The organism is Streptomyces sp. NPDC048600, from assembly GCF_055587025.1.
This window is the reverse complement of record NZ_JBVJGZ010000012.1, coordinates 56144-113288: the sequence shown is the minus strand read 5'-3', so window position 1 is coordinate 113288 and position 57145 is coordinate 56144. Positions and strand designations below refer to the sequence as shown.

General features: G+C 72.4%; 48 protein-coding genes and 1 tRNA gene (2 of these 49 cut by a window edge). 24 read left to right on the top strand and 25 right to left on the bottom strand.

Annotated features, from left to right (window positions below; genetic code table 11):
• Nucleotides 1–867, bottom strand: partial view of a polysaccharide deacetylase family protein gene (locus ACZ6SQ_RS18325; RefSeq protein ID WP_469562914.1) — the 5' portion only. Its footprint begins 408 nt before the window's first position; 867 of the gene's 1275 nt are visible here — the first part of the coding sequence; it begins with the start codon at nt 865–867; its stop codon lies off the left edge, out of view.
• A gap of 335 nt (nt 868–1202) precedes the next feature.
• Between ACZ6SQ_RS18325 and ACZ6SQ_RS18320 the strand changes: the two genes are divergently transcribed.
• The 6 genes from ACZ6SQ_RS18320 to ACZ6SQ_RS18295 all read left to right on the top strand — a co-directional run bounded on the left by ACZ6SQ_RS18320 (nt 1203) and on the right by ACZ6SQ_RS18295 (nt 10061).
• Nucleotides 1203–4226: a SulP family inorganic anion transporter gene (locus ACZ6SQ_RS18320; RefSeq protein ID WP_469562911.1), complete on the top strand. Its 3024-nt coding sequence runs from the start codon at nt 1203–1205 to the stop codon at nt 4224–4226.
• A gap of 425 nt (nt 4227–4651) precedes the next feature.
• A complete protein-coding gene (acs, locus tag ACZ6SQ_RS18315) occupies nt 4652–6610 on the top strand; it encodes an acetate--CoA ligase (RefSeq protein WP_469562908.1) in 1959 nt (652 codons plus the stop codon).
• Between the two features lie 173 nt (nt 6611–6783).
• Entirely contained in the window at nt 6784–8214 is a 1431-nt protein-coding gene (gene nhaA / locus ACZ6SQ_RS18310) for a Na+/H+ antiporter NhaA (protein ID WP_469562905.1), read from the top strand.
• Nucleotides 8215–8271: 57 nt separating this feature from the next.
• On the top strand, nt 8272–8760 hold the full coding sequence (locus ACZ6SQ_RS18305) for a phage holin family protein (RefSeq protein ID WP_469562902.1): 489 nt from the start codon (nt 8272–8274) through the stop codon (nt 8758–8760).
• Nucleotides 8757–9695, top strand: a complete 939-nt coding sequence (locus tag ACZ6SQ_RS18300; RefSeq protein ID WP_469562899.1) for an alpha/beta fold hydrolase — start codon at nt 8757–8759, stop codon at nt 9693–9695. Before ACZ6SQ_RS18305 ends, ACZ6SQ_RS18300 begins: the two co-directional genes overlap by 4 nt.
• 186 nt (nt 9696–9881) lie before the next feature.
• Entirely contained in the window at nt 9882–10061 is a 180-nt protein-coding gene (locus ACZ6SQ_RS18295) for a hypothetical protein (protein ID WP_389330052.1), read from the top strand.
• Between the two features lie 147 nt (nt 10062–10208).
• On the opposite strand, the gene ACZ6SQ_RS18290 is transcribed toward ACZ6SQ_RS18295, so the two are convergent.
• The 3 genes from ACZ6SQ_RS18290 to nth all read right to left on the bottom strand — a co-directional run bounded on the left by ACZ6SQ_RS18290 (nt 10209) and on the right by nth (nt 13233).
• On the bottom strand, nt 10209–11408 hold the full coding sequence (locus ACZ6SQ_RS18290; RefSeq protein WP_469562896.1) for a MarP family serine protease: 1200 nt from the start codon (nt 11406–11408) through the stop codon (nt 10209–10211).
• A gap of 117 nt (nt 11409–11525) precedes the next feature.
• Nucleotides 11526–12221 carry an NUDIX hydrolase gene (locus ACZ6SQ_RS18285; RefSeq protein ID WP_469562893.1) on the bottom strand — a complete coding sequence of 232 codons (696 nt, stop codon included), beginning with the start codon at nt 12219–12221 and terminating at the stop codon, nt 11526–11528.
• 64 nt (nt 12222–12285) lie between these two features.
• Nucleotides 12286–13233, bottom strand: coding sequence for an endonuclease III (nth, locus tag ACZ6SQ_RS18280; RefSeq protein WP_469562890.1), 948 nt, complete (start codon nt 13231–13233; stop codon nt 12286–12288).
• A gap of 443 nt (nt 13234–13676) precedes the next feature.
• Between nth and ACZ6SQ_RS18275 the strand changes: the two genes are divergently transcribed.
• Together ACZ6SQ_RS18275 and ACZ6SQ_RS18270 are read left to right on the top strand one after the other, a co-directional pair.
• Nucleotides 13677–14351, top strand: a complete 675-nt coding sequence (locus tag ACZ6SQ_RS18275; protein WP_029382547.1) for a Crp/Fnr family transcriptional regulator — start codon at nt 13677–13679, stop codon at nt 14349–14351.
• A gap of 88 nt (nt 14352–14439) precedes the next feature.
• Entirely contained in the window at nt 14440–15285 is an 846-nt protein-coding gene (locus ACZ6SQ_RS18270) for a nucleotidyltransferase domain-containing protein (protein ID WP_469562885.1), read from the top strand.
• A 48-nt stretch (nt 15286–15333) separates the two neighbouring features.
• Here the strand turns inward: ACZ6SQ_RS18270 and ACZ6SQ_RS18265 are convergent, their stop codons facing one another.
• The 4 genes from ACZ6SQ_RS18265 to ACZ6SQ_RS18250 all read right to left on the bottom strand — a co-directional run bounded on the left by ACZ6SQ_RS18265 (nt 15334) and on the right by ACZ6SQ_RS18250 (nt 17959).
• The gene (locus tag ACZ6SQ_RS18265) at nt 15334–16179 is read right to left on the bottom strand and encodes an MBL fold metallo-hydrolase (RefSeq protein WP_389330067.1); all 846 of its coding nucleotides are present in this window, start codon (nt 16177–16179) and stop codon (nt 15334–15336) included.
• Nucleotides 16176–17087, bottom strand: a complete 912-nt coding sequence (locus ACZ6SQ_RS18260) for an NUDIX hydrolase (protein WP_469562882.1) — start codon at nt 17085–17087, stop codon at nt 16176–16178. Before ACZ6SQ_RS18260 ends, ACZ6SQ_RS18265 begins: the two co-directional genes overlap by 4 nt.
• Before the next feature lie 237 nt (nt 17088–17324).
• Nucleotides 17325–17792 (bottom strand): RidA family protein, encoded by a 468-nt coding sequence (locus ACZ6SQ_RS18255; protein WP_386386421.1) that lies wholly within the window; start codon nt 17790–17792, stop codon nt 17325–17327.
• Complete coding sequence (locus tag ACZ6SQ_RS18250) at nt 17789–17959, bottom strand: DUF4177 domain-containing protein (protein ID WP_386386419.1); 171 nt, start codon at nt 17957–17959, stop codon at nt 17789–17791. Before ACZ6SQ_RS18250 ends, ACZ6SQ_RS18255 begins: the two co-directional genes overlap by 4 nt.
• 161 nt (nt 17960–18120) lie before the next feature.
• Between ACZ6SQ_RS18250 and bagA the strand changes: the two genes are divergently transcribed.
• Nucleotides 18121–19098, top strand: a complete 978-nt coding sequence (gene bagA / locus ACZ6SQ_RS18245; protein ID WP_469562878.1) for an ATPase BagA — start codon at nt 18121–18123, stop codon at nt 19096–19098.
• On the top strand, nt 19095–20423 hold the full coding sequence (bagB, locus tag ACZ6SQ_RS18240) for an ATPase BagB (protein ID WP_469562874.1): 1329 nt from the start codon (nt 19095–19097) through the stop codon (nt 20421–20423). Before bagA ends, bagB begins: the two co-directional genes overlap by 4 nt.
• A gap of 258 nt (nt 20424–20681) precedes the next feature.
• Here the strand turns inward: bagB and wblA are convergent, their stop codons facing one another.
• A complete protein-coding gene (gene wblA / locus ACZ6SQ_RS18235; protein ID WP_386386414.1) occupies nt 20682–21020 on the bottom strand; it encodes a transcriptional regulator WblA in 339 nt (112 codons plus the stop codon).
• A gap of 406 nt (nt 21021–21426) precedes the next feature.
• Between wblA and ACZ6SQ_RS18230 the strand changes: the two genes are divergently transcribed.
• Nucleotides 21427–23691 (top strand): transglycosylase domain-containing protein, encoded by a 2265-nt coding sequence (locus ACZ6SQ_RS18230; RefSeq protein WP_469562871.1) that lies wholly within the window; start codon nt 21427–21429, stop codon nt 23689–23691.
• Nucleotides 23692–23950: 259 nt separating this feature from the next.
• On the opposite strand, the gene ACZ6SQ_RS18225 is transcribed toward ACZ6SQ_RS18230, so the two are convergent.
• On the bottom strand, nt 23951–24415 hold the full coding sequence (locus ACZ6SQ_RS18225; RefSeq protein ID WP_469562868.1) for a GatB/YqeY domain-containing protein: 465 nt from the start codon (nt 24413–24415) through the stop codon (nt 23951–23953).
• Nucleotides 24416–24574: 159 nt separating this feature from the next.
• On the opposite strand from ACZ6SQ_RS18225, the gene ACZ6SQ_RS18220 reads away from it, so the two are divergent.
• The 3 genes from ACZ6SQ_RS18220 to ACZ6SQ_RS18210 all read left to right on the top strand — a co-directional run bounded on the left by ACZ6SQ_RS18220 (nt 24575) and on the right by ACZ6SQ_RS18210 (nt 26586).
• Nucleotides 24575–25504, top strand: a complete 930-nt coding sequence (locus ACZ6SQ_RS18220; protein WP_469562864.1) for a metallophosphoesterase — start codon at nt 24575–24577, stop codon at nt 25502–25504.
• 186 nt (nt 25505–25690) lie between these two features.
• On the top strand, nt 25691–26479 hold the full coding sequence (locus tag ACZ6SQ_RS18215) for a Pr6Pr family membrane protein (protein ID WP_469562861.1): 789 nt from the start codon (nt 25691–25693) through the stop codon (nt 26477–26479).
• A gap of 33 nt (nt 26480–26512) precedes the next feature.
• Nucleotides 26513–26586 (top strand) — tRNA-Pro (locus ACZ6SQ_RS18210).
• A gap of 298 nt (nt 26587–26884) precedes the next feature.
• Here ACZ6SQ_RS18210 and ACZ6SQ_RS18205 read toward each other — a convergent pair.
• Nucleotides 26885–27859 carry a helix-turn-helix transcriptional regulator gene (locus tag ACZ6SQ_RS18205; RefSeq protein WP_469562858.1) on the bottom strand — a complete coding sequence of 325 codons (975 nt, stop codon included), beginning with the start codon at nt 27857–27859 and terminating at the stop codon, nt 26885–26887.
• 278 nt (nt 27860–28137) lie between these two features.
• On the opposite strand from ACZ6SQ_RS18205, the gene ACZ6SQ_RS18200 reads away from it, so the two are divergent.
• The 5 genes from ACZ6SQ_RS18200 to ACZ6SQ_RS18180 all read left to right on the top strand — a co-directional run bounded on the left by ACZ6SQ_RS18200 (nt 28138) and on the right by ACZ6SQ_RS18180 (nt 34202).
• Nucleotides 28138–28428 (top strand): hypothetical protein, encoded by a 291-nt coding sequence (locus ACZ6SQ_RS18200; RefSeq protein WP_469562855.1) that lies wholly within the window; start codon nt 28138–28140, stop codon nt 28426–28428.
• Nucleotides 28429–28568: 140 nt separating this feature from the next.
• The gene (locus ACZ6SQ_RS18195) at nt 28569–28739 is read left to right on the top strand and encodes a hypothetical protein (RefSeq protein ID WP_469562852.1); all 171 of its coding nucleotides are present in this window, start codon (nt 28569–28571) and stop codon (nt 28737–28739) included.
• Nucleotides 28740–28783: 44 nt separating this feature from the next.
• Nucleotides 28784–29272, top strand: coding sequence for a transposase (locus tag ACZ6SQ_RS18190; RefSeq protein ID WP_469562849.1), 489 nt, complete (start codon nt 28784–28786; stop codon nt 29270–29272).
• Between the two features lie 258 nt (nt 29273–29530).
• Nucleotides 29531–31108, top strand: a complete 1578-nt coding sequence (locus ACZ6SQ_RS18185; protein WP_469562847.1) for a phospholipase A2 — start codon at nt 29531–29533, stop codon at nt 31106–31108.
• 319 nt (nt 31109–31427) lie between these two features.
• Complete coding sequence (locus ACZ6SQ_RS18180; RefSeq protein WP_469562844.1) at nt 31428–34202, top strand: S8 family serine peptidase; 2775 nt, start codon at nt 31428–31430, stop codon at nt 34200–34202.
• A gap of 280 nt (nt 34203–34482) precedes the next feature.
• Here the strand turns inward: ACZ6SQ_RS18180 and ACZ6SQ_RS18175 are convergent, their stop codons facing one another.
• Nucleotides 34483–34677: a DUF4177 domain-containing protein gene (locus ACZ6SQ_RS18175; RefSeq protein WP_469562842.1), complete on the bottom strand. Its 195-nt coding sequence runs from the start codon at nt 34675–34677 to the stop codon at nt 34483–34485.
• Nucleotides 34678–34894: 217 nt separating this feature from the next.
• Here ACZ6SQ_RS18175 and ACZ6SQ_RS18170 point away from each other — a divergent pair, with 217 nt between their 5' ends.
• Nucleotides 34895–35425 (top strand): hypothetical protein, encoded by a 531-nt coding sequence (locus ACZ6SQ_RS18170; protein WP_469562839.1) that lies wholly within the window; start codon nt 34895–34897, stop codon nt 35423–35425.
• Nucleotides 35426–35494: 69 nt separating this feature from the next.
• On the opposite strand, the gene ACZ6SQ_RS18165 is transcribed toward ACZ6SQ_RS18170, so the two are convergent.
• The 5 genes from ACZ6SQ_RS18165 to ACZ6SQ_RS18145 all read right to left on the bottom strand — a co-directional run bounded on the left by ACZ6SQ_RS18165 (nt 35495) and on the right by ACZ6SQ_RS18145 (nt 41472).
• Nucleotides 35495–35965 carry a hypothetical protein gene (locus ACZ6SQ_RS18165; RefSeq protein WP_469562837.1) on the bottom strand — a complete coding sequence of 157 codons (471 nt, stop codon included), beginning with the start codon at nt 35963–35965 and terminating at the stop codon, nt 35495–35497.
• Between the two features lie 117 nt (nt 35966–36082).
• Complete coding sequence (locus ACZ6SQ_RS18160; RefSeq protein ID WP_469562833.1) at nt 36083–36757, bottom strand: hypothetical protein; 675 nt, start codon at nt 36755–36757, stop codon at nt 36083–36085.
• Nucleotides 36754–38409, bottom strand: a complete 1656-nt coding sequence (locus ACZ6SQ_RS18155) for a polyprenyl synthetase family protein (protein WP_469562830.1) — start codon at nt 38407–38409, stop codon at nt 36754–36756. Before ACZ6SQ_RS18155 ends, ACZ6SQ_RS18160 begins: the two co-directional genes overlap by 4 nt.
• A complete protein-coding gene (locus ACZ6SQ_RS18150) occupies nt 38402–39487 on the bottom strand; it encodes a hypothetical protein (protein WP_469562828.1) in 1086 nt (361 codons plus the stop codon). The genes ACZ6SQ_RS18155 and ACZ6SQ_RS18150 overlap by 8 nt, the downstream gene beginning before the upstream one ends.
• A 185-nt stretch (nt 39488–39672) precedes the next feature.
• Complete coding sequence (locus ACZ6SQ_RS18145) at nt 39673–41472, bottom strand: NHL repeat-containing protein (protein WP_469562825.1); 1800 nt, start codon at nt 41470–41472, stop codon at nt 39673–39675.
• A gap of 510 nt (nt 41473–41982) precedes the next feature.
• On the opposite strand from ACZ6SQ_RS18145, the gene ACZ6SQ_RS18140 reads away from it, so the two are divergent.
• Nucleotides 41983–42594 (top strand): hypothetical protein, encoded by a 612-nt coding sequence (locus ACZ6SQ_RS18140; protein WP_469562822.1) that lies wholly within the window; start codon nt 41983–41985, stop codon nt 42592–42594.
• A gap of 20 nt (nt 42595–42614) precedes the next feature.
• A complete protein-coding gene (locus tag ACZ6SQ_RS18135) occupies nt 42615–43481 on the top strand; it encodes a choice-of-anchor K domain-containing protein (RefSeq protein ID WP_469562819.1) in 867 nt (288 codons plus the stop codon).
• A gap of 84 nt (nt 43482–43565) precedes the next feature.
• Here the strand turns inward: ACZ6SQ_RS18135 and ACZ6SQ_RS18130 are convergent, their stop codons facing one another.
• The 7 genes from ACZ6SQ_RS18130 to ACZ6SQ_RS18100 form a co-directional block, all read right to left on the bottom strand.
• The gene (locus ACZ6SQ_RS18130) at nt 43566–45782 is read right to left on the bottom strand and encodes a peptidoglycan recognition protein family protein (protein WP_469563113.1); all 2217 of its coding nucleotides are present in this window, start codon (nt 45780–45782) and stop codon (nt 43566–43568) included.
• 366 nt (nt 45783–46148) lie between these two features.
• Nucleotides 46149–48281, bottom strand: a complete 2133-nt coding sequence (locus ACZ6SQ_RS18125) for an ATP-binding SpoIIE family protein phosphatase (RefSeq protein WP_469562817.1) — start codon at nt 48279–48281, stop codon at nt 46149–46151.
• Between the two features lie 326 nt (nt 48282–48607).
• Nucleotides 48608–48763 (bottom strand): hypothetical protein, encoded by a 156-nt coding sequence (locus ACZ6SQ_RS18120; protein WP_469562814.1) that lies wholly within the window; start codon nt 48761–48763, stop codon nt 48608–48610.
• A 286-nt stretch (nt 48764–49049) separates the two neighbouring features.
• Entirely contained in the window at nt 49050–49475 is a 426-nt protein-coding gene (locus ACZ6SQ_RS18115) for an ester cyclase (protein WP_469562811.1), read from the bottom strand.
• 37 nt (nt 49476–49512) lie between these two features.
• Nucleotides 49513–49863, bottom strand: coding sequence for an ArsR/SmtB family transcription factor (locus tag ACZ6SQ_RS18110; RefSeq protein ID WP_389330211.1), 351 nt, complete (start codon nt 49861–49863; stop codon nt 49513–49515).
• Nucleotides 49864–49921: 58 nt separating this feature from the next.
• Nucleotides 49922–50326: an STAS domain-containing protein gene (locus tag ACZ6SQ_RS18105; protein WP_386386395.1), complete on the bottom strand. Its 405-nt coding sequence runs from the start codon at nt 50324–50326 to the stop codon at nt 49922–49924.
• A gap of 131 nt (nt 50327–50457) precedes the next feature.
• The gene (locus ACZ6SQ_RS18100) at nt 50458–52452 is read right to left on the bottom strand and encodes an ATP-binding protein (RefSeq protein WP_469562806.1); all 1995 of its coding nucleotides are present in this window, start codon (nt 52450–52452) and stop codon (nt 50458–50460) included.
• A gap of 358 nt (nt 52453–52810) precedes the next feature.
• On the opposite strand from ACZ6SQ_RS18100, the gene ACZ6SQ_RS18095 reads away from it, so the two are divergent.
• Nucleotides 52811–54676 carry an NAD-binding protein gene (locus ACZ6SQ_RS18095; RefSeq protein WP_469563109.1) on the top strand — a complete coding sequence of 622 codons (1866 nt, stop codon included), beginning with the start codon at nt 52811–52813 and terminating at the stop codon, nt 54674–54676.
• A gap of 549 nt (nt 54677–55225) precedes the next feature.
• Here ACZ6SQ_RS18095 and ACZ6SQ_RS18090 read toward each other — a convergent pair.
• Nucleotides 55226–57016 (bottom strand): S9 family peptidase, encoded by a 1791-nt coding sequence (locus ACZ6SQ_RS18090; protein ID WP_469562803.1) that lies wholly within the window; start codon nt 57014–57016, stop codon nt 55226–55228.
• Between the two features lie 126 nt (nt 57017–57142).
• On the opposite strand from ACZ6SQ_RS18090, the gene ACZ6SQ_RS18085 reads away from it, so the two are divergent.
• A protein-coding gene (locus ACZ6SQ_RS18085; RefSeq protein ID WP_469562801.1) for an SURF1 family protein crosses the window boundary here: on the top strand, nt 57143–57145 show its start. The gene runs 834 nt beyond the window's last position; the window shows 3 of its 837 coding nt (coding positions 1–3); its start codon is at nt 57143–57145; its stop codon lies off the right edge, out of view.

The following is a 57145-nucleotide window of genomic DNA, read 5'->3' as shown; positions in this document are numbered from 1 at the left end:
GTCCATGGTGAGCTGCTCGAAGGTGCGGCCGGGGAAGGGCACTAGCTGCATGGACAGGTCCCACACCCCTTCCTTCTTGCCGGGCCAGACCTGGTTGTTGACGCCGCTGGTGTCATAGCGGAAGCCCAGTTCGCGGGCGGCCTTGCGGAAGTTGCTCTGTCCTTCCAGGCAGGGCGTGCGGGCGCCGATGAGCTCCTTGTCGTAGTCGAAGGGCAGCGGGGCCGCCTCGGTCATCCCGGTGTTGGACTTCCAGGACTTCACGAAGCCCTTGGCCTGGGCGATCTCGTCCTTCCACTCCTCGACCGACCACTCGCCGACGCCACCGCCCTTGCCGCAGAAGTGGCCGTTGAAGTGGGTGCCGACCTCGTTGCCCTCCATCCACGCGAGGCGCAGCTGCTTCACGGTGTCGGCGATGCCCTGCTGGTCGTTGAACCCGATGTCCGAGCGGCCCGGGGAGTGCTGCGGGGGCCGGTAGAGGTCGCGCTTCTCCTCGGGCAGCAGGTACACACCGCTGAGGAAGTAGGTCATGGTCGCGTTGTTGTCCTTGGCGACCTTGCGGAAGTGGGAGAACAGTTTCTGGCTGTCCTCGCCCGCACCGTCCCAGGAGAACACCACGAACTGCGGCGGCTTCTGACCGGGCTTCAGCCGCTCGGGCCTCGGCAGATGCGGCTGGGCCCCGGTGTACGCGGTGGAGCCGTCGCCGATGAGGCGGGTCACGCTCTTGGGCGCCGGGGCCGCCGGCTTCGCCTTCTGCGGGCCCGACACTCCCTGCTCCGAAACGGGGGCGCCCGTCGTGCAACCGGCCAGCGACGCGGCACAGGCCGCGACGGCCACAGCGCCCGCGGCGATCCTCTGGGTGGCGGCCATCTCCGCCCACCTTCTTCCTTCTCTCAGGCCAACGCTGATGACGGCGTGTGCGAGGTGATGTGCCGGGCGAGCCGACAGCGCCGCAAACCTCGCACGGGACCGAGAGGGAATAAGTACGACAAGCCGATCAAAAGAAGGCTTCACTCATCGGAGTGGCGTATTGACCCATTTGCGTCGAAAATTCAGGCGGGCCCTTTACTCTGAATTACGATCTGTTTACCGAGCGTTGATTCATCCCGCCACTGCACGCCGTGACCCACGGCCGCGACCCGACCCCGCCGCCCCGGCGGGGACCACCTGTTCCGCGACCGCGCCGCCCCGGAGGAGACGGGAACATGTCCGCCAGCGTCCCCACGCACTCCCAGTCCGCCACCCACCCCCAGCCCCTCGGCCCCGCGCCCGCCAGCAGGTCCGCGTCCGCCGGCTCCCCCCGCACCGGACGCAGCCACCGGCCGCACAGCCCTCCGGCGGAACCGCCCCGCCGCCGACCGCGCCTCGCGGGCGCCGACGTGTCCGCCTCGATCGCGGTCTTCCTGATCGCCCTGCCCCTCTCGCTCGGTATCGCCCTGGCCACCGACGCCCCACTGCAGGCCGGCCTCGTCGCCGCCGCCGTGGGCGGCGTGGTCGCCGGGCTGATCGGCGGCTCCCCGCTCCAGGTCAGCGGGCCTGCCGCCGGACTGACGGTCGTCACCGCCGACCTCATCCACCGGTACGGCTGGCGCACCACCTGCGCGATCACCGTCCTCGCCGGAGTCACCCAACTGCTCCTCGGCAGACTGCGCGTGGCCCGCACCGCGCTCGCCGTCAGCCCCGCGATCGTCCACGGCATGCTCGCCGGAATCGGCGTCACCATCGCCGTCGCCCAGCTGCACATCGTCCTCGGCGGCACCCCGCAGAGCTCGGTGCTCGCCAACCTCGGTGCGCTTCCCGCCCAGTTGGCGCGTGTGCACCCCGCCGCCGTGTCGATGAGCATCCTGACGCTCGCCCTGCTCCTGCTCTGGCCCAGACTTCCCGGCCGGGCGGGCCAGCTGCTGCGGATCGTCCCGGCCCCGCTCCTAGCCGTCGCCGCGGCCACCGTGACCGCCTCGCTCACCGCGCTCAGCCTGCCGAAGGTGGGGCTGCCGTCCTGGAGCAGTCACTCCCTGGTGGGTCTGCCCGACGGGCCGGTGACCGGGATCGCCGCCGCCGTGCTCACCATCACCCTGGTCTGCAGCGTGCAGTCGCTGCTCGGCGCGGTCGCCGTGGACAAGCTGGTCGCCTCCCAGCAGGCCGCCGCCGCGAAGCCGGGGGCCGAGCCCGGCGCGACCCCACCCGGCGCGTCCCCGCCCGGTACGGCCGCCCCCGGTACGGCCGCCCCCGGCAACTCCGCGCCCCGCGCCCCGCTCCGCCCCACCCGCTCCGACCTCGACCGCGAGCTGCTGGGCCAGGGCGCCGCCAACATCGTCTCCGGAGCCCTCGGCGGCCTGCCCGTGGCGGGTGTCGCCGTACGAAGTTCCGCGAATGTGCACGCTGGTGCGATCAGCCGGAACTCCACGATGCTGCACGGCGTTCTCGTAGTAGTCGCCGCGCTGCTGATGGTCCCGATCCTGGAACTCATCCCGCTCGCCTCGCTCGCCGCCCTGGTGATGGCCGTCGGCATCCAGATGGTGTCCCTGCACCACATCCGCACGGTGACCCGCCACCGAGAAGCACTGGTCTACGCCGTCACCATCACCGGCGTGGTGCTGTTCGGGGTACTGGAAGGCGTGGCGCTCGGCATCGCCGTGGCCGTCGCCGTCGCCATGAACCGCCTCGCCCGCACCCGCATCACGCACGACGAGAAGGAGGGAGTCCATCACGTACACGTAAGAGGCCAGTTGACGTTCCTGGCGGTGCCCAGACTCAGTCGTGCCCTGCATCTTGTACCCCAAGGCGCCCAGGTCGTCGTGGAGTTGGACGGTTCGTTCATGGACCACGCGGCCTACGAGACGCTGCACGACTGGCAGAGCACCCACACCGCCCAGGGAGGCACGGTCGAGCTGACCGGACGCCGTGCCGGAGTCCGCATCGCCGAGCCCTCGGATCTCGCCGACCTCCGCGAGAGACTGGGCGCGGGGATCGGGGACACCCCGGCCGACACCTCCCACTGCCGGTGCCGCCCCTGGACACCCTGGCGCAACCACCAGTGCACGGGTCCCGAGAGCGGTGCCGCGGTCCTCGGCAGTGGAGGCCCAGGCACGCGCCGTGAGGCTCCCGCATCCAGCGGGATGCCCTCGCTGAGCGGAGGAGAGCCCTCGCCGGGTGGAGCGCTTTCGTCGAGCGGGAAGCCCTCGCCCGACGGGGTGCCTTCGTGCGGCGGGACGCCCTCGCCGGACGGGACGCCCTCTCCGGATGGGGTGACTTCGCCGAGTGGGACACGCTCACCGAACGGGACACCCGCACTCGGGGGAACGCACTCGCCGCGCAGGACGGCCCTGCCCGACGAGGCCACCGCGCCGGAGCGCCCCCTCCTGCCCGAAGGCGCGCCCGCGGCCGGAGACACCCCGCGCCCCGGAGACTCCCGCCTGCCCGGAAGCTCCTCCCTGCCCGCAGGGCCCCCGGCACCCGCTGGAGCCCTCACTCCCGACGGCGCTCCCCCTCCGCCCGGCATCACACCGGGGCACGGCGGCCCGCCCGGGCTCCAGCCCGACGACCGGGAGCCGGGCGAGGATCAACTGGTGCGCGGTATCAGCGCGTTCCAGCGCAACACCGCTCCCCTGGTGCGGGGCGAGCTGGCGCGGCTGGCGCGGGAGGGGCAGCGCCCGTCGCAGCTGTTCCTGACGTGCGCCGACTCGCGCGTGGTGACCTCGATGATCACCTCCAGTGGTCCGGGGGACCTGTTCGTGGTGCGCAACGTGGGCAACCTCGTGCCGCTGCCCGGTGCGGAGAGCGGGGACGACTCGGTCGCGGCGGCGATCGAGTACGCGGTCGACGTGCTGGAGGTGCGGTCCATCACGGTGTGCGGGCACTCGGGGTGCGGGGCGATGCAGGCCCTGCTCAACTCCGAGCCCGGGGGCGCGCGGACACCGCTGAAACGCTGGCTGCGGCACGGCCTGCCCAGCCTGGAGCGGATGGCGGACGACAGCCGACCCGGGGCCCGGCTCGCCGGGCGGCGTCCGGCGGACGCGGTCGAGCAGTTGTGCCTGACCAATGTCGTGCAGCAGCTGGAGCATCTGCTGGCCCACGAGTCGGTGACCCGGGCGCTGCGGCGGGGCGCGCTGGAGCTGCATGGCGTGTACTTCCACGTGGGTGAGGCCCAGGCCTATCTGCTCACCGGCGGGGCGGGAGCGGAGCTGTTCGACCATGTGGCGGGGGCGGGGGAGGTACGCAGCCCGGTGTGAGGAGGGTGCGCCGGGCCGGGGCGGCGCACCAGCCGGGGCCGGGGCGGCGCACCCGCCCGGGCCGGGACGGCCGACCCGCACGCCCCCGGCCTGGGCACGTCGGCCGCCCGATCCCGGACGGCGCGATCCCGGACGGCCCGGCCACGTCGGCGGCCCGATCCCCCGTAGGTCCGGCCGTGTACGGAGGCCGCCCCCCGTATGTGAGTGCCGTTACACGCATGAACCCCGCGGCACGGCCGTCCGTGGGAATCGTCGTACGCCCCGGTCACGGGGATCGGCGCAGCGGGCTGGAGGAGACCGGCGGAGACCGGCACTCGGACCTCAAAAGGTCTACACCAATTTTCGGACGACCCTTGTCATCGGGCCCCTGGGTCTGATGAGCTGTGGCCTGGGACACAACGGACACCCTGGGAAAGGGAGATGTCGTGAGCAATGAAAGCCTGGCCAACCTGCTGAAAGAGGAGCGCAGGTTCGCGCCGCCCGCCGACCTGGCCGCGAACGCCAACGTCACCGCGGAGGCGTATGAGCAGGCCAAGGCTGACAGGCTCGGTTTCTGGGCCGCGCAGGCCCGGCGCCTGACCTGGGCCAAGGAACCGACGGAGACCCTCGACTGGTCCAACCCGCCGTTCGCGAAGTGGTTCCAGGACGGCGAGCTGAACGTCGCCTACAACTGCGTCGACCGGCATGTCGAGGCCGGCCACGGCGACCGCGTCGCCATCCACTTCGAGGGCGAGCCCGGCGACAGCCGCGCCGTCACCTACGCCGAGCTCAAGGACGAGGTGTCCAGGGCCGCGAACGCCCTGCTGGAACTCGGCGTCACCAAGGGCGACCGGGTCGCCGTCTACATGCCGATGATCCCCGAGACGGCCGTAGCGATGCTGGCCTGCGCCCGCATCGGCGCCGCGCACTCCGTCGTGTTCGGCGGGTTCTCCGCGGACGCCCTCGCCACCCGCATCCAGGACGCCGACGCCAAGGTCGTCATCACCTCCGACGGCGGCTACCGCCGGGGCAAGCCCTCCGCGCTCAAGCCCGCCGTCGACGAGGCCGTCACCAAGGCCGCCGGCGTCGAGCACGTCCTCGTCGTCCGCCGCACCGGCCAGGAGGTCGCCTGGGACGAGGGCCGCGACGTGTGGTGGCACGACATCGTGGAGCGCCAGTCCGCCGAGCACACGGCCGAGGCGTTCGCCGCCGAGCAGCCGCTGTTCATCCTCTACACCTCCGGCACCACCGGCAAGCCCAAGGGCATCCTGCACACCTCCGGCGGCTACCTCACCCAGACCGCATACACCCACCACGCCGTCTTCGACCTCAAGCCCGAGACCGACGTCTACTGGTGCACCGCCGACGTCGGCTGGGTCACCGGCCACTCCTACATCGTCTACGGGCCCCTCGCCAACGGCGCCACCCAGGTCATGTACGAAGGCACCCCGGACACCCCGCACCAGGGCCGGTTCTGGGAGATCGTGCAGAAGTACGGCGTCACCATCCTCTACACCGCGCCCACCGCGATCCGCACCTTCATGAAGTGGGGCGACGACATCCCCGCCAAGTTCGACCTCTCCTCCCTGCGGGTGCTGGGCTCGGTGGGCGAGCCGATCAACCCCGAGGCGTGGATCTGGTACCGCAAGCACATCGGCGCCGACGCCACCCCCATCGTGGACACCTGGTGGCAGACCGAGACCGGCGCGATGATGATCTCCCCGCTGCCCGGAGTCACCGACACCAAGCCCGGCTCCGCCCAGACCCCGCTGCCCGGCATCAGCGCCACCGTCGTCGACGACGAGGCCAACGAGGTACCGGACGGAGGCGGCGGCTACCTCGTCCTGACCGAGCCCTGGCCGTCGATGCTGCGCACCATCTGGGGCGACGACCAGCGCTTCCTCGACACCTACTGGTCCCGCTTCGAGGGCAAATACTTCGCCGGCGACGGCGCGAAGAAGGACGACGACGGCGACATCTGGCTCCTCGGCCGCGTCGACGACGTCATGCTCGTGTCCGGGCACAACATCTCCACCACCGAGGTCGAGTCCGCGCTCGTCTCCCACCCCTCCGTCGCCGAGGCCGCCGTCGTCGGCGCCGCCGACGACACCACCGGACAGGCGATCGTCGCCTTCGTCATCCTGCGCGGCACCGCCAACGCCGACGACGAGGGCCTCGTCGACGCGCTGCGCAACCACGTCGGCACCACCCTGGGCCCGATCGCCAAGCCCAAGCGGATCCTCCCGGTCGGCGAACTGCCCAAGACCCGCTCCGGCAAGATCATGCGCCGCCTCCTGCGCGACGTCGCCGAGAACCGCCAGCTCGGAGACGTCACCACCCTCACCGACTCCACCGTCATGGACCTCATCCAGGCCAAACTCCCCGCCGCACCCAGCGAGGACTGAGTCCCGGCTCCGAAGGGGCACCCGGCGCACCCCGCGCCGGGTGCCCCTTTTGCGTTTAGCGTGAGGATCATCGGACAGCCCTTGCGCACCTTGGGTAACCTCGGCACAACAGGTGCGCCGGGAAGTCTGGTCGGCATGCGTTCCGTCATGCCCACCGACCGGAGGTCCTCCACGTGGCCGCGCCCCGCACCACCGCAACCCGCAAGTTCCTCGGCCGGCTGTCCCTTCCCGAGCGGAACTACGTCGCGGACGCGCTGCGCACCGAGACCGTCGGCGGCGTGCTGCTGCTGCTCGCCGCGACAGCCGCCCTGATCTGGGCGAACGTCCCCGCGCTGCACGACAGCTACGAGAGCGTCGCGCACCACCACATCGGCCCCGAGGCCCTCGGCCTGAACCTCTCCGTCGCGCACTGGGCCGCCGACGGACTTCTCGCGATCTTCTTCTTCGTCGCCGGTATCGAGCTCAAGCGCGAGCTCGTCGCCGGGGATCTGCGCGATCCGCGGGCCGCCGTCCTGCCGGTCGTGGCGGCGCTGTGCGGAATGGCGGTGCCCGCGCTGGTCTACGTGCTGACCAACACCGTCGGCGGCGGCTCCCTCGACGGCTGGGCCGTGCCCACGGCCACCGACATCGCCTTCGCGCTCGCGGTGCTCGCGGTCATCGGCACCTCGCTGCCCAGCGCCCTGCGCGCCTTCCTGCTCACGCTCGCGGTGGTCGACGACCTGTTCGCCATCCTGATCATCGCGGTGTTCTTCACCGAGCAGATCGACTTCCTCGCGCTCGGCGGCGCGTTCGTCGGCCTCGCCGTCTTCTGGCTGCTGCTGCGGGCGGGCGTGCGCGGCTGGTACGTCTACGTGCCGCTCGCCCTGGTCGTCTGGGGGCTGATGTACAACAGCGGCGTCCACGCCACCATCGCCGGTGTCGCCATGGGCCTGATGCTGCGCTGCTCCACCCGCGAAGGGGAGGAGCGCTCTCCCGGCGAGCGGATCGAGCACCTCGTACGGCCGCTGTCGGCGGGTCTCGCCGTGCCGCTGTTCGCGCTGTTCAGCGCGGGGGTGCCGGTGTCGGCCGAGGCGCTGGCGGACGTGTTCACCACGCCGGAGCCGCTCGGCGTGGTCCTGGGCCTGGTGGTCGGCAAGACGCTCGGCGTCTTCGGCGGGACCTGGCTGACCGCGCGCTTCACGCGGGCGACCCTCAGCGAGGAGCTCCAGTGGGCGGACGTGTTCGCGGTCGCCTCGCTGGCCGGGATCGGGTTCACCGTCTCCCTGCTCATCGGCGAGCTGGCGTTCGAGGAGGACCCGGCCCTGATGGGCGAGATCAAGGCAGCCGTCCTGCTGGGCTCACTGATCGCGGCGATCCTGGCCACGATCCTGCTGAAGATCCGCAACAACAAGTACCGGCGCCTGTGGGAGGCCGAGGAACGCGACGAGGACCAGGACGGCATCCCGGACATCTACGAGCAGGACGAACCGGACTACCACCTGCGGATGGCCGAGATCCACGAGCGCAAGGCGGCCGAGCACCGCCGGCTCGCCGAGGAGAAGGCCGCCGCGCGGCTTGCCGAAGTGGCGGGCGGGGCAGGCGAGGAGAACCCCCGTCCGGCATGATCTGACGGGACGGTACAAAAGACACGGCACATACCCAGACGGAAGAGGGAGACCGCGATGAGCGCACCCGACGGCAGCCCGGTCGGCGCCGAACGCAGCATCGGCCAGTTGTTCGCCTCCGCGACCACCGAGCTGTCGGCGCTCGTACACGACGAGATCGCCCTGGCCAAGGCTCAGCTCAAGCAGGACGTCAAGCGCGGCGCGACGAGCGGCGGCGCCTTCACGGTGGCCGGCGCGGTGCTGGTGTTCTCCCTGCCGATGCTCAACTTCGCCCTCGCCTACGGCATCCGCACGTGGAGCGACTGGAACCTCGCCATCTGCTTCCTGCTGTCCTTCGCGGCGAACGTGCTGGTCGCGGGCGTCCTCGCGCTCATCGGCGTGGTCTTCGCGAAGAAGGCCTCCAAGAGCAAGGGCCCGCAGAAGGTCGCCGCGTCCATGAAGGAGTCGGCGAGCGTGCTGCAGAACGCCAAGCCGCACCCGCGACCCGAGCTGCCGAAGGACGGGGCGCCCAAGGCCATCGAGGCTGTGGCACGCTCGTCGTCATGACGGACCCCGCCACTCCCCCGGTCCCGCCCGCTTCGGTCATCCGACCGGACGGGCCCTGGACGCACCGCGAGGTCGCCGCCAACGGCGCGCGATTCCACATCGCGGAGGCCGGCGACGGCCCGCTCGTGATGCTGCTGCACGGCTTCCCGCAGTTCTGGTGGGCCTGGCGGCACCAGCTGACCGCGCTGGCCGACGCCGGTTTCCGGGCCGTCGCCATGGACCTGCGCGGGGTCGGCGGCAGCGACCGCACCCCGCGCGGCTACGACCCCGCGAACCTCGCGCTCGACGTCACCGGCGTGATCCGCTCCCTCGGCGAGCCCGACGCCGCGCTGGTCGGCCACGACCTGGGCGGCTATCTGGCCTGGACGGCGGCCGTGATGCGGCCCAAGCTGATCCGCCGGCTGGCGGTGTCCTCGATGCCCCACCCCCGGCGCTGGCGCTCGGCGATGCTGGCCGACGTCCGGCAGAGCACCGCGAGCTCCTACATCTGGGGCTTCCAGCGGCCCTGGATCCCCGAGCGGCAGCTCGTCGCCGACGAGGGCGCGCTGGTCGGGAAGCTGATCCGGGACTGGTCGGGCCCCCGGCTGCCGGACGACGAGGCCGTACGGACCTACCAGCGCGCCATGTGCATCCCCTCCACGGCCCACTGCTCGATCGAGCCGTACCGCTGGATGGTGCGCTCGCTGGCGCGGCCGGACGGCTTCCAGTTCAACCGGCGGATGAAGCGGCCCGTACGGGTGCCCACGCTGCACCTGCACGGCTCCCTCGACCCGGTGACCCGCACCCGCAGCGCGGCGGGCTCCGGCCAGTACGTCGAGGCGCCCTACCGCTGGCGGCTGTTCGACGGACTCGGGCACTTCCCGCACGAGGAGGACCCGGTGGCCTTCTCGACCGAGCTGATCAACTGGCTGAAGGACCCCGAGCCGGACCGCTGATGGCACCGTGTCACCCGAACGGGCGCCCGGGCGCGAACGGTTTCGGCTCCGTCCGTGACCGTTTCGGTGCGCCCGGTATCCGGAAGCGGAACACCTGTCCTACGAACGGCCAATTGCCCGGCGCATAGGCCAATTGGGGGCCACGGCGGCGGTTATCGACCTTGGGGCAGGGGCAGACGTCGGGGTATGGGCTGGACGCACGACTACAGTGACGCAGCACGCGACCGACGCTCGGGCAACTCCCTGAGCTCCCACCAGCGAGGAGGCCCGCCGCTGCCGGGCTCCGACCTCCGGGTGGGCATTCCACACATTCTGCGCCGCCGGGCCCGCTGGGTCTCGGCGCGCCTGCGCCACCCCCGCGGCTGACACCGGCGGCCGCGGACTGCCGTCCGGAGCCTGTCCGCCACGTTCCCGTCGTCCGCCCACAGGGGCGGGCCGGTGCCTCGCGCTCACCCGAGCCAGGCACCGCGCGCCGGGCGGGAATTCACCGGGCAGGCTTAGGGCCGACAGGCTCTAGAGCGCGCAGCTGTCGCTGTCCACCTGCTGGGTCGCCGTGCGGCCCTTGGTGATGTCCTCCGCGATCTCGTCCGCGGTCAGGGCGTAGCCGGTGTCGGCGTCGTCCAGGGACTTCGCGAAGACCACGCCGTACACCTCGCCCTCAGGGGTGAGCAGCGGGCCGCCGGAGTTGCCCTGGCGGACGGTCGCGTACAGCGAGTAGACGTCACGGCGGACGGTGCCGCGGTGGTAGATGTCCGGTCCGTTGGCCGGGATACGTCCGCGCACGCGTGCGGCGCGCACGTCGTACGCCCCGTTCTCCGGGAAGCCGGCGACGATCGCTCCGTCGTCGCTCTCGGCATCGGTGGAGGTGAACCGCAGGGCGGGCGCGTTCAGGTCGGGCACGTCCAGGACGGCGATGTCGCGCTTCCAGTCGTACAGGACGACGGTGGCGTCGTAGCGGCGGCCCTCGCCGCCTATCTGGACGGTGGGCTCGTCGACGCCGCCCACGACGTGCGCGTTGGTCATCACGCGGCGGTCGTCGAAGACGAAGCCGGTACCCTCCAGGACCTTGCCGCAACTCTCGGCGGTGCCCACCACCTTGACGATGGAACGCTTGGCGCGGACGGCGACGGCGCTGTTGGCCAGGGCGGGGTCCGGCGGCCGTACGTCGGTGATCGGCTCGTTGGCGAAGGGGCTGAAGACCTGTGGGAAGCCGTTCTGGGCGAGGACCGTGGAGAAGTCGGTGAACCAGGTGTCGGCCTGCGCGGGCAGCACTCTGGACACACCGAGCAGCACCTTGGAGCCGCGGACCTCCTTGCCGAGCGTCGGCAGGGTGGTGCCGGCGAGGGCGGAGCCGATGAGCCAGGCGACCAGCAGCATGGCCACGACGTTGACCAGGGCGCCGCCGGTGGCGTCCAGCGCGCGGGCCGGGGACCAGGTGATGTACCGCCGCAGCTTGTTCCCGAGATGGGTGGTCAGGGCCTGGCCGACCGACGCGCAGACGATCACCACGACGATCGCGACGACGGCGGCGGTCGTGCTGACCTCGGCGTTGTCGGTGACCGCGTCCCAGATGACGGGCAGCGTGTACACGGCGACCAGGCCGCCGCCGAGGAAGCCGATCACCGACAGGATGCCGACCACGAAGCCCTGGCGGTAGCCGACGATCGCGAACCACACGGCAGCGACCAGCAACAGGATGTCCAGCACGTTCACTGCTTCGGGCCTCGCCTCGTCATCTTCCGTCCACTCCACTCGGCCCGGGGGCCTGGTCGCCGCACAGCGGCGAAGGAACCCAGTGTCCCCTGTGCGCACCGCACGCCGGCCACCCTGTCATGAGCGCCAGTCGAGCGGGACCTGCTTGCCCCGGTCCCAGGGGCGCTCCCAGCCGGAGAAATGCAGCAGGCGATCGATCACACCGGCCGTGAAACCCCAGACCAGAGCCGATTCGACCAGGAATGCCGGGCCTCTGTGACCGCTGGGGTGGACGGTGGTCGCGCGGTTCTCGGGGTCCGTGAGATCCACCACGGGGACGGTGAACACCCGCGCGGTCTCGTTCGGGTCGACGACGCCGACCGGGGTCGGTTCGCGCCACCAGCCGAGGACCGGGGTGACGACGAAGCCGCTGACCGGGATGTAGAGCTTGGGCAGGACACCGAAGAGCTGGACCCCGGACGGATCGAGCCCGGTCTCCTCCTCGGCCTCGCGCAGGGCCGCCCGCAGCGGGCCGTCGGCCTGCGGGTCGCCGTCCTCCGGGTCCAGGGCGCCGCCCGGGAAGGAGGGCTGCCCGGCGTGCGAGCGCAGGGAGCCGGCGCGCTCCATCAGCAGCAGCTCGGGGCCCTGCTCGCCCTCGCCGAACAGGATCAGGACGGCGGACTGGCGTCCCGCGCCGTTCTCCGGGGGCAGGAAGCGGCTCAGCTCCAGCGGCTTCACCGTCTCCACGGCGCGCACCACCGGGTCCAGCCAGTCCGGCAGGCCCTCCTTGCTCAGCGTCACCGGTCCGCCCCGTGTATGGCTCGCGCGCGTCATAGCCACCCCCGTTCCACCCGGTCCAACGCCCGGGCCCGCCGTGATCGTTCCCCTGCCGCGCCCGTCATCCGGCACCCAGCGGGGGCGCGGCCCTGCCGCCCGCGTCCAGATACGCCTGCGGGGGGTTCAGGCGCTGGCCGGGCAGGCCCGCCTTCTCGTACTTCAGCAGCTTCTTCGCCTTCTCCGGGTCGGTCTCGCCCTCGCCGTACGCCGGGCAGAGCGGCGCGATGGGGCAGGCGCCACAGGCCGGCTTGCGGGCGTGACAGATGCGGCGGCCGTGCCAGATGACGTGGTGCGACAGATCGGTCCAGTCGCTCCTGGGGAACAGCGCGCCGACGGCCGCCTCGATCTTGTCGGGGTCCGTCTCCTCGGTCCACTGCCAGCGCCGCACCAGCCGCTGGAAGTGCGTGTCCACGGTGATGCCGGGCCGCCCGTAGGCGTTGCCGAGCACCACGAACGCCGTCTTGCGGCCGACCCCGGGCAGCTTGACCAGGTCCTCCAGCCGGCCGGGCACCTCTCCGTCGAACTGCTCCACCAGTCCCCTGGACAGCCCTATGACCGACTTGGTCTTCGCCCGGAAGAACCCGGTCGGGCGCAGGATCTCCTCGACCTCCTCCGGGTTGGCGGCGGCCAGGTCCTCGGGGGTGGGGTACTTCGCGAACAGCGCCGGGGTCGTCTGATTGACCCTCAGGTCGGTCGTCTGCGCCGACAGCACGGTGGCGACCAGGAGTTGGAAGGGGTTGACGAAGTCCAGCTCGGGGTGGGCGTACGGGAAGACCTCGGCGAGCTCCCGGTTGATACGGCGGGCGCGGCGGACCAGCGCGGTGCGCGACTCGCCCTTCTTCGGCGACGCGGCGGCGACCGTCCGCACGGGCGTGGCCTTCACCGCGGAGGCGCCCTTCGCGCCGACGGCAGCGGGCTTCTTGACGGTGGTGGCCTGCTTCACGGGGGCCGACTTCTTGGCCGTCGCCTTCTTGGCCGCCGTCGCCGTTTTGGCCGCCGTCTTCTTCACCGCTGACGTCTTCGCCGCCGACTTCTTCGCGGGAGCGGTGCTCTTCCCGGGAGTGGCGCTGTCCGCGGCCGCGGCCCGCTTCCGCGTCCCCGCAGCCCTCTTCCCGGCCGTCGCGCTTTTCGTCGCTTCTGCCGCTTTCCTGTCACCGTCAGGGGTCTGTTCGCCCACAGCGGAATCCCGCCGTACAACCATCCGCCCAGCCCCCTCGGCCTGCGCTCTCACCGGCGTTTTGGACACTCGGTCAGCCTACGGCCCGCCACCGACATCCGCCCCGGACCCTGAAGATCGGCGCCCAATTGGACCCCTGCCGCTTACCCCGGGACACCAGTGCGGCATCCTTGTGACAGATCACACTGTTTGGACCGTCCGGCAAAATGGGCACCGTGGTCCCCTGGTACACCGGGGAGCAAGATCCCCTGAGCAGGTCGACAAGGAGAGAACTCGTGGACGACGTTCTGCGGCGCAATCCGCTCTTCGCGGCTCTCGACGACGAGCAGGCCGCGGAGCTTCGCGCCTCCATGAGTGAGGTGACTCTGGCGCGGGGCGACTCCCTGTTCCACGAGGGCGACCCGGGCGACCGGCTCTACGTGGTGACGGAGGGCAAGGTCAAGCTGCACCGCACCTCCCCCGACGGCCGCGAGAACATGCTCGCCGTCGTCGGCCCCGGAGAGCTGATCGGCGAGCTGTCGCTGTTCGACCCGGGCCCGCGCACCGCCACCGCCACCGCGCTGACCGAGGTCAAGCTGCTGGGCCTCGGCCACGGCGACCTCCAGCCCTGGCTGAACGCCCGCCCGGAGGTGGCCGCGGCCCTGCTGCGCGCCGTCGCGCGCCGGCTGCGCAAGACCAACGACGCCATGTCGGACCTGGTCTTCTCCGACGTGCCCGGCCGTGTGGCGCGCGCCCTGCTGGACCTCTCGCGCCGCTTCGGCGTGCAGTCCGAGGAGGGCATCCACGTCGTCCACGACCTCACGCAGGAGGAGCTGGCCCAGCTGGTCGGCGCCTCGCGCGAGACGGTCAACAAGGCGCTCGCCGACTTCGCCCAGCGCGGCTGGCTGCGCCTGGAGGCGCGGGCCGTGATCCTGCTGGACGTCGAGCGTCTCGCCAAGCGCTCCCGGTGAGTGACGCCGGCCTGAACGGCCGGTGACGTTCACCCCCCGCGCCGAAAATGCGCTGCCACTGTGCCCCGCTCGGGGGCACAGTGGCCCCATGACCGAGACGGTGCACCGCGCCGCCCGCGCCCCACGGCAGCCGCGGCCCGGCCTGGACGCCCAGGGCTGCATCGAGCGCGAGGGCTCACTGGGGCGGATTCCGCACCCCTTCCGGCCCGTGGTCGTGGCGGCCCGTGACGGGCTCCTGGACCTCTTCGGCAACCGGCTGCACAGCGCCTACCTCTACGGGTCCGTCCCGCGCGGCACCGCGCGCGTGGGGCGCAGCGACCTGGACCTGCTGGTCGCGCTGCGCGAGGAACCGGCCGACGCCGACCGGGATGCCGTAAGGGCGCTGGACGAGGCGCTCGACAAGCGGTTCGAGCAGGTCGACGGGGTCGGCACGCTGCTCCACGGCAGGGCGCGGCTGCTGAGCGACCTCGAGACGTACGACCTGGGCTGGTTCGTGGCGTGTCTGTGCACTCCGCTGCTGGGTGAGGACCTCGCCGAGTACCTGCCGCGCTACCGCCCCGACTCCCGGCTCGCCCGGGAGACCAACGGCGACCTTGCGCTGCTCCTGCCGCGCTGGCGGGACCGTGTCGCCGAGGCCCGGACACCCGAGGCACGCCGCCGACTGGTCCGGTACACCTCCCGGCACCTGGTCCGCACCGGCTTCACCCTGGTCATGCCGCGCTGGAACGGCTGGACCAGCGATCTGCACGAGATGGCCGAGGCCTTCGCGGCCCACTACCCGGAGCGCGCCGACCGGCTCCGCGCGGCGGCCGTCCTCGGCCACGAGCCGACCGACGACCCCGCCGTACTCGGCTCCTACGTCGACGACCTCGGGCCGTGGCTGGAGGCGGAGTACACGCGCGTGCACGGCACGAAGGCGCCACGGCCCGCGTGAGGCCGTGCCGCGGCCGGTGCGAGGCCGTGAGGGCCGTGAGAGGCCGCGCTAGGGCCTGTCGCCCTGGATCAGGCCGTGTTCCTCCAGGTACTCCATCTGCGCGCGGACCGACAGCTCGGCCGCGGGCCACAGGGAGCGGTCCACGTCGGCGTAGACGTGCCGCACGACCTGTCCGGGCGTGCGGTAGCCGTCCTCGACGGCCGTCTCGACCTGGGCCAGCCGGTGGGCGCGGTGGGCGAGGTAGAACTCCACGGCGCCCTGGGCGTCCTCCAGGACCGGCCCGTGGCCCGGGAGCACGGTGTGCACGCCGTCGTCGACCGTGAGGGACCTCAGGCGTCGCAGGGAGTCCAGATAGTCGCCGAGCCGCCCGTCGGGGTGCGCCACGACCGTCGTGCCGCGCCCCAGGATCGTGTCGCCGGTCAGCACCGCGCGGTCGGCCGGCAGATGGAAGCACAGGGAGTCGGCGGTGTGCCCGGGGGTGGGCACGACCCGCAGCTCCAGACCGCCGAGCTCGACGACGTCCCCGGCGGCCAGGCCCTCGTCGCCCAGCCGGAGCGCCGGGTCCAGGGCACGCACGCGCGTGCCGGTCAGCCCGGCGAAGCGGGCGGCGCCCTCGGCGTGGTCCGGGTGGCCGTGGGTGAGCAGGGTCAGGGCGACACGCTTGCCCGCCTTCTCGGCGGTGTCGACGACGTTGCGCAGATGGCCCTCGTCCAGCGGGCCCGGGTCGACCACCACGGCCAGGTCGGAGTCCGGCTCGGCGAGGATCCAGGTGTTGGTGCCGTCCAGGGTCATCGCGGAGGCGTTCGGCGCCAGCACGTTCACCGCGCGCGCGGTGGCTCGGCCGGACAGGACCCCGCCGCGGGGCTGGCCGGGCAGGGCGCTCGCGTCGGTCATGATCGGGCTCCACCCGTCGGGTTCCGCGGGGCCTGCGCCGGGGTCCCGGCCGTGCCCGTCGGGACATGCTTGGTGAACTCGTCGTGTCCCGGCCACGTCAGCACGATCTCGCCGCCCTCAAGCCGCGCCTGGGCGAGCACCGGGGCCAGGTCCCGGCCGGGCGCGGCGGCGAGTGCCTCGGCGGCCGTGCCGTACGCCAGGAGCTGGCGCAGCGTGGCGATGGTGGGCGGCATCATCAGCAGCTCGCCCTTGTCGTACCCGGCGGCCGCGTCCTCGGGGCGGATCCACACCGTGCGGTCCGCCTCCGTGGAGACGTCACGGGTGCGCTGCCCGGCGGGCAGGGCCGCGACGAAGAACCAGGTGTCGTAGCGGCGCTCCTCGAACTCCGGGGTGATCCAGCGGGTCCAGGCGCCCAGCAGGTCGGAGCGCAGCACCAGGCCGCGGCGGTCGAGGAACTCGGCGAAGGACAGCTCACGTGCGACGAGTGCCGCGCGGTCGGCCTCCCAGTCCTCTCCCGTGGTGTCGCCGACGACCTCGTCCGCGGCGGGCCCTGCGAGCAGGACCCCGGCCTCCTCGAACATCTCGCGCACGGCGGCGCACACGATCGCCTGAGCACCGCGCTCGTCCACGCCGAGGCGTTCGGCCCACCACGCGCGCGTGGGGCCCGCCCAGCCGATCTGGTGGTCGTCGTCGCGCGGATCGACGCCCCCGCCCGGGTAGGCGTAGGCGCCCCCGGCGAAGGCCATCGAGGCGCGTCTGCGCAGCATGTGCACGGCAGGACCGTCGGCGCCGTCCTTCAGCAGCATGACGGTCGCGGCGCGCCGGGGCTGCACGGGTGTGAGGGTGCCGTCCGCGAGCGCGCGGATCCGGTCCGGCCACTGAGGGGGGTACCACTGACCGTTCGCCATGGCCGGAGGCTATCCCGTGGCGGCCGGATGTTCGAGAGGTGGTCGATCACCGGCCGCCGGGAGAAGGGTGGCGAGAGGGCTGGTCACCGGGCCTGGCGCACCCGGGAAGCCCCGCCGCCAAGGGTCGGACGCCCGGCCCCGGGGAGGAAGCGATCCACCCCGGAGCCACGATCCGACGGCGCCACGATCAGACGGCGCTCACGCGCACATCGACCGGGCACACGGCGCACACGCCGCTCACGCCTCCGTCAGTTCCACCTGGACCTCGACCTCGACCGGCGCGTCCAGCGGCAGCACCGCGACGCCCACCGCGCTGCGCGCGTGCACGCCCTTGTCGCCGAGGACCTCGCCCAGCAGCTCGCTGGCGCCGTTGAGGACGGCGGGCTGGCCGGTGAAGTCGGAGGCCGAGGCCACGAATCCGACGACCTTCACGACGCGCGCGATGCGGTCCAGGTCACCGGCGACGGACTTCACGGCCGCGAGGGCGTTCAGCGCGCAGACGCGGGCCAGATCCTTGGCCTCCTCCGGGGTGACCTCCGCGCCCACCTTGCCGGTGACCGGGAGCTTGCCCTCCACCATGGGCAGCTGCCCCGCGGTGTACACGTACACGCCGCTCTGCACGGCGGGCTGGTACGCGGCCAGCGGCGGCACGACCTGCGGCAGGGTCAGCCCCAGCTCGGCGAGCTTCGCCTCGACCGCGCTCATGCCGCCTGCCCCGGCTTCGGGCGCTTCAGGTAGGCCACGAGCTGCTCGGGGTTGTTCGGGCCGGGCACGACCTGGACGAGCTCCCAGCCGTCCTCGCCCCAGGTGTCCAGAATCTGCTTCGTGGCATGGACGAGCAGCGGCACGGTTGCGTATTCCCACTTGGTCATGAGGCCGACTGTAGCCGCTGCGACGGGTGGTGCCGCGCCGGGTGACGACCGGCCGGGGCGGCGGCGCTGCGGCGGCTTCGGCAACCGTTTCTCCACAGCCTCGGCGTGTGCTTGTCCACAGCCTTGATTGCCGCGCCGCCGGACTGGTTACGCTCGAAGACGTGAGCAGGCTCCAGGTCGTCAGCGGCAAGGGCGGGACCGGTAAGACGACGGTCGCCGCGGCCCTAGCGCTGGCCCTGGCCACGGAGGGGAAGCGGACGCTCCTCGTCGAGGTCGAGGGTCGGCAAGGCATCGCGCAGCTCTTCGAGACAGAGGCGCTGCCCTACGAGGAACGGAAGATCGCGGTCGCGCCAGGGGGCGGGGAGGTGCACGCCCTCGCCATCGACCCCGAACTGGCCCTTCTGGACTACCTCCAGATGTTCTACAAACTCGGCGGCGCCGGACGCGCCCTGAAGAAGCTCGGCGCGATCGACTTCGCCACCACGATCGCGCCTGGCCTGCGGGACGTCCTGCTGACCGGCAAGGCGTGCGAGGCGGTCCGCCGCAAGGACCGGAGCGGCCGGTTCGTCTACGACTACGTCGTGATGGACGCGCCCCCGACGGGCCGTGTCACCCGCTTCCTGAACGTCAACGACGAGGTCGCGGGCCTGGCCAGGATCGGCCCGATACACAATCAGGCGCAGGCCGTGATGAGGGTGCTGAAGTCGCCGGAGACGGCTGTGCACCTGGTGACGCTGCTGGAGGAGATGCCGGTCCAGGAGACCGCCGACGGCATCACCGAGCTGCGCTCCGCCCGGCTCCCGGTGGGCCGGGTGATCGTCAACATGGTCCGGCCCGAGGTGCTGGACGCGGCCGGTGTGGATCTCGTACGCAAGCTGCCGCGCACGGCCGTCGCGCGGTCGCTGTCGGCCGCGGGCCTCGGCGGCGCGCGGCGCGGCGGGAACGCCGAACGGCTGGTGGACCCGCTGCTGGAGCAGGCCGAGGAGTACGCCGAGCGGCACACCCTGGAGCGGGAGCAGCGCACGGTCCTCGGCGACCTGGACCTGCCGCTGCACGAACTGCCCCTGCTCGCCGAGGGCATGGACCTGGCGGGTCTGTACGAACTGGCAACCGAACTGCGGAAGCAGGGGATCGCATGACCCCGGAACCCGTCCAGGAGCGCCGTATCGCCCCCGCGCGCGTCCTCGAGATCGACCCGCTGCTCGACGATCCGGAGACCCGGATCGTGGTGTGCTGCGGCTCGGGCGGGGTCGGCAAGACGACCACGGCGGCGGCGCTGGGCCTGCGCGCGGCCGAGCGCGGCCGCAAGGTCGTGGTGCTGACCATCGACCCGGCCCGCCGGCTCGCGCAGTCCATGGGCATCGACTCGCTGGACAACACCCCACGCCGGGTCAAGGGCATCGACGAGGCGGCGGGCGGCGAACTGCACGCCATGATGCTCGACATGAAGCGCACCTTCGACGAGATCGTCGAGGCGCACGCGGACGCCGAGCGGGCGTCCGCGATCCTGGGCAACCCCTTCTACCAGTCGCTCTCGGCGGGCTTCGCGGGCACGCAGGAGTACATGGCGATGGAGAAGCTGGGCCAGTTGCGCTCACGCGACGAGTGGGACCTGATCGTCGTCGACACACCGCCGTCGCGGTCCGCGCTGGACTTCCTGGACGCGCCCAAGCGCCTCGGATCGTTCCTGGACGGCAAGCTGATCCGCGTGCTGCTGGCACCCGCGAAGGTGGGCGGGCGCGCGGGGATGATGTTCCTGAACGTCGGCATGTCGATGATGACCGGTGCCCTCGGCAAGCTGCTCGGCGGTCAACTGCTCAAGGACGTCCAGACGTTCGTAGCCGCGATGGACTCGATGTTCGGCGGTTTCCGCACCCGCGCGGACGCGACGTACAAGCTGCTCCAGGCGCCCGGGACGGCCTTCCTGGTGGTCGCGGCCCCGGAGCGGGACGCGACGCGGGAGGCCGCGTACTTCGTGGAGCGGTTGGCCGCCGAGGACATGCCGCTCGCGGGTCTGGTGCTGAACCGGGTGCACGGCAGCGGCGCCGCCCGGCTGTCGGCCGAGCGGGCGCTCGCCGCCGCGGAAAATCTTGAGGAGTCCCGCATTGTCGATCAGCCGGACGGGAAGGCTGAGCTTCGTAACTCCCCCGAGAACGACGGCAGTTCGAACTCCCCCGACCCGAACGCCGTCGACGGCGCCGACCCCGATACCGACCCCGGCACCGATTCAGGTGCCGAGCACGACCGGTCCGCGGACGAACTGACCGCGGGCCTGCTCAGGCTGCACGCGGACCGCATGCACCTGCTCTCCCGCGAGCAGCGCACACGTGACCGTTTCACCGCGCTCCACCCCGAGGTGGCGGTGGCCGAAGTGGCCGCCCTGCCCGGCGATGTGCACGACCTCGCGGGGCTGCGGGACATCGGGAACCGGCTCGCGGCCCACCGGCCGGAACTGCCCGAGTGACCCGCCGCCTCGAGTGACCGCTGCCCGACGCCCCTGGGCCGAGCCGCGCGCAGGCTCCCGGCGGGGACTGCTCACGGGCTCCTGGCCAGGGCTGCTTGTCTGCTGCCGGCCGGAGCCGCTCGTCGGCTCGTGGCCGGAGCAGCCCGCAGGGCGGTGACCGGAGGCGCCCGGCGGTGGGTGACCGCGGGCGGCTGACGGTCGGTGACCGGACCGGCCTGCCGGCCCGGCGCAGCGGGTGGTCGAGTCCTGCCCAGGACCTCAGCCCACCGCCGCGTAGTTCTCGTACACCTGGTCGTCGTCGAGGGGCACCAGGCCGACCCCACGCTCGTACTCCGTACGAGCCGTCTCCAGCAGTCGGCGCCAGGAGGTCACGGTGGGCCGCCTGCGCAGCAGAGCGCGACGCTCCCGTTCCGTCATTCCTCCCCACACGCCGAACTCGACGCGGTTGTCGAGCGCGTCGGCCAGACATTCGGTGCGTACCGGGCATCCGGTGCACACCGCCTTGGCCCTGTTCTGCGCTGCTCCCTGAACGAACAGTTCATCCGGATCGGTAGTGCGGCAGGCCGCCTGCGCACTCCAGTCGGTTACCCAGCCCATACCGGCGCCGTCCTCTCCCGAATCGAGGCTCCCCCACGGCGGCAGCGGCATATTCACCGCCGCCAGTTGAGGACGTTACGGAAGGTGGGCACAGCGCAACACCCCCTTCGGGCCCAATCTTGAATGGCCCGAACGGACTATGCGTAAGCGGCAGATCACCCGCGGGAGTGAGCGGGCGACATGCGTGACGATTCCCACAGAACAGGACAGTTCAGTTGAGTCACAACGGGCGCCACGTGACACAGAAGGCGGATTCGGACACGCCCCCGACGGAGAGTCGGGCCCATCCGGAACGATTCGGGGTCGCCGGACGTATTGATACATGGCCGCACTGCTGTGACAGTTGAGAGCAGCTTAGGCCAAGGCATATACGCGTGTCCGGCGAATGAGAACGTAGGCTGCCCCCATGCCAAAGAAGCCCTCAGGCGGTGGCCTGTCGCCCGTGCAGCAGGCGGCCAAGTTCCTCGGTGTCAGTGTGCTGGCCGGTGCAGTCATGGCCGGTATCGCGCTGCCCGCCGTCGGCGCGCTGGGGCTCGCGGCCAAGGGGTCGGTGGAGAGCTTCGACGAGCTCCCGGCCAACCTGAAGACGCCGCCGCTCAGCCAGCGCACCACGATCCTCGACGCCCAGGGCGGCACGATCGCCACGGTGTACTCACGCGACCGCACGGTGGTCGAGCTCAAGGACATCTCGCCGTACATGCAGCAGGCGATCGTCGCGATCGAGGACGCCCGCTTCTACCAGCACGGCGCGGTCGACCTGAAGGGCGTCCTGCGCGCGCTGAACAAGAACGCGCAGAGCGGCGGGGTCGCCGAGGGCGCCTCCACGCTCACCCAGCAGTACGTGAAGAACGTCTTCGTCGAGGAGGCCGGCGACGACCCCACCAAGGTCGCGCAGGCCACCCAGCAGACCCTCGGCCGCAAGATCGCGGAGCTGAAGTACGCGATCCAGGTCGAGGAGGAGCTCGGCAAGAAGAAGATCCTCGAGAACTACCTGAACATCACGTTCTTCGGCCAGCAGGCCTACGGCGTCGAGGCGGCCGCCCAGCGCTACTTCTCCAAGAACGCCAAGGACCTCAAGGTCCAGGAGGCCGCGCTCCTCGCCGGCATCGTCCAGTCGCCGAGCCGTTTCGACCCGGTCAACGACGAGACCGAGGCCACCAAGCGGCGCAACATCGTGCTCCAGCGCATGGCCGACGTGGGCAACATCTCCCAGGAGGAGGCCGACAAGGCCAAGGAGACCCCGCTCGGCCTGAAGGTCAAGCAGCCCAGGAACGGCTGCATCACCGCCGTGAAGGGCGCGGGCTTCTTCTGCGACTACGTGCGCAACGTGTTCCTGACCGACCCGGTCTTCGGCAAGACCAAGGAGGACCGGGCCAAGATCTGGAACCAGGGCGGTCTGACCATCCGCACGACGATGGACCCGCAGGCCCAGGACTCGGTCCAGCAGTCGGTCAAGGACCACGTCCGCAAGAACGACGAGGTGGCGACCGCGGCGAGCATCGTCGAACCCGGCACCGGCAAGATCCTCGCCATGGGCCAGTCGCGGCCGTACGGCTTCGGCAAGAACGAGACGCAGATCAACCTCTCCGTCGACCAGTCCATGGGCGGCGGACTCGGCTTCCAGCCCGGTTCGACGTTCAAGCCGATCGTGGCCGCGGCCGCCATAGAGGGCGGCATGCCGGCGACGAAGATGTACCGCTCGCCGTACGAGATGGAGTACCCGAACCCGGTCCAGGCCTGCGACGGCAAGATCTGGAACGAGAAGGGCGTCAAGCTCACCAACGAGAACGAGTCCGAGGTCGGCCCGTACTCGATGAAGGAGGCGACGGCGAAGTCCGTCAACACCTACTACGTCGAGATGATCAGCGAGATCGGCATCTGCCCGGTGACCGAGATGGCGGCCAAGATGGGCGTCGCGCGTGCCGACGGCAACGAGATGCACCAGAACCCCTCGATCGCCCTCGGCAGTGAGGAGATGTCCCCGCTGACCATGGCGAACGGCTACGCCACCTTCGCCTCGCGGGGCATGTACTGCACGCCGGTCGCCATCGAGGCGATCAGCCGGCGCATCGGCGGCCAGACGAAGTCCCTGGAGGTCCCGAAGTCGACCTGCTCGCGGGCGATGTCCGAGACCACGGCCGACACCATCAACACGCTGCTGCGCGGCGTGGTCGAGGACGGTACGGGTACGCAGGCCGGTCTCGGCAGCCGCCCGAGCGCCGGTAAGACCGGTACCACCGACGAGCGCTTCGCCGCCTGGTTCGTGGGCTACACCCCGAACATGGCGGGTGCCGTCTGGGTCGGCGACCCGGCGCACGAGCGCAAGATGGAGGGCATCAGCATCGGCGGCGTGTGGCACGACAAGGTCTTCGGTGGCCAGGTGCCCGGTCCGATCTGGCGCGACATGATGACCGGCGCTCTGGCGAACAAGGAGGTGCTCGACTTCACCCTGGTCGACATCCCGGACCCGCCGAAGCCGGAGGACAAGGACAAGGGCAGGGACAGGGACAAGGGCCGCGACGACGGGGGCAACGGCGACGACGGTCTCATCGGCGGCCTGCTCGGCGGCGGCAACGGAAACGGTGGGGGCGACGTCGAGCCGGAACCCACGTTCTCCATCCCGGAGGGCTTCATCCAGGGTCCGGGCAACGGTCCCGGAGGACGTGACTGACCGCCCTGCCGACAGCTGTGTCCGTGACGCCCTGCGCACGCGAACTCCGTGCGCAGGGCCGCGGATCGGAACGGCACCGACACCGACACCGACACGATCCCGCCGCCTTCGCGGCAGGTCCTCGACCCACCTCACGCCCTGGTACCGAGGGCCGGGCGGGAAGGGGCTTCGGCCCCCGGACGTGACACAGCCGCCTCTCGGGCCTCGAAGGCCCGGGGCGGCTGTGCGGCGTACGACGCGCGCGTGGGTACGTGGGTGCTCAGCCCGCGAGCAGCCTCTTCACCGTGGCGGCGACACGGCCGCCCTCGGCCAGACCGGCCACCTTCGGGTTCACGATCTTCATGACCGCGCCCATCGCCCGGGGCCCTTCGGCGCCCGCGCCCGTGGCCTCCGCGACGGCCGCGGCGACGATCTGCTCCAGCTCGTCGTCGGAGAGCTGCTTGGGCAGGTACGCGGCGAGGATCTCGCCCTCCGCCTTCTCCCGCTCGGCCTGCTCGGCGCGGCCGCCCTGCGCGAAGGCGTCGGCGGCCTCCCGGCGCTTCTTCGCCTCGCGCGTGATCACCTTCTGCACCTCGTCGTCGGAGAGCTCGCGCTTCTCCTTGCCCGCGACCTCCTCCTTGGTGATCGCGGTGAGCGTGAGCCGGAGCGTCGAGGAGCGCAGCTCGTCGCGCTCCCTGATCGAGGCGTTGAGGTCTTCCTGAAGCTTCGACTTGAGCGTGGTCATGGCTTGATTGTCGCAGGTACCGGGGGACGGCCGCCCGTGCATTTCTCAGGAGACGGCGGCACAGGACGACGTACGGGGACAGCGGCCCGGCTCCGCGGGCGCGACGGGCGTGAGGGACGGCCGTACGAGAAGGACCGGCGGGTCTGACACGATGTCCGCATGCGCGCGCGATACGGAGTACCCCTCGGCATCACGGCGGTAGCGGCCGCCGGTCTTCTCTACTCGGCGGGTTTCGAGGCCCGCTCGTTCCGGCTCCGGCGGGTCACCGTCCCCGTACTGCCGCAGGGCATGCGCCCGATGCGCGTGCTGCACGTCTCCGACATCCACATGGTCGGCGGGCAGCGCAAGAAGCAGCGCTGGCTGCGCTCGCTGGCGGGTCTGCGCCCCGACTTCGTGATCAACACGGGCGACAACCTCTCCGACCCGGAGGCCGTGCCCGAGGTGCTGGACGCGCTGGGGCCGCTGATGGACTTCCCGGGGGCGTACGTCTTCGGCTCGAACGACTACTACGGGCCGACGCTGCGCAACCCCGCCCGGTACCTCTTCGAGAAGGCGCAGGGCCGGCACGGCCTCAACGGCAACCCGCCCGCCGTCGGCGTGGTCCACAACCCGTGGGAGAACCTGCGGGACGGCTTCGACGCCGCGGGCTGGCTGAATCTGACGAACACGCGGGGTCTGCTCAAGGCGGACGGCGCGACGATCGAGCTGACGGGCGTGGACGACCCGCACATCAAGCGCGACCGGTACGCGGAGGTGGCCGGGGGGCCTTCGGGCACGGCGGACTTCTCGATGGGCGTCGTCCACGCGCCGTATCTGCGCAGCCTGGACGCGTTCACGGCGGACGGCTACCCGCTGATCCTGGCCGGCCACACCCACGGCGGCCAGGTCTGCCTGCCCTTCTACGGCGCCTTCGTCACCAACTGCGACCTGGACACGGACCGCGTCAAGGGCCTCTCCACGCACACGTCGGAGGGCCGTACGGCGCATCTGCACGTGTCGGCGGGCTGCGGGGCGAGCCGCTACACGCCGGTGCGCTTCGCGTGCCCGCCGGAGGCGACGCTGCTGACGCTGGTGCCGCGGGAGGCGTGACAGGAGTGAGGTGACGGGTGGCAGGGGCGGATGGGGTCCCGGCCGCGCGGGTCGGGCGAGGGCGGCGAAACGGCTGCCCAGTCACCCCAGTCACCCCACGGTCCCCTCCCGTCGCTCCCGTCTCGGGGGTAACCCACACAGCCGACCCACATCGCCCGTTATGTCGGTTATGCCTAGCTTGAGGGTATGACCGCCCCGATACCCAGGGACATCCCGGACCTCCCCGCGGTCCCGGGAATGCCCGCGCTGCTGCCCTCGCACGTACCCGCCGCGGCCGTGGTGGCGCCGGCGCGCAGGCCGCTGACGGCCGCCTTCCGCCTGCTGACCGCACTGCTGGCGGCCGCGGGCGTGACCATCGAGATGCTCATGGGCAGCCCGCTGCGCGTCCTGAGCTTCTTCACCACCCAGGCGAGCATCCTGCTGGCCCTGGCCCTCGTCGCCTCGGCCCGCCGCGCCTGGAGCGCCCGCCGCCCGCTGCCGGGAGGCCTGACCGGGGCCGTACTGCTCTACGTCGTGAGCACCGGCCTGGTGTACCACCTGCTGCTGGCGAACACGGCGAGCCCCTTCGCGACGACGGGGACGACGGGCGCCCCGACGGGCTGGCACGCGGTCTCCAACCACCTCCTGCACACGGTGGTCCCCGCGGCGGCCGTCCTGGACTGGCTGCTGCTCACTCCCCCGGGCCGCCTGCATCTGCGCCAGGCCGCGACCTGGCTCGTCTACCCGCTCGCCTATCTGGCCTTCTCCCTGACCCGCGGCGAACTCCTGCTCCCCGACACCCCGGGCGGCCGCTACCTCTACCCCTTCCTCGACGTGGACGCCCACGGCTACAAGTCCGTCCTCGGCAACGCCCTCCTCCTGGGCCTCGCCATCTACGCCCTGGCGGTCCTCCTGGTGGCCCTCGACCACGCCCGCCCGAACCCGATCCGCCACCGCGCCAAAACCGGATTTCGTCTCCAGCCACCAGTGGGCTAAAGTAAACGTCGTCGCCGCGAGAGCAGCGACGATCGGGGTGTAGCGCAGCTTGGCAGCGCGCTTCGTTCGGGACGAAGAGGTCGTGGGTTCAAATCCCGCCACCCCGACAGCTGAGAAGCAGTTCAGAGGGCCCTCACCTAATCGGTGAGGGCCCTCTGGCGTTGCTGCGTGTCCAGCTGCGTGGCTACGGCCGAGCGAGCCGGGGTCCGGCACTTCCGCCATGACCAGCCGCCCTCAAGCGATCACAGCGTCCGTCGTCCCGCCGGACGCGGATGCCTTGGTGAGTACCTCTCCGGGTCAGGTGTTTCGCGTCTCGGAACCACCCGAGACACTTCCTTGACCCGCCGGGAGGGCGGCGGCCTATCGTCGGTGGCCGGTGGTGACCAGAACGAGGAGAGGCGTGTGTCAGTGGGGGGAGTGCGACAGGTAGCCGTTCTGGACAGCTCGCATTCCGGCCTGGAATCGGCTGCGGACGCCCAGGTGGGTGAGCAGCCCGGTGATCACCCGGCCCACGGTGCGCGTGGAGACGCCCAGGCTGTTGGCGATGGATTCGTCCGTACGTCCCTCGGCCATGAGCTGCAGTACCGCGGCCTGCTGCCGGGTGAGGAAGTCGGGCTCGCAGGGCGCTGCCGTCGGTCCGAGCGGGGTTGCGGTCTCCCACATGTGATCGAAGAGCGTGACCAGCACGGAGACGAGGCCAGGGCTGGTGACCAGGGCGGCCGCGGCCGCGGTGTTCGTCGCGTCGACGGCCACCAGGGCGCTGCGGCGGTCCACGATGGTGAGGCGATTGGGCAGGACCGGCCTGGTGCGGATGTGGGCCCCGGCGCTCTCCAGCCAGGTCGCGTACTCCCGGGCGCGGCTGTCGTGACGGATGCTGTCGAGGTAGATGGTTCGCATCACGATGCCCTGCTCGATGTTGCGCAGGTTCAGCGGGCGGGCCGCCTCGATGCTCGCCTGCGACATCTGCGAGTCGGGGGCGAACGACAGCACCTCGGAGCGGGTCTCCGCGGACAGCAGCTCGATCTGGTCCCGAATCGCGTCGATGCCGTCCAGGTAGCGGACTCCGGCCTTGGAGGACTCCTGCGACGAGGAGTCGGCGATCTCGGCCATCAGGCCGACGACGGCGGCCCGAGTCGCCTCCATGCGCTGCTGCTGGGCAGCGAGTTCGGCCTGCTGGCGGGCTTGGAGGAGCTGGAGGGCCAGCTGCGGATCGATGGCGCGGCCCTGTCCGTCGGCACCGCCGCCGCGCAGCAGCGCCATCTCGCTGAGCAGGGTCAGTGAGTGGCGTACGTCGTCCGGGGGCAGCCCCAGACGCTGCGCCATCTCCAGAACACCGTCCTGCGGGTAGGCCAGTTTGCTTCGGTAGACCGATGCGGTCACGTCATCGAGTTCACGCCGATCGAACACAGCCGCCCACCCCCCATGGAAGACCTGCATATTGTCGCAGCTCAAAGGCCCTGCGTACGTGCGTCAGGCTAGCTTGCCCGGCGGCTTGATCGAAGAGCGGGCGGCACGAAATCGTGCGGAGCTTTCCGGCAGATCCGACGAATGCGGCGATGACGGCTCGCCGATTTGTTCCACCCCTCCGCACTTGCCGGCTTCCGTCCCGCGGGTGAGGACTTGTTCGATGAGGACACGACAGTGAATCAGGAGAGTTCATGTATCTGGTCCACCTGCACCTGAGTGCCCCTCAGGGGGCGGGCGACCTGCCGCAGGGTGTGGAGGCCGCCCTTTCCGAGGTCGAGCCGGCGGTCGAACTGGCCGTCCGGCACGTGCGTGCGGAGGCCGACCCGGTGGTCGCCCTCTACCTGCGGGCCCCCGATCTGCACACCGCCGAATACTGGGCCGCGGCGGCCTGGCACCTCGCCGCGCGCCGGATCCTCGAGGTCGGCGCGTGGACGCTGCTGAAGGCCGAGGTACCGCTGCTGGTCGTCGACGAACTGGCCTGACGAACGCTCCCGAGCACACGCTGTCGTGTGTAGGACATGTCGGGTCCTGGACATAGGAAAACCCTGGATCACCCCTCTCACCTGCGGCAACCTTGAACATGTCAGCAGGAAACACCGCACCGCTCGGGGGGACTCCGATCATGCTCAGCCGTCTCAAGGCCGCCACGCTCATTGCCGTCACCGCCACCACGCTCCTCGCGGGAGCCGTCGTCGGCGCCGTCTCGGAATCCACCGGTTCGGACGGTGTGACGCACCAGGCGGACTGGCGCTGGGACTCCCCCCGGCTGACCGCTGACGGAGCGGTCAGCTGACCGCCGGCCTCCGGTCCGGCGCGAACAGGGCCCATGAGGCACTGATGGTGACCGAACCGGCCCGCCGGGGAGCGCTTCACCGGACCACCGGCCGATTCTCGTGGCTGTCTCCGATGGTCCTCTGGCCGCTCGCGCGGCACCTGTTCACCACCGGTACGGCCCGACCCCAGGGGGGCGGAACCCGCAGGGCGGATGAGGAGGCCGTGTTCGCCGCGGTCCTGTACGTCCTGGTGAGCGGCGAGTCCTGGCGCGCACTGCCGAAGTCGTTTCCCGTCTCCTGGCAGAACGCCCACCGGCGGTTCGGCCAGTGGTGCGACGAAGACCTGTGGAACCGGATGGCAGCCGGCGCCCGGGCCACGCCCCACATCTCCGCATCGGTACGCGACTGGGCCGAACGCGTCGCCGAGGCGGCACGGTCCCGCCGAACGGACCGACCTGATCTCCCCGAGCGACTCGGCCTCCCCGGTCTCCCCGATCGAAGGGACCTGCAGGACCGGACGGCCCGAACGGACCTCCCGACCCGGGTTGCCTGACCGCGCCTGACCGCGCCTGACCGCGCCGCAGGACCGCAACCGCCCGCGCCCGCGCCCGCCCGGCCCGACCCCTTCCGGGTGCGGTCGACAGCCCGGACCCCACCCCGTCTCCATCCCCCTCACCTGCCGTGCCCGTGGCACAGCCATGCCCGTAGGCAGAGCCCTGCCCGCAAGCACCGGCGCAGACTTCCCCACCCGCCCGATTTCCCACTGAAAGGCTTTAGCGTGCGCAGATCCGCGCTCCCCATCGTGGCCGCCATGTCCATGGCTCTGCTGATCCCGCAGCAGTTCTCGGCCGCCGCCGAAGAGACGCCCGGCGCGCCCCTCGCCGCAGGCGAGACCCAGAACATCGGCCCCGGCATGTACCAGTCCGAGACCGACAGTTACCAGGTCTTCGAGAACGACGTCGCGGTCGGCCTCATGGGCCGTACGCACACCGTCACCGGCCAGGCGCAGGGGATCTCACAGGCCCAGGACGCACCCGAGAACCGCTCCGATCTCGGAGTCTTCGGTCCCAGCTGGGAAGCCGAGTTCGTCGGTGGCCAGCTGAACCGCAAGCTGGTCCAGGACTCGGGGTCGATCACCACCACCGACTTGGACAGCAGCGCGTCCACCCGCTACGAGCTGACCGAGTCCATGGACGGTCCGGGCGGCGGCAGCATCAACACCTACACGGCGTCCGACGGTTCGACCCTGGTCGAGAACGTGACGTGGGACGACCTCGCCGGTGAGATGAAGTCGAGCATCACCGAGACGCTGAACGTCGACCTGGCCACCGCGGCCGAGGGCGACGACGTCCCCGTCGGCGCGGACGGCAACCCCGTCCCGGCGGCCGATCTCAAGCCCACCTACACCTGGAAGCAGGTGTCCGGCACCGGTGACACCTGGCGCGTCACCAGCGTCGGCAACAAGGCGTACAAGCCCACCGCGGTCTCCTACGACGCCCAGGGCCGCGTCGCCACCGTCAGCGAGCCCGCCCGCGGTGAGGCCCCCGCGCAGTCCCTCGCCGTGACCTACGCCACCGCGACCACCGCCACGGGCACGACCCTCGGTGACGTGGCCGGCCAGGTCAAGGACATCACGGTCACCAGTGGCCAGACCGTCCAGACACTGGCCCGCTACACCTACGAGGCCTCCGGTCTGCTCCGCGAGGTCACCAACCCGGCCGAGGGCAGCGAGCTCAGCTCCTACACCTACGACGGCGACGACCGTCTCTCGACCCTGACGAGCGGCGCCGGCGGCGACTGGGAGCTGACGTTCAGCGGCGACGCCGCCGCCCCGCAGGCCCAGGAGACCAGCGGTGTCGTCCCTGACGCCGGCTCCATCGCGCCCGGTCAGGAACAGCCCGACGGGGTCAGCCCGCCCTCCGAGAACTTCATCAGCGGGGAGATCACCGACCCGCAGGCCAACCCGCGCGCCTGCTCCTCCCCGGAGTCGTGGATCCGGTGGTGGGGCAACTGCAGCACCGCAGTGGCCCATTACGGCTGGAGGTGGCCGTCCTGGAAGCAGACGCCCACCGGCTACTGGGTCCGTGGTGTCTTCTACGACCACTGCACCGACTCGTACGACAGGCCCCTCGGCTTCGACTTCCGCGCCGCGTGCGACGCGCACGACTACGCCTACGGAACCATCGGCAACACCTACAAGGGCTACAGCTACTACCTGGACCGCAACAAGGCCTTCGCCAGCGACGCCGCGTTCTACAACCTGATGCGCTACAACACCTGCCCGGCCTATGCCTGGTGGAAGCGGGACAGCTGCAACAAGTTGGCCTACAGCTACTACCTCGGCGTGTTCTACGGCGGGCACCCGAGGAACGGCGCCAACGCCACCTGATCGTCCCGTCGATGCGCTCCGGCCTATCGTCCGACGGACCGTTCAACAGGCACCGTAGGGCCGGGCGCCGGACATCCGCCGCCCGGCCCTGCATCTCCCGCCCGCTGCTCCCGGCTGCGGCCTCGCCCGGCCCTCCGGCTTCACCCGAGCCTGCGTCCGCGCCTTCGTCGTGGCCTTTGCCCGACCCCTTCGCTCGCCCCCCTGCTTTACCCCCTGCCTGACCCCCTGCCTGACCCTTCGGCCTCGCCGCGCTGTCGCCCCCGCGCCCGATGGCCACACCCCCTCCGCCTTTTCCCCTCCCCTTCCATGGAGACACGAAGTGAAGAGATCCATGCGGGTCGCGCTCGCCGCCTCGGCGGCAGCCGTGGCGCTCACCGCGATACCGGTCGGCGTCAACCCCCTGACCGGTTCCGGCCCGGCGTTCGCCGCGGAGGACGGCCCGGTGGACCCGCCGCTGTTCGACGAGACCCAGGACGGCGGCACCGTCCGCGTCAACGTTCTCCTCGACGGACTGTCGGAACTCTCCTCGGCCTCCGAAGCGGGTGAAGTGCTCGTCTCCTACGAGACTCTGCCGCTGGTCACCCTGCGCGTGGACCGGGCCGGCCTGGATTCGCTGAGCACCATGCCAGGTGTCCTCAGCGTCAGCGAGGACGTCCCGGTCGAACCGACGCTGAACGAGTCCACCGCCAAGATCGGCAGCGACGCGGCCGTCGCCGCCGGGAAGACCGGCGCCGGCAGCGCGATCGCGATCCTCGACACGGGCGTCGCGACCGGGCACCCGTTCCTCGCCGGCCGAGTCAAGGCCGAGGCATGCTTCTCCGTCACCGACGCCGCCTACGGCGCCACCAGCCTGTGCCCGAACGGCACGGCCGAACAGGAGGGCCCCGGCAGCGCCGACGCGGACAGCGGCCCGTGCGCCACCTTGGGTACCAGTTGCTCCCACGGCACCCACGTCGCCGGCATCGCCGCGGGCGACGGAACCGGTGTGACCGGAGCTCCGGCCCGTGGTGTCGCCCCCGGCGCGGACATCATCGCCATGCAGGTGTTCTCCAAGATCAACAACGACGCCTACTGCGGGCCGGGAGCCAGCCCCTGCGTCCTCAGCTTCACCAGCTCGCAGATCAAGGCACTGGAGAAGGTCTCGGCCCTGAAGAACGCGGGCACCGACATCATCGCCGCGAACATGTCTCTGGGCGGTGGGCGATGGACCGCCGCGTGCGCGTCGGACCCCCGCAAGCCGATCATCGACACCCTGTTCAACCAGGGCGTCGCCACCGTCGTCGCAGCCGGCAACAACGGCTATGCGAACGCCGTCAACGCCCCCGGGTGCGTGTCCTCCGCCCTCACGGTGGGCTCCACCACGGATGACGACCAGCTCTCCACCTTCAGCAACCGCGGCCCGCTCCTCGACGTGCTCGCGCCCGGGACCGGCATCATCTCCTCCGTCCCCGGCGGTGGGTTCGCCTCCAAGAACGGCACCTCGATGGCCGCCCCCCACGTGGCCGGCGCCCTCGCGATCCTCCGGCAGGCCCACCCCGGCAAGACCCTCGCCGAGCTGGAGGCCCTGCTGAAGGACGGCGGGACGCCCATCACCTACACCGGTGCGGTCACCCCCCGGCTCCGCATCGACCTCCCGCAGCCGCCGCCGCGCCCCCGCTTCACCGACCTCAACTGTGACGCCGTCGAGGACACCGTCGTCGGTGACCCCGAGGCCGCCGTCGGCGGTCACGCCGACGCGGGCGTGGTCCGCGTGATCTACGGCGGCGGCAAGGGCACCGCCGAGCTCCACCAGGACCTCGCTGCCGTCCCGGGCGACGCCGAACCCGGCGACTCCTTCGGCGAGAACCTGGCCACGTTCGACCACGACGAGGACGGTTGCAGCGACCTCGTCGTGGGCGTCCCGAGCGAGGACGTCGCCGGCGCGACCGACGCCGGCACCGTCAGCGTCCTCTACGGCGCCGCGGGTGGCGTGTCCACCGGCAAGGCCGCACTCAACCTGATCCAGGGCACGGGCGACGGCGCCGTCAAGTCCTCGGTGCCCGAGGCCGGGGACCGCTTCGGCCACGCCGTCGCCGCCGGCCACACCGCCCAGGGCCGGCCCTACCTGCTGATCGGCGTGCCCGGCGAGGACGTCGGCACCGCCGCGGACGCCGGCATCGTGTACTACCTGCGCGGTACCACCAACGTGGCCACCGACCAGAACAAGCCCGGCATGGACGGTGACAGCGAGGCCGGCGACCGGTTCGGCACGACCATCACCGCCTCCGCGAACCACATCGTCATCGGCTCCCCGAACGAAGCCATCGGCACCGCGACCGACGCCGGCAACATCCAGGTGCTCAACCACGAGCTGAACGCCGGCGGCCTGCCCACCGCCCTCGCGGGTCTCAACCAGAACGACCCCGTGGTCAGCAGCCTGGCCGAGACCGGCGACCTGTTCGGAGGCTCCCTCGCAGCCGCCGCCTACGCACCGTCCGGCGCGAGCACCGCGACCGACACCGTCATCGCGGTCGGCGTGCCCGGCGAGGGCCTGACGGTCGCTTCGGCCCCCGTCGACCACGCCGGCCAGGCCTACACCTTCCGCATCACCGGGGCGGGCGTCATCACGAAGGTCGCCTCCATCACCGCCGAGGTCGCCGGCGTGGCCGGCACGGCCGCGGCGGGTGACCAGCTCGGTCAGAGCGTGTCCCTGGTCAACCTCGCCCCCGACGCACCCGCCACCGCGTCGACCCTCGTCCTCGCGGTCGGCCTCCCGGGCAAGGACATCGGCGGCGTCGTGGACGCGGGCGCGGTGCAGACCTTCGACCCGCTCGGCGTCCCCGGGGACACCGACCAGTGGATCCAGGCGGGCGACGCCTCCGGCCTGGGCGGCACCCCGACGGCCGGGCACGCCGTAGGCGCCCACCTGGCAGCGACCACGTCGGCGCTCCACGTCGGCGTGGCCGACACCGCCCCGTTCGGCGCCGTCCACTCCCTCCCGTGGGGCAACACGACGGCCGGCCGCACCGGCCCCGCCGGCACGGTCACCACCCACCAGCCGGGCCAGAACGGCCTCCCGGCCGCCGGCGGCGCCTTCGGCTGGTCCATCGGCTGACCACAGCGCGACCCCGTCGCGATCCAGCCACTCGGCATCGGCCCGGAAGGATCACCCTCCCGGGCCCAGAGGGCCCTCACCTGGTCGGTGAGGGCCCTTTGGCGTTGCCGCGTGTCCATCGCTTGCCGCCGCTCCGATCGACCGACCGCCACACCGCCCTGTCCGGAAGCTGAGGCGGTTCCGTGTCGGGGTGGCCGCTCAGCCCCAGGTGCGGGTTCACAGCTCGTCGGTGCGTGCTCCAGGTCTCGGGGGCCGGCGCACGGCCCTGCGGCGGCGTGCGTCAGCCGCGCTCGAAGGTGATGACGACTCCGCCATACGTTTGCGCGTTGGTCCCCGGCACGCAGGAGACGACCCTCCACCCCTGCTCCGCGTACTGGTTCATGACCGAAGTGGCGTTGACCAGGTTCTGGACTTTTCCGGCGGAGCTCGTGATGGAGTCTTGGACGTGTACGACGTAGTACTCGAACTTGGACATCGGGCAAGCGTAGGACCGCCTGAGCCCGGCTCGGGCCGAATCCGTGATGTCCGGTCACGGGCAGCGGGCCGTACACCCCGCGGCCTGCCGGAACTCCAGAGATGATCAACCGGCGCAAGAGGTGCGCGGCGTGTACTGGATCTTGAGACGCCGGGCCCGGTACTCGCGGACAGAGACGTTCCGTCAGGAACGGCACCCTCTTCACAAGGAGCACCTCATGCACGGCATCGCCACGCGCCGACTCGCCCTGACCGCCGTCGCCACCTCGGGTGCGCTCGCGGCGTCCCTGGCACTGGCCGGCGCGGCGAACGCGGTCGCCCCGGCGTCGGCCACGGCCACGTACGACTGCGGGGCCGCGGGCAGCGGCACCGTCACGCTCACCGCGGACGACAACGGCACCAAGACCGTCCGGATCGACTCGACCGAGATCCTCACGCAGTTCCCGCTCGGCGCCAACTCCGTGACCACCACGCTGAAGCTGAACAAGACCTCCGCCGGCGCGGCCGACGAGGTGGAGTTCTCCGGCGCCGTGCACGCGGCCGCCGCCACCGGCGACCCGATCTCCTTCGGTCCGCTCCCGCTCACCGCCGGTTCGCTGGCCGCCGGTGACACCACGGACTCCGTCGCCCTCACCGGCGCCCCGAGCGCGAGCAACTGGTCCCTGAAGTTCACCGTGACCAACGGCGGCGGGACCTTCTCCTCCTACTGCACCGCCACCGGCAACCAGTCGGCGGCCTTCACCTGGTAGGCCGCACACCTTCGGTACCCGTCAGGGCCTGATCCGGCGAACGGATCAGGCCCTGACGACCTTGCCGGATCAGTCCTCGGCGGCGTCGAGGACGCGGCCCTTGAGCTTGATCGGGTCGGCGGCGCCCACCTTGAGCTGGCCGTCGGTGTAGCGGCCGGGCGTCGCGCCGTCGACGGCGGTGACCTGGGCCGCGTAGCCGAGGGCTTCCTGGTTGGTGGAGAGGTACGGGTTGTGGGTGAAGGTCAGCGCGCGGCCCCCGTCGGTGAGGGTGCCCTGGGTGGTCTGGAGGTTGCCCTTCGCCTGGAGCGTGTTGACGTCGTGGTACGCCCAGGAGAGCCAGCTGGTGAAGACGAAGCCCGTGGGCGCCTTCAGGCTGAAGGTGACGTCGCCGGGGTTCACCGGGTCCGGGACGGTGCTGAGGATGCCGAAGCTGAGGTGGGCCGGGACACCGCCGGGGGCGTCCTCGACGATGCCCTGCTGGAGGATGTACAGCTTGTTCTCGGATCCCGGCTGAACGGGGGCCTGGGCCTGTGTGGCCATGGTTTTCCCTTCTGGGGGTGGGTGCTTTCCGCGTGGGCGGATCCGCCGTCGGTGGCGGGCTTGGGGACGGGCCGGTTACCGGGCCGTCGGCGCGGGCGTCGGTGAACGGCGCCCGGATCAGGGGCTGTCGGCGGGGGCGTGCTCGGCCAGGAGCGGGCCGAGCACGGTGAGGGAGCCGAGGACGATGTCCTCGTAGAGGTAGAACCCGGCTTCCAGGGGTGGCAGTTCGGGCTCGGTGGGGGGCGCCGGCGTCTCCGGTTCCGGGGCGGGGGGCGGTCCGGGGACGGAACCCGACTCCGGTGTGCCGAGCAGGTCGGTGAGGTCCTGCGCGGCGCCCAGGAAGGCGGTGCGCGCGGTGGTGGCCAGCAGGCGCAGCGGCAGGTCGAGGGCCGCGGCGGTGCGCTGCCCGGGGACCAGCCTCGCCGCGGCGGGGGCGTCGGCCGTGGCGGCGGCGAGCCACTGCACGGGCAGGGTGCAGGCGGCGACGATCCGCTCGGCGGGCATCACCGGCGGCAGGTCCCCGTCGACCATGAGGTCCTCCCACTCCATGAGGTCGAAGAGGAACTGACCGCCCTTGTAGAGGGGCCAGGGCCGGACCGTGTCGAGCAGGACGCGGGCGCGTTCGGGCTCGCCGCGGCGCAGGGCGACGCCGTGCCGGGCGAGTGTGCACAGACAGGCGCGCAGAGTGCCGTTGACCTGGCCGATGAAGGCCAGGGCCCGGTGGTCGGTCGGGGTCAGGGGGCCGGGGGCGGTGGTGCCGGCCGGCGGGGGCGGGGTCTCGGTGGTGGTCACAGTGGCCTTGAGGTGACGTAGTGGGCGATCTGGCGCAGGACGGCCTTGCCCTCGTTCTCGGGGATGATCCGGAGGTCGTCCTCGAAACGGGCGATGCCCTCGGCGGCGAGCCGGTCGGCGAGATCGGTGGCGTATTCGATGGAGCCGTGCCGCCGCATGGCGGCGAGCAGTTCCTCGGCGTGCTGCTGCGTCTTGTCCGTACGGCGTCTGCGCAGCACGTCGAGGAGGCGGGGGCGCTCATGGCCGTACGCGGTGCGGAAGAGGTGGATGAGCATCACCGTCCGCTTGCCCTCGAGCAGGTCGCCGAGGGGTTCCTTGCCGTAGAGGGCCTCCTCGCCGACCAGGTTGAGGATGTCGTCCTGGATCTGGAAGGCGATGCCGATCAACCGGAACGCCTCGTCGAAGCGCCCCAGCACGGCGGGATCGGTGACACCCGCGCAGACGGCGCCGATCCGGCACGGGCTCATGCAGGTGTACCAGCCGGTCTTCTTGGTGCTCATCGTGAAGTAGGCCTCGTCGGCCTCGGGGACGACCTCGTGCCGGATCCAGCCCAGTTCCAGCGCCTGGCCCTCGACGGACTCCCGGCACATGTGGATCGCCTCGTGGATGAGCCCCAGAGTGCGGGCCAGGCCCAGCGTCTCCAGGTTGGACAGGACGGCGTCGACGGCGAGCAGGTTCAGCCCGTCGCCGACGTTGACCGCCAGGCCCAGGCCGTGTTCCTCGTGCATGGTCGGCAGGCCGCGCCGGTGGGTCGACTCGTCGGCGATGTCGTCGTGCACGAGGAAGCCGTTGTGGAACAGCTCCAGCGCGGCGGCGGCCCGTACGGCGTCCTCGGGGCGTCCGCCGAAGGCGGCGCAGGCCGCGATGGTCAGGGTGGGCCGCAGCCCCTTGCCCTGCCGGGCGGGATAGGAGCGCATCAGGTCGTACAGCTCGGCGCGCGGCTCGCGGTCCGGCAGCAGCCGTTCGATCTCCTCGTTGGTGCGGGCCCGGCACCGGCGCATCGTCTCCATCAGGTCCGCGTCGCGGACGACGTCCTCCAGCGACCAGCTCGTGCTGGTGCGGCCGTCCCACAGCACGCGGGGTGCCCTGACGGTGGTGTCGCCGATCAGCGCGGGGCGGGCGGGCGCGTCGTCCGGGCAGCGCCGGGCGAGATAGTCCGCCGCCGTCCAGTCGACCGGGTCGGCGTACGGCTCCCGGGCCGCGGGTACGGCGCCGCCCCACAACCGGGGTGCCTGTTCCCGGTACGCCCCCCAGAGCTCCTGCATGCTGCGCAGCCCGGCCGCGCGCCGCGACAGCAGGGTGAACGCCCGCCACACGGCGAGGGTGTCCTCCTGGGAACCGCGGACGTCGAGGCTGTCGGGCAGGACCTGGTCGACGGGCCGGCGCTGGAGGTCGAACAGCAGGTTCATCGCCCGGTCGTCGAAGGCCACTTCGACGTCGGGGTCCGGGCAGCGGTCCTGGTGGACGACGATACGGCTGTGCAGCGCGGTGAGGGTGGCATGGCTGTCGTCGTCGAAGCGCAGGCCGAGCCGGATGCCCCGCAACTGGTCGGCGGCGGCGGCCAGAACGGCCGGCGCGCGGTCGGACAGGGCGGCGACGGTCTCGTCGAGCAGCCGGGCACCCGTGAAGGCGGCGGGCACGGTCTCAGTCATGGGCGCCGCCGGCGAACTCCACGATGCCCTCGGTACGGAAGCCGACGTCCCGCCCGCCGATGCGGCCCTCGACCGTGCACGGTCCGAGGGTCTCGTGCACGCTGAACGGGTGCAGACTCGTCTCGGACGGGTTGGCGATGCGGCCCGCCGTGCGCGAGCGGAAGTCGAGGACGAGACGGTCCTCGCCCAGCCGGGCCGTGATCAGCAGTCGGCCGGGCACCTCGGCCATCGGCGGGGTGCCCAGCACGTCCGCCAGCGGCGGCACCGTCGCCACCCGGTCGCGGTCCAGGCTGCCGCTGACCGCGACCCGGAGGTTGCGGCGCGGGAAGTGACGGATCATGCGCCCGTGGCGCCACAGCATCACCGAGCCGTTGGCCGCGTCCGCCGGGCGCAGGGGCTGGAGCAGGGTGAAGACCACCGCCGAGGGAGGGGCGGTGCCGGCGGGGCCGGACGGGTCGTTGACGAAGCCGAACACCCAGCCGCCGAGGGTGGGCCAGGACCAGCGGCCGCGCACCCGTTCGTGGTAGCCGAGCAGGTCCGTCTCGGTGGCCGTGCCGTCGCCGTGCCGCAGGGTGCCGGTGCCCAGCACCCCGGGCTCCGACTGCCAGCGCAGATGCTCGTCCTCGCCGAACGGGGCGCACTGCGAGGTGCAGGGCCTGCTGGTCCGGGTCAGCGTCACGTCGGCCGCCGGGGCCCCCGACCGGGCGGCGACGCGGAACGCGCCGGGCTCGCCGTGCGGGTGCGGTAACCGGAACGCGGACCAGGGCAGTTCGGGCTGGTCGGCGTTGAACTGGGTGCAGCTCCAGCCGTGTTCCTCCCCGTAGAGGAGCAGGATGGCCATGTGCTGCCCCTCGGCCGCCGTGCCGGTGCCGCTGCGCCGTCCGGCGGTTGGGGCGCCCGGGTCCGCGTGGACCGTTCCGGCGGAGGACCCGAGGACGGACAGATTGGCGATGAGCGCCTGTCGGCCGCACCGGGACAGGAACGCGTAGTGCAGCCATTTGCGGTCGAGCGGATGGGTGAGCGGGGCACGCGGGAAGGGGCCCGGGGGCCCGAACCTCAGAAGGGTCGGCGTGGACACGTTCCGAACGCTAAGGCAGTGATCCACTTCTGTCACACTCCGTGAGCATCACCTGAGTGACCTGGGAGCAGAGAAACGATTACTTCCGTATTCAAGGTTTGAAATCGCAAAGAGTCGCCTACGGCATGTCCGCCGCAGGCGACTCCCAGGGGGCCGGCCGACCGGTTCGCCCGCGCGCTCCCGCGCTACTCCTCGTCGTCGCCGAGAACGCTCGCCTTCACGGGTACGGGCTCCTGGCCTGCGACGATCGCCCGCCCGTCGGTGTGGCGGCCCGGTTCGGCGTCGGCCAGGGCGAGGATGCCGAGCGTGTAGACGAGGGCCGCCGCCGGGTGGTCCGGTGTGTTCAGACGCGGTTCGTCCTCGACGGTCAGCGTCCTGCCGCCGTCACGCACGGTGGCCGTCGGCTGTCCGCCAGGGATCACCGTGCGGTCCGCGCGGTAGTAGGCGCAGGTCGCCCGGCCGTCGAAGACGCATCCCTTCGGGGCGGTGAAGCGGTGCTCGACCCGTCCCGGGACCCAGGGGTCGGTGGACGAGACCCGCACGTGGAGCAACTCGCTTCCTCCGCGCGGGAGTTCCACGCCGACCTCCTGGCGGACCAGGAGCCGGGCGGGAGGGGCGGGGGGTTCGTCGGGAGTCGGCTCCGGGCCGGGGGTCGGCTCGGGTGTCGGCTCCGGGCCGGGGGTCGGCTCGGGTGTCGGCTCCGGGCCGGGGGTCGGCTCGGGAGTCGGCTCCGGGCCGGGGGTCGGCTCGGGAGTCGGCTCCGGCTCCGGCTCCGATACCGGCTCCGGCTTTGGCCGTTCCTGCCGCTCCGGTTCCGGTTCGGTGTCCCCGGAGGGAGCGGCGGGGAGCGGCAGGGCCACGATCCGGTGGTGGAAGTTGTCCGCCACCAGCAGCCGCCCGGCCGGGTCCACGGCGAGACCGCAGGGATAGGCGAGCGAGGGGCCGGCCAGGACCTCGGCCGCTCCGTCGGCCAGCCGCCACACCTGGTGGCCGTTCATGTCGGCCACATGGACGGCCCCCCGGGCGTCGACCGCCACCGCGCAGGGGGCGCTCCAGTCGGCCGGCGTCGCACCGGCGCCCCCGCCCTCAGGCCCTGCCAGGACCCGCAGCGCCCCGTCCGTGCCGAGCAGCAGCACCCGGCGCCCGGCGGGATCGGCGATGTACAGCCGCCCGTCCGCGTCGACCGCCAGCCCCGCGGGGACGAACGCCCCGCCGGGGTCGGCCGCGAGGGCACCCCCGGCCGTACCGGAGGCCGTGGACGCCGCGACGACCGTGGTGATCACACCGTCGGCGCCGACCCTGCGCACCCGCGGACTGCCGCCTTCGCCGATGTACAGCGTCCCGGCACCGTCCACGGCCAGGGCGCACGGGGCGTCCAGCCGGGCGCGTGCGGCGGGACCGCCGTCCCCCTCGCCGCCCCGGGTGCCGTCTCCCGCCACGGTGTCGATGACGCCCGAGGGGTCGATCCGGCGGACCCGGTGGTTCATCTCGTCGGCGACGAACACGGCCCCGTCCTGGCCGACCGCCAGGGCCGACGGGAAGCCCAGCCGGGCCCGTGCCGCGTCGCCGCCGTCCCCGGCGCAGCCGCGCAGCCCGTCCCCGGCGACCGTGGTCAGCGTGCCGGAGCCGTCGACCCTGCGGACCCGGTGGTTGGCGTGGTCGGCGACGAGGACCGCCCCGGCTCCCAGCACCACGTCTGCGGGAAAGGCCAGCCGCCCGAGCGCCGCGGGCCCTCCGTCCCCGGAGAATCCGGCGGTCCCGTCGCCCACGACGCTCCCGTCGCCCACCATGCCCGCGTCCGCCGCCGCGGCCCCGTCGCCCACCATGCCCGCGTCCACCGCCGCGGCCCCGTCGCCCACCAAGCCCACGTCCGCCGTCACCGCGTCACCGCCCGGCACCGCCGAGCTCGCGCCTCGCTGGTGTCCGGCACCCTCCGCTTCCGCGGCCTCGTCTCCGGCATATGGGGTCTCCTTCCGCGCCGTCATGGACAACTCCCCTGCATACCGGCCGGATCCGCCTCCGCGGGAGCAGCGCACCGGGCACCCCACCCGCACGAGGGAGCACCGGGGAGGAGCGGCGGCGAGTAGCGGTCGGGAACTCCTGGGAGAGCCCCGGGGGCGGACGACGGGAGCGCGGGCCGGCCGCGCTCCACGTCCCCGTGCGCTGACGCGCTTCGACTCCACTCGAACAAGCGGCGCAGAATCGATCCGGCATTCGCAAACGGCGGAAGCGCCGCATACCGCCCGTAACCCGGGGCTAACGATGGACCGATGACGGCCCGGTGCGTGCCGTCGTGCCTGCGCGCACATCCCACCCGTGAGCGCAGGCGGCGCTCCGCGTCCCCGTCCTCCCCGGCCCGCTCCCCATGGACTCCCGCGTGCGGTGAACCGCGCGGTGTGCCGTGCCGGGTGTGCCCGCCCGTCGGGTGCCGGGGCGGCCCGGACCAGGGCGCCCCCCTCGCCGCACCCTTCGATCGCAGCCTCAGGAGGACCGAGTTGACCACCGACGTGCAGTCCAAGAAGGAAGCCTACAAACGAGGAGAGGACGCGGGGCGCGCCGACGCCCTCGCCGGCCGCCCGCACGCCGACCCGCCGCGCGACGGCAGACGCGGTGAGCAGGACCAGTACGCGAACGGCTACGACTGGGGCTACGAGCAGGGCCGCGCCCAGAAGCTGGACCTCGTGGTGTGGCAGGAGGGCGGGGTCGAGGACGCCCCCGGGGGCCTCGGCGCGACCGTCAACATCTGCGTCCGCACACCGAACTGGAGCGAGACCGTCGACGCGGGCGAACGCGACCACGTCTTCACCGCGCCCACCGGGTTCCGCTGGAACGGCGTCGTCGGCGCCCAGTACAAGCGCATGGACCAGACGACGGGCGGCAGTCTGCCTCCCGTCCTCGCCAAGGTGAGCGCGGACGGCCGCACGCTGACGTTCACGTACCACGTGCATCTGAACACGACCGCCGACGACAAGGACTGCATCGTCTACACCTGCGGCATCGAGGCCGTCGACGGTGCCGCGCTCGGCCGCTTCACCGACGGCGTCGCCCAGATCGGGACGGCGCCCCCGGCGAAGCTCAAGGCCGAGGTCGTCGAGGACGAGGACTGAGGGAAGAGGAACCAGACACCATGACCACAGTCGTCACCTCCGGCGTCTTCCCCTCCACCGCTCCGGCCATCTCCCCCGTCGCCGGGCTCGGCACCGCCGACGTACGGTGGGGCAGCAGCGGCTCCCAGAGCGGGTACCAGTTCCGCGGCACGGCGGCGGACGTCCAGCTCGACGGGACCGAGTTCGTCGTCGGGACCTTCGTGCACCGCAACGTACCCACGACCGTCAGCCCGAGCCGGTTCGACGTGCACCTCACGATCAGCGTCATGTTCGAGGACGGCAGCACCACCGACCTCGGCTTCAGCTTCTCCCACGACGAGACACCCAACTCGACCGGCAGCAGTCCCGCGGACGACGACCTGGTCGACCTGCAGACCTTCGTCCACCCGCAGCCCGTCGTGATCGACGGCAAGCAGTACCGGGCGGTCCTGAGCGGGTTCAAGCGGGGCGGCCAGATCGTCCGGCGGTTCCGCAGCCCCGAGGGCGGGATCAACTTCGCCGAGGTCGTCTGCATGTTCACGCTCGACGAGCCGGACGTGATCATCTCCGATCTGCGCTACCTCGGCACCGGACCGGGCCAGCGCGACGAGTACGTCGAGATCCTCAACCAGGGCGGCGCGCCGCAGGACCTGACCGGCTGGCTCGTGGAGTGCAAGACCACCGGGTACTCCTTCCCGTTCCCCGCGGGGACGGTCATCCAGCCGGGCCAGCGCTACCGCGTCTACACCGACGAGATCCACCCGGAGTTCGGCGGGTTCTCCTTCGCCTCCGACCGGCAGGTCTGGCGCGACGAGGGCGGCATCGCCCGTCTGGTCGCCGCCGACGGGCATGTCCCGGACCAGTACCCCTATCTGGACAGGGGGTTCAACAAGACCGGCGCACCGTAGCCGGGCCGGACGACACACCGCCCCCGCGGGCGGGCCGAGGCCTGCTCGCGGGGGCGGTGGGGGTGAATCAGCGGACGGGACGCGTCACTTGATGTAGACGAGGCCGTCCGTGGTGATCGTGGGGCGGCCCGTCGTGCCGACGACCACGATCTTGACCGTGTGCTTGGCGCTGGCCGTCCAGGTCTTGGTCCAGATCGCCTGGCGGTACAGGGTGGACGTGGACTTCAGGTCGACGGTGCTGACCTTGACGCCGTCGACGTAGACGTAGACCTGGCCGGAGCTGCTCGCGCGGGAGACCACCCAGGAGGCGGAGCGGCCGGTGAAGGTCCAGCTGAGGCTGGCGTTCTTCGTGCCGCTGGAGTACGACTTGCCGCCGAGGTAGCTGGTGGACGAACGGGCCGTCCAGGTACCGGACTTCACTGCGGAGGTCTCCTGGAGGATGACCGGGGTGTAGGCGGCGGACGCCGTACGGGAGTTGCCCGCGTAGTCGTTGGCCTGCATGGACCAGGTGCTCGCCGTACCGGAGTTGGAGGTGCGGCCGGAGGAGGTCGCGGCGGCGCTGAAGACGGCGGCCGTGGGGGTCACCAGCTTGACCTCGCGCAGCGCCTTGTCGTCGACGGCCTTCCAGCCGAGGGTGACGGGAACCGCGGTGGTGTTGACCGTGCCGGTGCGCAGGGAGAGCTGCGGGGTGGTGGTGAACGTCGGCGCGGTCGTGTCGGTGACGACGTTCAGCGCGGTGGTGGTCGTCTCCTTGCCGGACACATGGACGGCCCGCACCGCAACGGTGTGGCTGCCCGCGCCGAGGGTGACCGCCTTGGCGGTGCCGGCGCCCGAGGTGGTGGCGACGGTCTGGCCGTCGACCAGGACCTGGAAGTTCCTGATGAGCGAGGCCGGGGTGGTGCTCGACCAGCGCACGGTGACCGTGCCCTTGGTGTAGTACGTCGCCCCGGACGCGGTCGCGCCGCTGAGGGAGGCGACCTTCAGGTTCTGCACCGGGCCGGCCGTCAGCGTGCGGATGGCGGGCAGCTGGGCGTAGAGGGAGGTGCCGGGGCACTCGGTGGCGTAGCCGTCGCGGTGGCCCGAGATCCGGTTGAAGGTGTACTTCGTGCCCGAGGTGAACGAGGTGCCGAAGAAGTTCTTCTGGGTCGCGCCGGCGTTGAGGGCGACCGTGCCGGCCGGGTCGGCGCCGTACTGGCCGAGCTTCCAGGCCGCCACGCGGGCGATGGAGGTCAGGGCCTCGTTCGAGGCGCCGGCGGCGGTGTAGTCACCGAGGACGGAGATGCCCGTGGACTCCCGGTTGAAACCGTAGGTGTGCGCGCCGAGGACGGGCAGGTCGACGCCGCCCTTGCGGCCCTCGAAGATCGTGCCGCACTTGTCGACCAGGAAGTTGTAGCCGATGTCGTTCCAGCCGTTGCCGCCCTTGGAGACGGGCGAGGTGTGGTACGCGTAGATGCCGCGGATCAGCGAGGTCGACTGGGTGCAGTCGTACGCGGCTCCGGTCGTGTGGTGCACGAACACGGCCTTGATGTCCGCGTTGTACTCCGACGGGTCGGGGCTGAGCTTCTCGTCGGCGCCCCAGTCCGCCCGGGTGAGGATCGGCGGCCTCGGCGCGGTGGACGGCAGCGGGGCCGGCGTCGTCGGCGTGACGGTCGGCGTGGCGGTAGCGGTAGCCGTGTCCGTGGCCGTCGGTGTGGCGGTAGCCGTGTCCGTCGGTGTGGCGGTCGGCGACGGGGTCGTCGGCGGGGTCGTGTCAGGCGTCGTGGAGGGCGTCACCTCCGCGGCGAACGCGGCCGGCTCCGGCGCGCTCACCTTCGTCTCCGCGGTGGTCACCACGCCGGGGTCGACGAGGCTCACCTCGAGTCCCTTGGGGAGCGCTCCCGTGGTGCCGTCCTCGTGCAGGACCTGGGCCTCCACACCGTCGGACGGACCGACCCACAGCGGCTCGGACGCGCCGCGCATGTCGGCCTCCGGGTCCTCCGGCGGGGCGAGGTCGAGCCCGAGGTCGCGCCACGGGCTCCACTCGCCGGTCTCCAGGCCGCGGGTGCGCACCTGCGCCTTGCCGTCGAGTTCCTTGGTGACCCCCGTCCAGGTGACGCCGACGAGGGAGAACTGCTCGGTCTCGGTGCGCGGCAGCTCACGCTTGCCTTCGGTCCCCTTCAGGGCCAGTTCGTAGATCTTCACCGGTCGCTTGTCCTGGCCGGTTTCCTCGGGTCCGGAGGAGGGGCTGGCCACCGCGTAGCCGACCACACCCCCTCCGCCCAGGACCACCGCACCGAGCGTCAACCATGCCCGCCGTTTCAGGCTCAACGGCGTGTAGGCATGCCTCTTACGTCGATTCACGACGAAATCCACCCCAAAGACGGCCGCTGTCGGCCACATAGGTCACTTGAGCCACACCAGACTCCGCAGTGGCTCAAGTCATTTCAGCGTGCAACTGTCTCGAGGTGTCGCAGGGAAGCGCCGCAAAGTGGCGAAGATCACGCTCGAATTGCCCAACTAGCCCGATTGTGCGGTGATTTGAGCCTATTTATCCGCGCACTCCAGCGGGATGTACACGGCGCCTTCAGCGGGGCGTACGCAGCAGCTTCAGCGGGATGCACGGGGCGGCTTCACCGCCGCGGCGGGGCTCACGTCGGACCCGGCGTCGGACCCGGCGTCGCGGGGCCCTCAGTCGAAGGTCAATGCCGAGAGGCCGCCCGTCAGGGTGAGTTCCGCCCAGACGGTCTTGCCGTGGCGGGCGTGGCGGGTGCCCCAGTGGTCGGCGAGCTGGGCGACGAGGAGGAGGCCGCGGCCGCCCTCGTCGAAGACGCGGGCGCGGCGCAGATGCGGGGTGGTGTTGCTGTCGTCGGAGACCTCGCACAGCAGGGTGCGGTCGTGGATGAGACGGAGCCGGATGGGTGGCCGGCCGTAGCGGATGGCGTTGGTGACCAGTTCGCTGACGACCAGCTCGGCGGTGAAGTCCAGTTCCTCCAGGCCCCAGGTGCGCAGCTGCCGGGAGACGTCGGCCCGGACCCGGGAGACCGCCTCGGGCGCGGCCTCCAGGTCCCAGGTGGCGACCTGGAGGGCGTCCATCGGCCGGGGGCGCGCCAGCAGCAGGGCGGCGTCGTCGTCCGGGCGGTCGGGCAGCAGGGCCCGGACGACCGTGTCGCAGACGGCCTCCAGGGAGTCGGCGGGCCGGGCGAGTGCCTCGTGCAGCCGGGCCAGGCCCTTCTCGACGTCCTGGTCGCGGGACTCCACCAGGCCGTCGGTGTAGAGGGCGAGGAGGCTGCCCTCGGGCAGGTCGATCTCGGCGGTCTCGAAGGGCAGGCCGCCGAGGCCGAGGGGCGGGCCGGGCGGCAGGTCGAGGACGTGCACGGCACCGTCCCGGTTGGCCAGGGTCGGCAGCACATGGCCCGCGCGGGCGAGGGTGCAGCGGCCGGAGACGGGGTCGTAGACGGCGTACAGGCAGGTGGCGCCCACTCCGCCGTCCGCGTCGGTGTCCGGGTCGTCGCCGGTCAGGTCGGTGGACAGCCGCAGCACGACGTCGTCCAGACGGGTGAGGAGCTCGTCCGGCGGCAGGTCGATGTCCGCGAGCGTACGGACCGCCGTACGCAGTCGGCCCATGGTGGCGGCGGCCTCGACGCCGTGGCCGACCACGTCCCCCACCACCAGGGCGACCCGGGCGCCGGACAGTGGGATGACGTCGTACCAGTCGCCGCCGACCCCGACCCCCGCGCCGGCGGGCAGATAGCGGCAGGCGATCTCCACGGCGGAGTGCTCGGGGGTGCTCCGCGGGAGCAGGCTGCGCTGGAGGGCCAGGGCGGTGGCGCGGGCGTGCGTGTAGCGGCGGGCGTTGTCCACGGCGAGGGCGGCGCGGGCGGCGATCTCCTGGGCGAGCAGAAGATCCTCGTCGTCGAAGGGGTCCGGGATCCGGTCGCGGAAGAACTGGGCGACGCCCAGCGTGGTGCCGCGGGCGCGCAGCGGTACGACGAGCCAGGAGTGGGCGTCCTCGGCCGGGCCGGAGGAGTCGGCCTGGTGGCGCGACGGCTGCCCGGTGGCCAGCGCGAGGTCCGGCGGGGAGCCGGGCGGGTGGGTGTGCGGCTCCTCCGGGGGCACGGCCGCCCCCGGTGTGCCGTCCGCCGCCGGGCTCCGGGCGGTGCGGCGCAGTACGGGTGTGCGCTCGGCCGGGGCGTCCTCGCCGCGCAGGGCGGCTTCCAGCAGGTCGACGGTGGCCCGGTCGGCGAACTGCTCGGTGGCCAGTTCGGCCAGCTCCTGCGTGGTGCGGACGATGTCCAGGGTGGTGCCGATGCGGCGGCCCGCCTCGTTGACCGTCGACAGCCGCCACTGCGCCCTGCGGTCGGCCTCCTCCTTGTACAGCAGGACGCCCCGTTCCGAGGAGAGGTCCACGTACTCGGTGCCGAGCGCGATCAGTCTGCGGGCGGCCGCGGCGACCAGGCGGGCGTCGCCGGTCAGCCGGGGCATCTCCTCGATGACGCGGTCGACGAGCAGGAAGTTGCCCAGGCGCAGGGCCCGCAGGAGCGTGTTGATCGGCTTGCCGAGCCGGGTCAGGCGGATCGCGCGGTCGATGTCGGCGGGCGGCAGTTCGATCTCGTCCGGCCCTACGCCGTTCTCCAGTCCGCGCAGGCCGCCGATCACGTGGTCGGCGATGGACTGCGCCGTCATCCGGGCGATCTCGGGGTCCTCCCACAGTTCGGGGACCTCGCGTCGCAGGTGCCGCACCACGTCCTGGATCAGCCCGTCCGCCCGCGGGACGAGCTCCTGTGCGGCTCGGGACACCAGCGTGTCCGCGGTGAACTCCACACCACGACGGTACGCCGCCCACTCCGACGCCGCCCGCATCCACGGCACCGGGTGTACGGCACACGGCCCCGTCGAACGCCCCGCTCCCGGACCGCCCGGGTCCACGGCGGGAGCTGGTGCCGGACGCGCACACCTGCGGACCTCCCGCCCCTCGTCCGACGCCCCGCTCGGGGCCGACGTCTCGGCCGACCGCCCGCTCCTCGGTAGCCGACGGGTCGGACGCGCGTATCCCGCGGGCCTCCCGCCACGGAGGGGGTCCCGCCCGGCCGATGTCCCGGTCGCGGACCCGGCCGACGTCCCGCTCGGACGGCTTCCCGAACGGCCGCTCACTCCCGCGCCGCTCGGATCCACGGCAGCGGCCGGGTGCCGGACACGCGCATCCCGAGGGCATCCGGCCCACGGACCGGCGTCCCGGTCGCCCCGCAGTCGGCCGCCCGCTCCCGGGCCACCCGGATCCGCAGCGGGATGCTGGTGCCGGACACGCACACCCCACCGGCATCCCGCCCCCGGCGGGCGTCCCGGTCACCGCCCCCGCGCGAACCCTCCGAGCGTCCCTCCGCCGACCGGCGCCCGGGTCGCGGCCCCGGTCGGCACCCCGCCCCGGACGGGCGTCGGCCCCGGCCCGCGGCCCGCACCGCGCGGTGGCCCCGGGCCCCGAGCCGCCGGGAAAGGTCCCGCCAGGGCTCCGAGCCCCCGGTCAGGGCCCTAGAGCCTGTCGTCAAACTCCCGCCTGCCCCGCGGGCGACGACGGGAGTTCGACGACAGGCCCTAGCCCTCCGGCAGCAGGCCCAGTTGTTCCAGGAAGGCCATCTGGTCGTAGTACACCCGGTAGCTGACGATGTGGTCGTCGCGGACCGTCGCCAGGTCCACTCCCCGCAGGCGGACGTGTTTGCCGGTGGCGGGGAGGGTCTCTCCCGAAGGGAGCTGCAGGGGGCCGGTGTTGGTGCCGGTGTAGACGCCCTCGTCGACGGCGGTGTCGCCGATCTCGTAGGAGTGGACCGTCTCGAACGCCGCGTCGGGGACGGACTCCGTCATCTGGCGCCACCACTCGACGATGGCCTCACGGCCGTGCAGCTCGCCGTCGGGGGTCAGCGCCACGGCGTCCTCGGCGTAGAGGTCCGCGACGACCTTCAGGTCCGGTGAGGAGGTGACCGCCTCGGTGAGCCGGTCCATGAGCTCGCGTGCCTGTCCCATGATGGTTCGCCTTCCGCCGGGAGAATCACCTCTCCCATCATCCCACCGGACCGGCGTCCGTCCTGGTCGCGCGCAGGTCCGCGAGGAGTTCGGCCTGTCCGGCGAGGACCCCGGAGAGGATGGTGCGGGCCACCGTCAGCAGCTCGGCCACCTGCGGGTCGGTCAGCGAGTAGTGGACGTTCGAGCCCTCCTTGCGGGTGACCACCAGGTTCGCCCGGCGCAGCACGGCGAGCTGCTGGGACAGATGGGCGGGCTCGATGCCGACGCGTGGCAGCAGCTCGGCGACCGCGTGCTCGCGCTCGCTGAGCAGCTCCAGGACGCGGATGCGGGCCGGATGGCCGAGCGTCTTGAAGAACTCGGCCTTCAGTTGGTACAGCGGTGTGCTCATCTGGCCGTGCCCCCCTCGGCGGCGCGCTCGCGCCGCCCTCCCCCGTGTGTCACATCCGTCACTCGACCTTCCAGCCGTCGGTACGCCACTCCTGCTGCGGCCCGGTGCCCTCGTCCGGCCCGCCCGCGCGGACGTGCACCGCGAGTGCCGAGGCCAGGTCGCAGTGGACGGGGATGTCCGGGCCCTCACCGGCCGGGACCAGGGAACCGTCGGCGGGGATCGCGGCCAGCTCCAGGCGGCGGCCCGCCTCGGCGAGCCTGCGCGCGGCGTCCGTGATGGCGACCTGCCCCTCGGCCGACCAGTTGCGCAGGTCCCCGAGGTCCAGGATGACCGGGCCGGAGCCCCGGGCGACCACCCAGCCGACCGCGCCCGTGAAGCGCCGTACGGCCTCCGGGCCCAGGTATCCGGCGACGGAGAGTATGCCGAGATCCTGTTCGACGGTGTAACGCCACTCGATCGTCATGTAGGTGAACTTCCCTCCGTCGCCCGCCCGACCGCGCCCTCACAGCAGTCGCGGCGGCCTTCAGCGGCCACCGCGACGCGTGCGCGCCCGTGGCTACCGGAACGGACGGGCGCAGCTCCCTCAGCATGTAATCAATTGCCAATTTTCGCAATTGCCCATCCACGGGCCGGACGCGGCGCGGGGACGAAGGGCACGCGGTCCCGGACCGCCGCGCCGGACTCGATGTCGGCGATCAGTCCGTGCAGCGCGGCGCGGCCGTGCGGGGCGGGCAGCGGGGCGGGCAGGTCCGTGTCGAGCGCGGCCAGCGCCCGCCGGGCCCGGTGCCAGGCCCGGCCCCGCCGGCCGTGGCGGTGGTCGACGAAGGCGCGGGCGTAGCGGGCGAGCAGACAGGCCCAGGTGTCCTCGCGCACGTCCGGGTGGGACAGCGCGCGGCGGGCACTGCGCCGGGCGGCGGCGGGGTCGAACACGGCCTCGGCGACCGCGAGCGCGGCGAGGCTGACGGCGGCCGAGGGCCCGCCGGGGGCGTGCGGCGGAACGGTGTCGGCTGCCTCCCGGAAGTGCGCGGCGGCGGCCACCGGGTCCCCGTCGCGCAGCGCGAGCATGCCCTGCACATGGGCGATCCGGCCGAGCGCCGCGTCGTCCCCGGCCATGACCGCGGCGGGCCAGGCGCGGCCCAGCAGGGCACGGGCCGCTTGCGGGTCGCCGGGGGCGGTGAGCCAGGCCGCCAGCCACCGGGCGCGCACGGCCGGCGGGCTGTCCTCCTCGCACCGCCCGAGCAGGGTGAGCAGCAGGTCACGGCCCGCCTCGGCACGGTCGTAGACCACCCACCAGAACCACAGCGCCAGGACCGCCTCCAGGGCCGCCGGGATGTGCTCGGGCCGCTCCAGTGCGAGCCGCGCCACGGCCATCAGGTCGTCCTGCTCCTCGGCGAGCAGCCGTACGGCCTGCCGCTGGGAGCCCGCGCCCCACAGGTTCTCGGCGACCTCGGCGACCCGCCGGGCGTGGGTGACGAGGCGTTCCACGGCGACCGGGAACTCGCCCGCCGCGCGCAGCCGTTCCCGGCCGAAGTCGCGGGCCGCCGCGGCCATCCGGTAGCGCGGGCCGTGCACCGCGCCCGGGTCGCCCTCGGTCCGCAGGACGCCGATCGCCGCGAGCCGCGCCAGGGCGCCGGGCACCCGGTGCGGCGCCACGCCCCCGCCCGCACACAGGAACACGGCCGCAGCCTCGGTGAACGAGCCCGAGAAGACGGCGGCCCTGGCCCACACCACCCGTACCGGCCGCTCGTGCAACGCGTACGCCGAGCCGATCGCCGAGCGCAGGGAACGGTGGCGGCGCGGGGCACCGGGCCGGCCGCCGGACAGCCAGCACTGATGGCGCCGCAGCAGCCGGGCGAGTTCCGCCACGGAGTGCCGCCCGGTCTGCCCGGCCGCCAGCTCGATCGCCAGCGGTACGCCCTCCAGCAGCCGGCAGACCTCGCGCACGGCGGACAGGTCGAACGGGCCCCCGCCGCGCGTCCGCGCCAGGAACAGCCGCACCGCCGGGGAGCGGCCGTCCTCGCCGTCCCGGGCCTCGGTGCGCAGCGGGGCCAGCCGCAGTACCCGCTCCTCGCCCAGCCCGAGCGCGGCCCGCGAGGTGACCAGGACGCGCGCCTCGGGCACGTCCATCAGCAGCCGCTGCACCAGACCGGCGCACTCGGTGTGGACGGGGTCGACGTCGTCGAGGAGGATCAGCGTCCGTCCCCCGCGGGCGGCGGCCCGTACGGCACGGGCCACATCGGCGGGCGTGGGCGCCCGTACGGCACCGCCGCCCGGGACCCGTACGCCGTCGGGGGCGAGGTGCGTCCGCAGGGACCGCACCAGTTCCGCAGCGAGGGCCCCGGCGGGCACGGTCGCGCCACCGGGCGGGCGCACCCGTACGATCCGGCACCCGGGTCCGCCGGACAGGGCGGCGCAGAACGCCGCGACGAGGGCGCTCTTGCCGACCCCGGCCGGGCCGGTGACGGTCACCAGGCGGTGGGCGGCCAGGAGTTGGCGCAGCCGGGCCGTCTCCCCGTCCCGGCCGACCAGATCACCGGGGCGGGCGTCGCAGGCGGGCGGGCCGTCGGGGCCGTCGGCGCATTTCCACACTGTTCGTCACTCCCGTTGCCGTACCGGGCGCGCTCGCGGTGCCGCGACAGCGGGGCGAAGAACCGTTACTGCACACCGTTGCCGGACACCGCCGGACGCGAACCGGCCTCGCGCCCGGCGCCCCATGCCAGATCCAACGCCCCACACGCACGCCGGGTCGCGCGCCCACGCGCGGGATCACACGCCGCGACGAAGGCTCGAACCCACGTCCGGAAGTTCCTCCGCTCAGGCCCGCGCGCCCCCACGGCCCGGCGCGGGACGTTCGGTGTCTGCTGCAACCACCCCTGCGGGTAAGGCAGTCTGTCCTTTCGTGGGGACCGTTCCGAACCAGAGCGCGCCGGTGGGCGCGAGCGGGCAGATGGTGGTGTGCGGCGACGACGGACTCGCCCACCGGCTGGCCGCCGAACTACGTGTCGTCTACGGCGAGCAGGTCACGCTCGTCGTGCCGCCCGCCGGGCGCCGGGTGCGCCAGCCGGTCGTCGGCCGGGCCCGCGCGGCCTCCGCCGCGCTGCTGGACCGCATGGTCAACGCGGCCCGGGGCAACGGCGACAGCGGGGCCGCCGAGCGGGTGGTGGAGGCCGGTGAGCCGACCGAGGCGGTGCTCGCCGAGGCGGGCGTGGACCGCGCGACCGCCCTCGCGCTCGTGTACGACGACGACGAGACCAACATCCGCGCGGCCCTCACCGCGCGCCGGCTGAACCCGCGGCTGCGGCTCGTGCTGCGGCTCTACAACCGCCGGCTGGGCCAGCACATCGAGGAACTCCTCGACCAGGCGGCCGCGTTGGCGGCCGGCGCCGACTCCGACGGCTCCGTCGGCTCCGGCGCGCCCTCCACCGTCGTCCTCTCCGACGCCGACACGGCCGCCCCCGCGCTGGCCGCCACGGCCCTGGCCGGCACCAGCAAGGTCGTCCAGACCGAGGGGCTGATGCTGCGGGCCGTCGAACGGCCGCCGCCCGGCCCCGGGGAGGTCGCCGACCCGGGTCTCGCCACCCTCGCGCTGCTCTCCGCGACCCGCAACGACCCCGCCGGGGCGGACGGTTCGGAGGGCAGCGGCGAGCAGGGGCCGCGGCTGCTGCCCGACGCGGCGGCGGTCCGCGACGCCACCGGCCGCGGCACGGTCGTCCTGGAGCAGGTGTCCTACTCCGGCACCTCCGGCACGACCTCCGGGCTGACCGGCGTACGGTCCTTCGCCTCGCTCTTCTCCCGCAGGCTGCGCTGGTCCCTCGCCGGGGTGGTGGGCTGCGTACTGGCCCTCGCGGTGTCGTTGAGCGTCCTCACCGGCGACCATCCGCTGCACGCCACGTACGTGACGCTGCTGGACCTGTTCGCCATCAACGAGCCCGCGCTGAACCAGTCCACCGGCCGCCAGATCCTCCAGCTTCTGACAGGCCTGCTGGGGCTGGTACTGCTTCCCGTGTTGTTCGCGGCCGTCCTGGAGGCGCTCGGCGCGTTCCGCAGCACGTCGGGGCTGCGCAGGCCGCCGCGCGGGCTCGGAGGGCACGTGGTGCTGCTCGGGCTCGGCAAGATCGGGGCGCGGGTGCTGATCCGGCTGCGTGAGCTCGGCATCCCCGTGGTCTGCGTCGAGGCCGACCCCGAGGCGCGGGGGCTCGCGGTGGCGCGGCGGCTGCGGGTGCCGGTGGTGCTCGGTGACGTCACGCAGGAAGGGGTGCTGGAGGCGGCCAAGGTGCACCGGGCGCACGCCCTGCTCGCGCTGACCAGCGTCGACACCACGAATCTGGAGGCCGCGCTGTACGCCCGTTCGCTGCGGCCCGATCTGCGGGCGGTGCTGCGGCTGTACGACGACGACTTCGCCACGGCCGTGTACCGGACCCTGCGGGCCGCGCATCCGCAGGCGCTGACCCGCAGCCGGAGCGTCACGCATCTCGCCGCGCCCTCGTTCGCCGGGGCGATGTTCGGGCGGCAGATCCTCGGGGCGATTCCCGTCGAGCGGCGGGTGCTGCTGTTCGCCGCGCTGGAGGTGGCCGGGCATCCTCGGCTGGAGGGGCGGACGGTGGGGGAGGTGTTCCGGGCCGGGGCGTGGCGGGTGCTGGCGCTCGACACGGGGGCGGGGACGGAGGACTCGCCGGGGGCCGGGCTGGTGTGGGACCTCCCCGACGAGTACGTCCTCGGCTCCCACGACCGCGTCGTCCTCGCCGCCACCCGCCGAGGCCTGGCAGAACTCCTGGGCCGCCGCAGCCGCGAGGGTGAACCCCGCGTGCCCTGAGCGGGACGCAACGCCTGCGGCGCCCGAAGCCGGGCCCCCGCCCGGGCGCCGTCCAAGCCAGGCCGCGCCACGGCCGGGGTCACGGCGTCATCCGCACCCGGCGCTCACAGGGTGCCGCCGCGCCCACCCGTGCCGCCCTGGGGGTACCTCCCAGGCCCTTAAGGCACTGGGGGAGGCACGCATGCCCGAAGCGGCGGCGGCGCGCGGCCCGAGGCGACGGGCGACGGGAGGCCGCGTACGGCGGCAAGGGGACGGGGCGGGGGGTGTCCGCCCGCAGCGGCCGCCGTCAGACACCAGAACCCCCGCAGGAAACCGGAGCGGCGGACCGAGGACGGACACCCCCCGACTCGGCCCCGCACCCCCCACCGCGCGAGCGCCCGGCCACAGGCGGGCCCGCAGCCAGCGACGCAGACCGGCCACGCCCAAAAAGGGGCGCGGGGAACTGCGCGACCAGCCACGGGCGGCCCGCAGGCCAGCCACACGGACCAGCCACCCCCGAAAGCGGCACCGGTCGCCGTAGGACAGACGGCCCGTGGACTCAGGGACGGCTCAGGACAGGTGCGCCGCCGCGAAGGCCAGTTCGAGACGGAACTGTTTGATGCGCTCGTCCACGACCAGTGACCCGTGCCCGGCGTCGTAGCGGTACACCTCGTGCACCGCCCCCCGCGCCTCCAGCCGCTTGACGTAGTTGTCGATCTGCCGGATCGGGCAGCGCGGATCGTTCACCCCGGCCGAGATGTACACCGGCGCCTTGACCTGGTCGACGTACGTCAGGGGCGAGGACGCCTCGAACCGCTCCGGCACCTCCTCGGGCGTACCGCCCAGCAGCGTCCGGTCCATCGCCTTCAGCGCCTCCATCTCGTCGTGGTACGCCGTGACGTAGTCCGCGACGGGCACGACCGCGATACCCACGGCCCACGCGCCCGGCTGCGTGCCGAGGCCGAGGAGCGTGAGGTACCCGCCCCAGGACCCGCCCGTGAGGATCAGCCGCGCCGGGTCGGCGAGACCGGACGCGACCGCCCACTCCCGCACCGCCGCGATGTCCTCCAGCTCGATCAGCCCCACCCGGTGCTTCAGCGCGTCCGTCCAGGCCCGCCCGTACCCCGTGGAACCCCGGTAGTTGACGCGTACGACGGCGTAGCCGTGGTCCACCCAGGCCGCCGGCCCCGCCGCGAAGGAGTCGCTGTCGTGCCAGGTCGGCCCGCCGTGGATGTCGAACACGGTCGGCAGCGGACCGGTCGCCCCGGCCGGCTTCTGGACCAGGGCGTGGATACGGCCGCCGGGCCCCTCCACCCACACGTCCTCCACCGCGACGGAGCCGGGCGACTTCAGACCCGGCGGGTCCAGGACGACCCCGCCGGACGTCGACCGCACGGCGGAGGGCGCCGCCGCCGAGGACCACAGGTACTCCACGCTGCCGTCCGGCCGCGCGGTGGCCCCCGACACCGTGCCGGGCGGGGTGTCCACCCGCTCCAGCGACCGGCTCGCCAGGTCGTAGCGCAGCAGCTCGCTGCGCGCCTCGAAACCGTGCGCGATGAGCAGCCCGCTGCCGTCCGGGTACCACTCGGCGCTCACGTCACCGGGCAGCTCCAGCGCGAGGTCGGTCTCCTCGCCCGAGACCACGTCCCACACCAGCGGCTCCCAGCGGCCCCGCCGCTGATGCCCGACGAGCAGCCGGGTGTCCCCCTCGACGGGGGCGAAGCCCAGCACCTCCAGACCCAGTTCGACGGTGCCGCCCTTGGTGTCGTCCAGCTCGGCGACGGTCGTACCGTCCAGCCGCATCACCCGCAGCGCCGAGTGCATGGCGTCGCCGTGCTCGGTGTGCTCGAGGGCGAGCAGCGACCCGTCGTGGGAGAGGTCGCCGACCCCGGCGGACTCACGGTGCCGGTAGATCTCCACGGGGGCCTCGCCCGCCCGCGCGAGGTGGACGGTCGTGCCGTCCTCGTCCGTGGACCGCCCGACCACCGCGGTCGCGCCGTCCCGCCCGAGCGCCAGACCGGCCGGATAGGAGGCCTCGAGACCCGGTACGGCGATCTCGTCGGGCCCGCCCTCGAAGGGCTGCCGCCGCCAGACGCCGAACTCGTCGCCGTCCTTGTCGTCGAACCACCAGACCCAGGCGCCGTCCGGGGTGAGCACACCGTCCGTGGTGCCGTTGGGCCGGTCGGTGACCTGGCGCTGACCGCCGGTCGACCGGTCCCAGGCGTACAGCTCGTACGTCCCCGTCGCGTTCGAGACGAACAGGGAGCGGTGGGGGGCGTCCTCGGCCCAGTCGGGCAGGGAGACACGCGGTGCGCGGAACCGCTTCTCCCAGTCGGGCATGGCTTCTGCGTCGCTGCTCATGGCCCCTATCAAACCCGAGATCAGCACCCCTCCACACCACCTGGGTGATCAGGACCGCGAGGAACGGCCGGAAGGGTGCGGACCCCGCGACCGGCGCCGCCGCCCGGGCCCCGTACCGTGGACGGCGTG

Coding starts and splice junctions, on each gene's coding strand:
- ACZ6SQ_RS18320 (WP_469562911.1), top strand. CDS start 1,203: ATGTCCGCCAGCGTCCCCACGCACTCCCAGTCCGCCACCCACCCCCAG.
- ACZ6SQ_RS18305 (WP_469562902.1), top strand. CDS start 8,272: ATGAGCGCACCCGACGGCAGCCCGGTCGGCGCCGAACGCAGCATCGGC.
- ACZ6SQ_RS18300 (WP_469562899.1), top strand. CDS start 8,757: ATGACGGACCCCGCCACTCCCCCGGTCCCGCCCGCTTCGGTCATCCGA.
- ACZ6SQ_RS18295 (WP_389330052.1), top strand. CDS start 9,882: ATGGGCTGGACGCACGACTACAGTGACGCAGCACGCGACCGACGCTCG.
- ACZ6SQ_RS18285 (WP_469562893.1), bottom strand. CDS start 12,221: ATGACGCGCGCGAGCCATACACGGGGCGGACCGGTGACGCTGAGCAAG.
- ACZ6SQ_RS18270 (WP_469562885.1), top strand. CDS start 14,440: ATGACCGAGACGGTGCACCGCGCCGCCCGCGCCCCACGGCAGCCGCGG.
- ACZ6SQ_RS18265 (WP_389330067.1), bottom strand. CDS start 16,179: ATGACCGACGCGAGCGCCCTGCCCGGCCAGCCCCGCGGCGGGGTCCTG.
- ACZ6SQ_RS18260 (WP_469562882.1), bottom strand. CDS start 17,087: ATGGCGAACGGTCAGTGGTACCCCCCTCAGTGGCCGGACCGGATCCGC.
- ACZ6SQ_RS18255 (WP_386386421.1), bottom strand. CDS start 17,792: ATGAGCGCGGTCGAGGCGAAGCTCGCCGAGCTGGGGCTGACCCTGCCG.
- ACZ6SQ_RS18250 (WP_386386419.1), bottom strand. CDS start 17,959: ATGACCAAGTGGGAATACGCAACCGTGCCGCTGCTCGTCCATGCCACG.
- bagB (WP_469562874.1), top strand. CDS start 19,095: ATGACCCCGGAACCCGTCCAGGAGCGCCGTATCGCCCCCGCGCGCGTC.
- wblA (WP_386386414.1), bottom strand. CDS start 21,020: ATGGGCTGGGTAACCGACTGGAGTGCGCAGGCGGCCTGCCGCACTACC.
- ACZ6SQ_RS18230 (WP_469562871.1), top strand. CDS start 21,427: ATGCCAAAGAAGCCCTCAGGCGGTGGCCTGTCGCCCGTGCAGCAGGCG.
- ACZ6SQ_RS18225 (WP_469562868.1), bottom strand. CDS start 24,415: ATGACCACGCTCAAGTCGAAGCTTCAGGAAGACCTCAACGCCTCGATC.
- ACZ6SQ_RS18220 (WP_469562864.1), top strand. CDS start 24,575: ATGCGCGCGCGATACGGAGTACCCCTCGGCATCACGGCGGTAGCGGCC.
- ACZ6SQ_RS18215 (WP_469562861.1), top strand. CDS start 25,691: ATGACCGCCCCGATACCCAGGGACATCCCGGACCTCCCCGCGGTCCCG.
- ACZ6SQ_RS18200 (WP_469562855.1), top strand. CDS start 28,138: ATGTATCTGGTCCACCTGCACCTGAGTGCCCCTCAGGGGGCGGGCGAC.
- ACZ6SQ_RS18195 (WP_469562852.1), top strand. CDS start 28,569: ATGCTCAGCCGTCTCAAGGCCGCCACGCTCATTGCCGTCACCGCCACC.
- ACZ6SQ_RS18190 (WP_469562849.1), top strand. CDS start 28,784: ATGGTGACCGAACCGGCCCGCCGGGGAGCGCTTCACCGGACCACCGGC.
- ACZ6SQ_RS18185 (WP_469562847.1), top strand. CDS start 29,531: ATGTCCATGGCTCTGCTGATCCCGCAGCAGTTCTCGGCCGCCGCCGAA.
- ACZ6SQ_RS18175 (WP_469562842.1), bottom strand. CDS start 34,677: ATGTCCAAGTTCGAGTACTACGTCGTACACGTCCAAGACTCCATCACG.
- ACZ6SQ_RS18170 (WP_469562839.1), top strand. CDS start 34,895: ATGCACGGCATCGCCACGCGCCGACTCGCCCTGACCGCCGTCGCCACC.
- ACZ6SQ_RS18165 (WP_469562837.1), bottom strand. CDS start 35,965: ATGGCCACACAGGCCCAGGCCCCCGTTCAGCCGGGATCCGAGAACAAG.
- ACZ6SQ_RS18155 (WP_469562830.1), bottom strand. CDS start 38,409: ATGACTGAGACCGTGCCCGCCGCCTTCACGGGTGCCCGGCTGCTCGAC.
- ACZ6SQ_RS18145 (WP_469562825.1), bottom strand. CDS start 41,472: ATGACGGCGCGGAAGGAGACCCCATATGCCGGAGACGAGGCCGCGGAA.
- ACZ6SQ_RS18135 (WP_469562819.1), top strand. CDS start 42,615: ATGACCACAGTCGTCACCTCCGGCGTCTTCCCCTCCACCGCTCCGGCC.
- ACZ6SQ_RS18115 (WP_469562811.1), bottom strand. CDS start 49,475: ATGGGACAGGCACGCGAGCTCATGGACCGGCTCACCGAGGCGGTCACC.
- ACZ6SQ_RS18110 (WP_389330211.1), bottom strand. CDS start 49,863: ATGAGCACACCGCTGTACCAACTGAAGGCCGAGTTCTTCAAGACGCTC.
- ACZ6SQ_RS18105 (WP_386386395.1), bottom strand. CDS start 50,326: ATGACGATCGAGTGGCGTTACACCGTCGAACAGGATCTCGGCATACTC.
- ACZ6SQ_RS18095 (WP_469563109.1), top strand. CDS start 52,811: ATGGTGGTGTGCGGCGACGACGGACTCGCCCACCGGCTGGCCGCCGAA.
- ACZ6SQ_RS18090 (WP_469562803.1), bottom strand. CDS start 57,016: ATGAGCAGCGACGCAGAAGCCATGCCCGACTGGGAGAAGCGGTTCCGC.